At 60.0% G+C, this 55,090-nt stretch carries 59 protein-coding genes and 1 pseudogene (1 of these 60 cut by a window edge); 24 read left to right on the forward strand and 36 right to left on the reverse strand.

What is annotated here, in order from left to right:
* The 12 genes from VGL70_06515 to VGL70_06570 all read right to left on the reverse strand — a co-directional run.
* Window positions 1–857 (reverse strand): hypothetical protein (locus tag VGL70_06515; protein ID HEY3303172.1); only part of this gene is annotated, 857 nt, incomplete at its 3' end.
* A gap of 174 nt (window positions 858–1,031) precedes the next feature.
* A complete protein-coding gene (locus VGL70_06520; protein ID HEY3303173.1) occupies window positions 1,032–1,262 on the reverse strand; it encodes a YgiT-type zinc finger protein in 231 nt (76 codons plus the stop codon).
* 63 nt (window positions 1,263–1,325) lie between these two features.
* Window positions 1,326–1,856: a hypothetical protein gene (locus VGL70_06525; GenBank protein HEY3303174.1), complete on the reverse strand. Its 531-nt coding sequence runs from the start codon at window positions 1,854–1,856 to the stop codon at window positions 1,326–1,328.
* A gap of 198 nt (window positions 1,857–2,054) precedes the next feature.
* Window positions 2,055–2,396: a type II toxin-antitoxin system Phd/YefM family antitoxin gene (locus VGL70_06530; GenBank protein ID HEY3303175.1), complete on the reverse strand. Its 342-nt coding sequence runs from the start codon at window positions 2,394–2,396 to the stop codon at window positions 2,055–2,057.
* A complete protein-coding gene (locus VGL70_06535) occupies window positions 2,393–2,740 on the reverse strand; it encodes a type II toxin-antitoxin system RelE/ParE family toxin (GenBank protein HEY3303176.1) in 348 nt (115 codons plus the stop codon). Before VGL70_06535 ends, VGL70_06530 begins: the two co-directional genes overlap by 4 nt.
* Before the next feature lie 42 nt (window positions 2,741–2,782).
* On the reverse strand, window positions 2,783–2,863 hold the full coding sequence (locus VGL70_06540; GenBank protein ID HEY3303177.1) for a hypothetical protein: 81 nt from the start codon (window positions 2,861–2,863) through the stop codon (window positions 2,783–2,785).
* Between the two features lie 314 nt (window positions 2,864–3,177).
* Complete coding sequence (locus tag VGL70_06545; protein ID HEY3303178.1) at window positions 3,178–3,633, reverse strand: hypothetical protein; 456 nt, start codon at window positions 3,631–3,633, stop codon at window positions 3,178–3,180.
* Window positions 3,634–3,879: 246 nt separating this feature from the next.
* Window positions 3,880–4,731 carry a hypothetical protein gene (locus VGL70_06550; GenBank protein ID HEY3303179.1) on the reverse strand — a complete coding sequence of 284 codons (852 nt, stop codon included), beginning with the start codon at window positions 4,729–4,731 and terminating at the stop codon, window positions 3,880–3,882.
* A 186-nt stretch (window positions 4,732–4,917) separates the two neighbouring features.
* Window positions 4,918–5,466 carry a DinB family protein gene (locus tag VGL70_06555; protein ID HEY3303180.1) on the reverse strand — a complete coding sequence of 183 codons (549 nt, stop codon included), beginning with the start codon at window positions 5,464–5,466 and terminating at the stop codon, window positions 4,918–4,920.
* Window positions 5,467–5,638: 172 nt separating this feature from the next.
* Window positions 5,639–6,475 carry a methyltransferase domain-containing protein gene (locus VGL70_06560; GenBank protein ID HEY3303181.1) on the reverse strand — a complete coding sequence of 279 codons (837 nt, stop codon included), beginning with the start codon at window positions 6,473–6,475 and terminating at the stop codon, window positions 5,639–5,641.
* A gap of 85 nt (window positions 6,476–6,560) precedes the next feature.
* On the reverse strand, window positions 6,561–6,809 hold the full coding sequence (locus VGL70_06565; protein HEY3303182.1) for a hypothetical protein: 249 nt from the start codon (window positions 6,807–6,809) through the stop codon (window positions 6,561–6,563).
* A gap of 21 nt (window positions 6,810–6,830) precedes the next feature.
* A complete protein-coding gene (locus VGL70_06570; protein ID HEY3303183.1) occupies window positions 6,831–7,619 on the reverse strand; it encodes a tRNA (adenine-N1)-methyltransferase in 789 nt (262 codons plus the stop codon).
* Between the two features lie 195 nt (window positions 7,620–7,814).
* On the opposite strand from VGL70_06570, the gene VGL70_06575 reads away from it, so the two are divergent.
* Complete coding sequence (locus VGL70_06575) at window positions 7,815–8,531, forward strand: VIT1/CCC1 transporter family protein (protein HEY3303184.1); 717 nt, start codon at window positions 7,815–7,817, stop codon at window positions 8,529–8,531.
* Here VGL70_06575 and VGL70_06580 read toward each other — a convergent pair.
* Window positions 8,524–9,639, reverse strand: coding sequence for a sugar phosphate nucleotidyltransferase (locus VGL70_06580; protein ID HEY3303185.1), 1,116 nt, complete (start codon window positions 9,637–9,639; stop codon window positions 8,524–8,526). The two genes, VGL70_06575 and VGL70_06580, sit on opposite strands and share 8 nt — an antisense overlap.
* Window positions 9,640–9,743: 104 nt before the next feature.
* On the opposite strand from VGL70_06580, the gene VGL70_06585 reads away from it, so the two are divergent.
* Window positions 9,744–10,706 (forward strand): RluA family pseudouridine synthase, encoded by a 963-nt coding sequence (locus VGL70_06585; protein HEY3303186.1) that lies wholly within the window; start codon window positions 9,744–9,746, stop codon window positions 10,704–10,706.
* A gap of 60 nt (window positions 10,707–10,766) precedes the next feature.
* Here VGL70_06585 and VGL70_06590 read toward each other — a convergent pair whose 3' ends face one another.
* Window positions 10,767–11,120 carry a hypothetical protein gene (locus VGL70_06590; GenBank protein HEY3303187.1) on the reverse strand — a complete coding sequence of 118 codons (354 nt, stop codon included), beginning with the start codon at window positions 11,118–11,120 and terminating at the stop codon, window positions 10,767–10,769.
* A gap of 235 nt (window positions 11,121–11,355) precedes the next feature.
* On the opposite strand from VGL70_06590, the gene VGL70_06595 reads away from it, so the two are divergent.
* Window positions 11,356–11,631: a hypothetical protein gene (locus VGL70_06595; GenBank protein ID HEY3303188.1), complete on the forward strand. Its 276-nt coding sequence runs from the start codon at window positions 11,356–11,358 to the stop codon at window positions 11,629–11,631.
* Between the two features lie 62 nt (window positions 11,632–11,693).
* On the opposite strand, the gene VGL70_06600 is transcribed toward VGL70_06595, so the two are convergent.
* The 4 genes from VGL70_06600 to gloA form a co-directional block, all read right to left on the reverse strand.
* Window positions 11,694–14,828 (reverse strand): fused MFS/spermidine synthase, encoded by a 3,135-nt coding sequence (locus VGL70_06600; GenBank protein ID HEY3303189.1) that lies wholly within the window; start codon window positions 14,826–14,828, stop codon window positions 11,694–11,696.
* Between the two features lie 19 nt (window positions 14,829–14,847).
* Window positions 14,848–15,321: a hypothetical protein gene (locus VGL70_06605; protein ID HEY3303190.1), complete on the reverse strand. Its 474-nt coding sequence runs from the start codon at window positions 15,319–15,321 to the stop codon at window positions 14,848–14,850.
* A gap of 10 nt (window positions 15,322–15,331) precedes the next feature.
* Window positions 15,332–16,153 carry a YfhL family 4Fe-4S dicluster ferredoxin gene (locus VGL70_06610; protein HEY3303191.1) on the reverse strand — a complete coding sequence of 274 codons (822 nt, stop codon included), beginning with the start codon at window positions 16,151–16,153 and terminating at the stop codon, window positions 15,332–15,334.
* A 140-nt stretch (window positions 16,154–16,293) separates the two neighbouring features.
* Window positions 16,294–16,692, reverse strand: coding sequence for a lactoylglutathione lyase (gloA, locus tag VGL70_06615; protein ID HEY3303192.1), 399 nt, complete (start codon window positions 16,690–16,692; stop codon window positions 16,294–16,296).
* 403 nt (window positions 16,693–17,095) lie between these two features.
* On the opposite strand from gloA, the gene VGL70_06620 reads away from it, so the two are divergent.
* Window positions 17,096–18,046 carry a lysylphosphatidylglycerol synthase transmembrane domain-containing protein gene (locus VGL70_06620; GenBank protein HEY3303193.1) on the forward strand — a complete coding sequence of 317 codons (951 nt, stop codon included), beginning with the start codon at window positions 17,096–17,098 and terminating at the stop codon, window positions 18,044–18,046.
* Between the two features lie 20 nt (window positions 18,047–18,066).
* On the opposite strand, the gene VGL70_06625 is transcribed toward VGL70_06620, so the two are convergent.
* From VGL70_06625 to VGL70_06650, 6 genes are all read right to left on the reverse strand, one after another.
* The gene (locus VGL70_06625; GenBank protein HEY3303194.1) at window positions 18,067–19,551 is read right to left on the reverse strand and encodes a glycosyltransferase family 39 protein; all 1,485 of its coding nucleotides are present in this window, start codon (window positions 19,549–19,551) and stop codon (window positions 18,067–18,069) included.
* A gap of 19 nt (window positions 19,552–19,570) precedes the next feature.
* Window positions 19,571–21,253, reverse strand: coding sequence for a glycosyltransferase family 39 protein (locus VGL70_06630; GenBank protein HEY3303195.1), 1,683 nt, complete (start codon window positions 21,251–21,253; stop codon window positions 19,571–19,573).
* Window positions 21,250–22,980, reverse strand: a complete 1,731-nt coding sequence (locus VGL70_06635) for a glycosyltransferase family 39 protein (protein ID HEY3303196.1) — start codon at window positions 22,978–22,980, stop codon at window positions 21,250–21,252. The genes VGL70_06630 and VGL70_06635 overlap by 4 nt, the downstream gene beginning before the upstream one ends.
* A gap of 127 nt (window positions 22,981–23,107) precedes the next feature.
* Complete coding sequence (locus tag VGL70_06640; GenBank protein ID HEY3303197.1) at window positions 23,108–24,136, reverse strand: Gfo/Idh/MocA family oxidoreductase; 1,029 nt, start codon at window positions 24,134–24,136, stop codon at window positions 23,108–23,110.
* A 259-nt stretch (window positions 24,137–24,395) separates the two neighbouring features.
* Entirely contained in the window at window positions 24,396–25,286 is an 891-nt protein-coding gene (locus tag VGL70_06645) for a glycosyltransferase family 2 protein (protein HEY3303198.1), read from the reverse strand.
* A 5-nt stretch (window positions 25,287–25,291) separates the two neighbouring features.
* Window positions 25,292–26,398: a DegT/DnrJ/EryC1/StrS family aminotransferase gene (locus VGL70_06650; protein ID HEY3303199.1), complete on the reverse strand. Its 1,107-nt coding sequence runs from the start codon at window positions 26,396–26,398 to the stop codon at window positions 25,292–25,294.
* A 217-nt stretch (window positions 26,399–26,615) separates the two neighbouring features.
* Between VGL70_06650 and VGL70_06655 the strand changes: the two genes are divergently transcribed.
* Both VGL70_06655 and VGL70_06660 read left to right on the forward strand, forming a co-directional pair.
* Complete coding sequence (locus tag VGL70_06655) at window positions 26,616–28,067, forward strand: MFS transporter (protein HEY3303200.1); 1,452 nt, start codon at window positions 26,616–26,618, stop codon at window positions 28,065–28,067.
* A 315-nt stretch (window positions 28,068–28,382) separates the two neighbouring features.
* Complete coding sequence (locus VGL70_06660; protein HEY3303201.1) at window positions 28,383–29,132, forward strand: SDR family oxidoreductase; 750 nt, start codon at window positions 28,383–28,385, stop codon at window positions 29,130–29,132.
* Between the two features lie 112 nt (window positions 29,133–29,244).
* On the opposite strand, the gene VGL70_06665 is transcribed toward VGL70_06660, so the two are convergent.
* Window positions 29,245–30,288 carry an extracellular solute-binding protein gene (locus tag VGL70_06665; protein ID HEY3303202.1) on the reverse strand — a complete coding sequence of 348 codons (1,044 nt, stop codon included), beginning with the start codon at window positions 30,286–30,288 and terminating at the stop codon, window positions 29,245–29,247.
* 234 nt (window positions 30,289–30,522) lie between these two features.
* On the opposite strand from VGL70_06665, the gene VGL70_06670 reads away from it, so the two are divergent.
* Window positions 30,523–31,587 carry an NAD(P)-dependent oxidoreductase gene (locus VGL70_06670; protein ID HEY3303203.1) on the forward strand — a complete coding sequence of 355 codons (1,065 nt, stop codon included), beginning with the start codon at window positions 30,523–30,525 and terminating at the stop codon, window positions 31,585–31,587.
* Window positions 31,588–31,877: 290 nt separating this feature from the next.
* The gene (locus tag VGL70_06675) at window positions 31,878–32,498 is read left to right on the forward strand and encodes a nuclease-related domain-containing protein (GenBank protein HEY3303204.1); all 621 of its coding nucleotides are present in this window, start codon (window positions 31,878–31,880) and stop codon (window positions 32,496–32,498) included.
* Window positions 32,499–32,535: 37 nt separating this feature from the next.
* Here the strand turns inward: VGL70_06675 and VGL70_06680 are convergent, their stop codons facing one another.
* The 3 genes from VGL70_06680 to VGL70_06690 form a co-directional block, all read right to left on the reverse strand.
* Window positions 32,536–34,293, reverse strand: coding sequence for a DUF3300 domain-containing protein (locus tag VGL70_06680; protein ID HEY3303205.1), 1,758 nt, complete (start codon window positions 34,291–34,293; stop codon window positions 32,536–32,538).
* Window positions 34,294–34,555: 262 nt separating this feature from the next.
* Window positions 34,556–35,818 (reverse strand): DUF3300 domain-containing protein, encoded by a 1,263-nt coding sequence (locus VGL70_06685; GenBank protein ID HEY3303206.1) that lies wholly within the window; start codon window positions 35,816–35,818, stop codon window positions 34,556–34,558.
* A gap of 134 nt (window positions 35,819–35,952) precedes the next feature.
* The gene (locus tag VGL70_06690) at window positions 35,953–36,987 is read right to left on the reverse strand and encodes a tripartite tricarboxylate transporter substrate-binding protein (GenBank protein ID HEY3303207.1); all 1,035 of its coding nucleotides are present in this window, start codon (window positions 36,985–36,987) and stop codon (window positions 35,953–35,955) included.
* Between the two features lie 143 nt (window positions 36,988–37,130).
* Here VGL70_06690 and VGL70_06695 point away from each other — a divergent pair, with 143 nt between their 5' ends.
* A complete protein-coding gene (locus VGL70_06695; protein ID HEY3303208.1) occupies window positions 37,131–38,159 on the forward strand; it encodes a TAXI family TRAP transporter solute-binding subunit in 1,029 nt (342 codons plus the stop codon).
* Between the two features lie 52 nt (window positions 38,160–38,211).
* Here the strand turns inward: VGL70_06695 and VGL70_06700 are convergent, their stop codons facing one another.
* The gene (locus VGL70_06700; GenBank protein HEY3303209.1) at window positions 38,212–39,609 is read right to left on the reverse strand and encodes a DUF3300 domain-containing protein; all 1,398 of its coding nucleotides are present in this window, start codon (window positions 39,607–39,609) and stop codon (window positions 38,212–38,214) included.
* 688 nt (window positions 39,610–40,297) lie between these two features.
* Here VGL70_06700 and VGL70_06705 point away from each other — a divergent pair.
* The 9 genes from VGL70_06705 to VGL70_06745 all read left to right on the forward strand — a co-directional run bounded on the left by VGL70_06705 (window position 40,298) and on the right by VGL70_06745 (window position 46,981).
* On the forward strand, window positions 40,298–40,501 hold the full coding sequence (locus tag VGL70_06705; GenBank protein HEY3303210.1) for a hypothetical protein: 204 nt from the start codon (window positions 40,298–40,300) through the stop codon (window positions 40,499–40,501).
* A gap of 42 nt (window positions 40,502–40,543) precedes the next feature.
* Window positions 40,544–40,756, forward strand: a complete 213-nt coding sequence (locus VGL70_06710) for a hypothetical protein (GenBank protein HEY3303211.1) — start codon at window positions 40,544–40,546, stop codon at window positions 40,754–40,756.
* Window positions 40,757–40,798: 42 nt separating this feature from the next.
* Window positions 40,799–41,260, forward strand: a complete 462-nt coding sequence (locus VGL70_06715) for a VOC family protein (GenBank protein HEY3303212.1) — start codon at window positions 40,799–40,801, stop codon at window positions 41,258–41,260.
* A gap of 113 nt (window positions 41,261–41,373) precedes the next feature.
* A complete protein-coding gene (locus VGL70_06720) occupies window positions 41,374–42,561 on the forward strand; it encodes an amidohydrolase family protein (protein ID HEY3303213.1) in 1,188 nt (395 codons plus the stop codon).
* Between the two features lie 74 nt (window positions 42,562–42,635).
* Complete coding sequence (locus VGL70_06725; GenBank protein HEY3303214.1) at window positions 42,636–43,637, forward strand: ABC transporter substrate-binding protein; 1,002 nt, start codon at window positions 42,636–42,638, stop codon at window positions 43,635–43,637.
* A 558-nt stretch (window positions 43,638–44,195) separates the two neighbouring features.
* Window positions 44,196–44,543 (forward strand): hypothetical protein, encoded by a 348-nt coding sequence (locus VGL70_06730; GenBank protein ID HEY3303215.1) that lies wholly within the window; start codon window positions 44,196–44,198, stop codon window positions 44,541–44,543.
* 403 nt (window positions 44,544–44,946) lie between these two features.
* Window positions 44,947–45,825 (forward strand): ABC transporter substrate-binding protein, encoded by an 879-nt coding sequence (locus VGL70_06735; GenBank protein ID HEY3303216.1) that lies wholly within the window; start codon window positions 44,947–44,949, stop codon window positions 45,823–45,825.
* 66 nt (window positions 45,826–45,891) lie between these two features.
* Complete coding sequence (locus VGL70_06740) at window positions 45,892–46,491, forward strand: class I SAM-dependent methyltransferase (GenBank protein ID HEY3303217.1); 600 nt, start codon at window positions 45,892–45,894, stop codon at window positions 46,489–46,491.
* A gap of 13 nt (window positions 46,492–46,504) precedes the next feature.
* Window positions 46,505–46,981, forward strand: a complete 477-nt coding sequence (locus VGL70_06745; protein HEY3303218.1) for a hypothetical protein — start codon at window positions 46,505–46,507, stop codon at window positions 46,979–46,981.
* A gap of 233 nt (window positions 46,982–47,214) precedes the next feature.
* On the opposite strand, the pseudogene VGL70_06750 reads toward VGL70_06745, so the two are convergent.
* Window positions 47,215–47,751 (reverse strand): annotated as a pseudogene (locus VGL70_06750) (arginine decarboxylase, pyruvoyl-dependent).
* A gap of 105 nt (window positions 47,752–47,856) precedes the next feature.
* Window positions 47,857–48,873 carry an ABC transporter substrate-binding protein gene (locus VGL70_06755; protein HEY3303219.1) on the reverse strand — a complete coding sequence of 339 codons (1,017 nt, stop codon included), beginning with the start codon at window positions 48,871–48,873 and terminating at the stop codon, window positions 47,857–47,859.
* Window positions 48,874–49,173: 300 nt separating this feature from the next.
* Here VGL70_06755 and VGL70_06760 point away from each other — a divergent pair, with 300 nt between their 5' ends.
* Together VGL70_06760 and VGL70_06765 are read left to right on the forward strand one after the other, a co-directional pair.
* Window positions 49,174–49,437 (forward strand): hypothetical protein, encoded by a 264-nt coding sequence (locus VGL70_06760; GenBank protein HEY3303220.1) that lies wholly within the window; start codon window positions 49,174–49,176, stop codon window positions 49,435–49,437.
* Window positions 49,438–49,448: 11 nt separating this feature from the next.
* Window positions 49,449–49,622, forward strand: a complete 174-nt coding sequence (locus VGL70_06765; GenBank protein HEY3303221.1) for a hypothetical protein — start codon at window positions 49,449–49,451, stop codon at window positions 49,620–49,622.
* 114 nt (window positions 49,623–49,736) lie between these two features.
* Here the strand turns inward: VGL70_06765 and VGL70_06770 are convergent, their stop codons facing one another.
* From VGL70_06770 to VGL70_06785, 4 genes are all read right to left on the reverse strand, one after another.
* Window positions 49,737–50,147 (reverse strand): hypothetical protein, encoded by a 411-nt coding sequence (locus tag VGL70_06770; protein ID HEY3303222.1) that lies wholly within the window; start codon window positions 50,145–50,147, stop codon window positions 49,737–49,739.
* Window positions 50,148–50,365: 218 nt separating this feature from the next.
* Window positions 50,366–50,983 carry a CDP-alcohol phosphatidyltransferase family protein gene (locus tag VGL70_06775; GenBank protein HEY3303223.1) on the reverse strand — a complete coding sequence of 206 codons (618 nt, stop codon included), beginning with the start codon at window positions 50,981–50,983 and terminating at the stop codon, window positions 50,366–50,368.
* A 7-nt stretch (window positions 50,984–50,990) separates the two neighbouring features.
* The gene (locus tag VGL70_06780) at window positions 50,991–51,230 is read right to left on the reverse strand and encodes a hypothetical protein (protein HEY3303224.1); all 240 of its coding nucleotides are present in this window, start codon (window positions 51,228–51,230) and stop codon (window positions 50,991–50,993) included.
* A gap of 187 nt (window positions 51,231–51,417) precedes the next feature.
* The gene (locus VGL70_06785; GenBank protein ID HEY3303225.1) at window positions 51,418–51,600 is read right to left on the reverse strand and encodes a hypothetical protein; all 183 of its coding nucleotides are present in this window, start codon (window positions 51,598–51,600) and stop codon (window positions 51,418–51,420) included.
* Window positions 51,601–51,764: 164 nt separating this feature from the next.
* Here VGL70_06785 and VGL70_06790 point away from each other — a divergent pair, with 164 nt between their 5' ends.
* From VGL70_06790 to VGL70_06805, 4 genes are all read left to right on the forward strand, one after another.
* On the forward strand, window positions 51,765–52,148 hold the full coding sequence (locus VGL70_06790; protein ID HEY3303226.1) for a YkvA family protein: 384 nt from the start codon (window positions 51,765–51,767) through the stop codon (window positions 52,146–52,148).
* A complete protein-coding gene (locus VGL70_06795; GenBank protein ID HEY3303227.1) occupies window positions 52,145–52,471 on the forward strand; it encodes a hypothetical protein in 327 nt (108 codons plus the stop codon). The genes VGL70_06790 and VGL70_06795 overlap by 4 nt, the downstream gene beginning before the upstream one ends.
* A 155-nt stretch (window positions 52,472–52,626) precedes the next feature.
* Window positions 52,627–53,226 carry a hypothetical protein gene (locus VGL70_06800; protein ID HEY3303228.1) on the forward strand — a complete coding sequence of 200 codons (600 nt, stop codon included), beginning with the start codon at window positions 52,627–52,629 and terminating at the stop codon, window positions 53,224–53,226.
* Window positions 53,227–53,454: 228 nt separating this feature from the next.
* Window positions 53,455–54,594 (forward strand): aminopeptidase, encoded by a 1,140-nt coding sequence (locus VGL70_06805; GenBank protein ID HEY3303229.1) that lies wholly within the window; start codon window positions 53,455–53,457, stop codon window positions 54,592–54,594.
* Here the strand turns inward: VGL70_06805 and VGL70_06810 are convergent.
* Window positions 54,532–55,090: the 3' portion of an LLM class F420-dependent oxidoreductase gene (locus VGL70_06810; GenBank protein ID HEY3303230.1), read on the reverse strand. The gene runs 311 nt beyond the window's last position; 559 of the gene's 870 nt are visible here — the last part of the coding sequence; its start codon lies beyond the right edge, outside the window; it ends in the stop codon at window positions 54,532–54,534. The genes VGL70_06805 and VGL70_06810 overlap by 63 nt on opposite strands.

The raw sequence follows: 55,090 nt of genomic DNA on the forward strand, positions 1-55,090 counted from the left end.
CCTTTGGTTGCCCGAGGTGGCTGTGATACGAGTGACCTTTTGATGGGGTCTGCATCAATAATCACGTACACTTCACGACTCGTCGGGTGTGAATCGACCAAATAGTTGAACGTGCCATTGAGAAAATAACGAACGGCCTTCGTATCGTCTTGGCGTTTTTGAGTCGATAAATAGTTTGTCGCCTCCAATCCATTTGTGGTTAAGAATGTAATATTTACTTCTGCCTCCGCAGGGAGTCTTTCGATCTTCAATTTCCAGATTCCCGTCAATCTTACTGTCTCCGAAGTTGTGACAGCACCTAGTCCTATCATTTGAGGCCAGTCGGCGTCCCAGAGTACTTCCACTCCTGCAGGACGCTCAATCGATACAGTTCTCAAGATGGGTTCGGGGAGTTGGACCCTAGCCACAACATCTGACAAATCTAACCTGTTTCTGTTTCGAATGGCTATCCCATGATATCGGAGCTTGGCCTGGTCCTCGTGGCTCCAAGAACTGCCCGCCCCACTTGATATGGGCAAACCTTTCCTCGTTGAAAATATAATATCAGGAAGTTCCACCTTTGGTTGAACGCGAGGTTGATCGGCAGGGTTATTCGAAATGATTAAGTCTCTACCAACTTGCACCGAGCCAGGCGAATTGAACGTCGATTGAGAAACTGAAGCAGGGGGCTCTTTTGGACTGTTAGAGGAGGACCATTCGAGGATGAAGTCCTTTATCTTCATGAAATTGTCGGTAAATGAGGCTACGCCCGCGATAATCATAGTAGCTACCAGTGCAATGGTGACAAGGCGGGTGTTTTTGAGTGTGGCAACCCAACGATCAGCTAACGTCTGCTTTTCTTTCTTTTTATTACCCATTGGCGTGAATTACTTACGCGCTGATAAGGTACGCCAAGTTGTAACTAAAGTCTATTTATTTTATTTGAGGTGTCAGGCGAGGATCGTCTTCGATCCTCATTCTTTTATCTTCGGCGAGCTGGCGGGCGACGGTGTTAAGCCGTGTCGGGGATTTTAGACCCTCTTTCCGGTAGCCTACACAAATCTGAAAACCTCCAGGGGAATGGACTTGGTCGGTTTCGCTTGCCCATGGACCAGCAGCCGCACTTTTTCTGTGGTCTCGCGGCTGAAAGTCTCTTCCCCGCACCGCGCGCACACAGTCGAGGGAATCTGATCGACCAAGACGTATTTCCCATCAACCTGGAAGATCTCCTCCGTTAGTTCCTCTCGGCTCTCGTGCGCGTGGCACACAGGACAGGTGAACATGTTTACCTCTTGTGCTGGGACCTTTTCGAGTGTTTTCATGTGGGTGATTCGGATTGCTAACTGCTAGGCCCGTTGAACGGAGTAAACGGCAAATATTCGAAACGGGCCGGGCTCGGAATCATTAAAACTTCCGTTTTCCAGATAGTGTTTGGCTTCGTCAAAAGAATCCAAGAGACAGTGTTGGTTGGTCGGAATCTCTGCAGCAAGCGAGTTGCACGACAGGGGTGAGCACTCGGGGGAGTTGCCGCACGAGAACGTCGGCACGTCGTATCCTTCGAGAAGTTTTTCTTTGGGTACCGTGACGTTCGTTGTAAAAGACGACTCTGGAGCGAACGGGTGCCACGCCTTCTCGTCTTCGTGGAACTCAAGCTCATAGACTTCGTAATAGAATAATTTGGTTCCTGAGAGATCGATCGAGTTGTCTCGCGCCACAGTCTCAATCACCTCCGGCGAATTAAACAACCAATACCCATTGTGCTTCCAATAGTTGATGTAGTCCGCGAAGTCCTTGGACATGCAATCACTGACGGCATAGATATCGATCACGGTATCGGCTTTTAGGTCGGTGGGCTTGCCGTTTACCCTTTTCGCCATGTATCCCGCCGGAATCATTTTTTTGCCTAACGTGATGACGCGGAGAGAGAATGGGAGACGAGGTGGTACTCACAAACGGCACATGAGCATAAAGTAGCCTGTTTCCGTTTCTTCCGCCGACGAATCTCCCGCTGTCCATCGGAGAAGTCGGTGTTCGGCGTGAACGTACTGTCCTCCGCAGTTGTCTAAAATTTGCGGTCAATGGCGCCCGCGGCGAACTGAGCCGGCACGCTTTGAGCGGGTGCGGTCGGAGCGGGCAGTCCTTGCAGTGCGCCGATTAGATCGCTTGTGGTCGATTTCTTCAAGATCCTCGAACCGTATTCCGTGTCCAGTTCGCAGACTCTCACGCGCGGTCTCGATACGACGGATAAACCTCGGATCGTTCTCCAGCCGGTAATCGAACCAATCGTCTTCGGATGCAAAGCCGATCAAGACACCGGCGGCCTTACCGCGTCGGGTAATAATCACCCCTTCTTCCGCCGCTATACGCAGGTATTTTGACAGGTCGTCTTTCACCTCTGACAACGCAACTGATCTCATGATTTTTCACCTTCCTTGTCGGCTCGAATTTGTTCGGACAACTCGTCCTCTAGCGACGGCTCGCCGTAACGTTCAAGCCACACAGCAGCCTCTTCCTTCGGAATAATCGCAAGAATCTCAACGGTCTTCTCTGTGACATCGTAAAAAACCCGGATGTCGTCGACCCGCAGCCTGTACTGTGGCTGTTTGAGTCCTCGGAGACGCTTGATGCGGGTTTTACTGGTCTTGGTTGCGTCATGTCTCAGATGTTTTTTGATTTTGCCCCTTACCGTAGCCCGTTCGTAGGCGCGCAGTCGTTTCTCGTCTTCCGCAGCCTGTGGAGCAAACACGATCTCTCGGCGCATTCAGTAACTCATCCTCGGCTGCCTCGTGGTACCTGATGGGAGTCACCGAATAAGTCTTTCGGCCTTTTTGTGTACCTCTTCCGCCGGGATCGCCTTAGCGCGGCCTGCGCGATACTCCTCCAACCTCCTCTGCGATTCCCTCGGCCCAAAGTTTTTCCGCCTCCTCCTCGCTCAAATCTTCCAGGCTAGCCAGGAGCCTTTCCGCTAGCTTCGCGCGATCATGAACGCCTAGGCTCATAGCACTTTTGAGAATCTCGGCTAGGTTTGAAATGTTGACCTCCGCGTCCATTCTATCGGCGCAAAGATTCAATGCAAGTTGGTAGACGCGCTGATAAAGTACGCCAAGTTGCAACTAAAGTCTATTTATTTGGTGTACTACGAGGTTTGTGACCGGGATTACTTCGCCGCAACACGCCGCGGACGGTGATGAATCCCGCTTACTCCCTTTTCCCCAATGTCTTTTCCATCTCTTCTAGAACCGCCGCGTCCCAGTTCTTCTGCCCGATACCTACGAGAGACTTTGCCGTCTCGATTCGAACCCGTGTCCTGTTTGGCCCCAGAGATTCCAACCTGACTCCGACCGTCTCGGCGGGCAATACGCCCAGAGCGCGTCGAGCGCCTTCGACATGCAGGGGCTCCTCTTTTTTAATCTCGAATCCCGTCATTACCAATGCATTAGCCGCGGCTTTTTGCACATCGTCTATCGTTCTTGGAAACACGATACCCTGGGTCCCCTGTTTTGTCGGCGTGGGCGTCTCTTGGGGTTCTTGTTTGCTCGGCGCAGCGGCGCCTTGTGCATCCTGTTTGGCCGGTGTAGCGGAACACCCCGCCACAGCTATCACAGTGAACAATAGTATCGTAACAGCCGGAAGGAAAGACTGCGGCATCATCATGGCTTCTCCTCTGTATTGCAGCTACGCGCAGACGCTGTCGACGCGGTAAAAACCTGAGACCAGTTTACTCACCGGCGCGGTGAAAGTCATCGATCCGTATTTTTTATTTTTCCGCCAGCCGCCGCGCCAATTACGCTGGCTGATGAAACCTGTGTGCGCGACCGTGCGGTGCTCGGGCCCGCATGCTCATCTCTTTGATGTGCCAGCAGCGCATGAGACTCTCTATCGCTTCTGATGATACAGCCCCTAATAGTTACCACCGAGAATGAACCGCGCGATGCCGGCGGCAACCTCGGCCTCCTGATCGACGAAGTCGTGCGGCTCGCGGACTTCGCAGGCCGCGAGATTCGGTGCTCGACCGGGCGCAATAGGCCCGCCGGTGACCGTGACGACCTGTTGCCGCACGCCCTGAGTCCTCGCCGTGATGTTGCCCATGAGTCCCACCGGCGAGCGGACGCAGTTGTCGGCGGCATGCCCGACGACCAGCACCGGCACCTTGATCGCTTCCAGACGCAGATCGAACACGGTCTGTGCCGCCAATGCCTTCTTGGCGCGCGCGTCGCCCGACATCATAGCGGACATGAGCACCACTCCGTCGGGGGCGGCCGGACCCGAAAGCCGCGCGGCGGCATTGGCAGCGGAGATCGTTCCACGGCTGTGTCCCACCACCCAGACGGATCCATTTGTGCGCGTGCGCACGTCGACAATCACTTTTCCTAAATCGTCCGCATGCTGTGGCGCGATCCGGAATCCTGCCAGGCCGTCATTGCCCGGGAAATCGGACGACGCATCGACCAGCGCAGTGCCGAAGCCCGCGTCATGGAAGCGTGGCAGCGAGCGCACGAGCGAATTGCCCTTCAGCCCGCGCGGACAGCCCTTGTCGTCAAGGGAAACGTTCCCGCCGCCACCCACGAGCAGCACGAGCGCAATCCGCGAGACCTGCGCTTGCGCGAGCGCGTAGCGCGTCGTGCTGCCGCCGTGCGTCGCGATCGTTACCACTTCGCCGCAACCGTCCGCGGCCGGCGCGGCGTTCGCTGGCGCAACGGCCGCTCCAGTCGCCGAAACCAGCAAGAACGCCGCAAATACCGAATAATGCATCACGCTCCTCAGACCTACTCTCTCTTACCCAAGCTCTTTTCCATCTCTTCGAGAACCGCCGTGTCCCAGTCCTTTTGCCCGATGCCGACAACAGACTTTGCCGTCTACGCTGTGGACGCGCTAAAACTTAAGCGAGTTTACTAGCCGGCGCGCTGAAAGTCATCGATCTCGATGCGTGCGAGGCGGCTAGCGGAAGCTGGCCGGGTCCTTGGCCTCGGCCGGAAACCAGCCGCCGAGCCGGTGATAAGCTTTCAAATAGCTGATCTGCCCCTCGTTGGTCATGGCGTTCTCCAACACGCTGACGAGGCGCACGGCTACGGTCGGGATCGGCTGATACTGTGGCTCATCGAGCTGCCGTGCGAGGTCCTCAGCGGTCAGCGTCTCGAGGTACCTCTTCGTTCGCTCGTATGCCGCATCGTGGTACGCCAGAAGCAGCTCCGCTGAGGCGCGAAAGAGTCGCACTTGCTCCCGGGTGTGACGGGCCGATCGCCCATAGTCCGCGGGCTCGGGCGGCATGCCAAATCGCGCGGCCCAGCCATCTCCAATCCACAGCTGGTCGCGTCCGGCAAGCCGCGACACGTTGCTGTCCATGATTCGGCTGAGCCGCCAGGCGAGCCATCCGATGGGCGGATGCGGTTCCTGAATGAGCTCAGCCGGCGTGAGGTCAGCCAGAGTGCGGTGCAGGGATTCGTAGGCCCGCGTGAACGCGTCCAGCAAAACGCCAGTCTCTCTCATTGCAACCCCCCTTTCTGCTAACAAGCGCTCGAGGTTCGGCTCTCAATAGAGCCGTGCCATTGAATCTCTATTTCAAAGTTGTTACCTGAATCACGTCGGCCGATAGTCACCTCAATAAAAGACTACCGGTATCCTTCGTCGGCCGCTCTACGCGCTGCGCCCGAACGCAGGGTCACGCGGACTTGACCCCTGCGGCCACCAGCACTTCGGCCGGCGCGACGAATCCCGTGGAGGTTTCGAAGGTCTTGAGGCTAGCTCCTACTTCTTCCCAGGCAGCAGCGCGCACAGCCTCGGGGCTGTCGCTGATGACGGCTCGATAGGCTCCAAACGCTTCCTGCATCATTGCCAACGCCTGCGTGGCGGACGACATCCGCAAAGGCAGGGAGAAGGCGCGCTGCTCGATGCCCACGAAGCCACTGTCGGCCAACAAACGCTCGATCACGCCAGGAGCGCCGAGCGCGAAAATCCCGGGTTGTCCCGGCGCCGGTGGGGTCTTGCCGGCGCGACGCAGCAGAATCGGCATGGGTTGTGCCATAAAGGGATTGGCTACAGGCGTGGTGAAGACCACGACAGCAACCTTTCCACCGGGTCGCAGGACACATCGCACCGTCGCAAGCGCTTTCGCCGGGTCGACAAAGAGCATCAAGCCCAGACGACAGATGACTGCGTCGAAGCTCTCCGCGGCCACATCCAGATCTTCTGCGGCGCCCGCCAGCGTGGTGACATTGGTAAGACCGATGGCGCTGGCGTTTTCCCGTACATAGTGCAGCATCGTCGCGGCAATATCATTTGCGACCACGTGCCCCTGTGCTCCAACCCGGCCGGCAGCCTGCAATGTCTGGCTCCCCGCGCCGCAGGCGAGGTCGAGCACCCGCGTACCGGCGCCGACGCCGGCCATGGTCAGCATGGCCTCTGTGGCAGGCTGCATCCAGTTTGCAATTGTCGATTCCCATTGCGCCCAACCAGGTGCGGCGCCTTCCCATTGTTGGCGGATTTTTGACTGATCCATGACTTTTCTCTAACGGACTAATAAATAGTCATCAAGGCGTATCCGCAGCATGAATATTTTGGCCCCCGCTCCGGCCGCTCTCTTACTAATAGTTATCACCGCGGATGAACCGCACGATGCCCGCGGCAACCTCGGCCTCCTGAGCGATAAAGTCATGCGGCTCGCGAATCTCGTAGGCAGAGAGACTCGGTGCCCGACCGGGCGCGATGGGGCCACCGGTAACGATGACCAACTGCCCGCGCACGCCTTGGGTCCTCGCCGTGATGTTTCCCATGAGTCCGGTCGGCGAGCGGACGCAGTTGTCGGCGGCATGCCCGACGGAATAATGCATCACGCTCCTCGCCGCCTGGATCTTCTATTTCGCCGCCAGGCGGCGCGCCAGGGTGATAAACCCCGTGTGCGCGACCATGCGATGCTCGGGACGCATGCTCATCTCTTTGATGTGCCAGTAGCGCATCAGGCTCTCCATCGTCTCGATGCAGGCGAAGCCGCCGTGCTCTTTGAGGGAGTCCACGAAAGTTTTTACTTGTATGACCGTCGGCAGGTAACTGAGTAAGATTCCGCCCGGGCGCAAAGCGTTCCACGCTTTCCCGATGACCGGCCAGGGTTCCGGAAGATCGAGGATGATTCGATCCATGTCGGTCTCTTCCAGAGAGTCCGCGACGTCGCCGAGCTTCAGCGTCCAATTCTCCGCCGCGCCGTAGAAGCGCGCGACGTTCTCGCGCGCCATGCGCACGAAGTCTTCGCGCAGCTCGTAGGAGATGAGACGGCCCTGGTTTCCAAGAGCGCGGAGGAGAGCGGTGGTCAGCGCGCCGGCGCCGACGCCGGCTTCGACGACGGTGCAGCCGGGGAAGATGTCGGCCCAGATTAAAATAGTCCCGATGTCCTTGGGATAAATCACCTGCGCCTGGCGCGGCAAGTTGGGAATCAGTTGCGCGAGGCTGGGACGAAAGACCAGGAAAACGTCGTTCAGCGAAGACCAGACGAGCGAGCCTTCTTCCTTGCCGATGATGTCGTCGGCGTCGATCTTGCCGTCGCGAAGGGAGATTTGTTTCCCCGCGGCGAGCCGGCGAAGATATTGGCGCTCTTTGCGGTCGGTGAAGATCACCGACTCGCCGTCGCGCAGCGGCCCGCGCGGAATCATTCGGCATCGTTCCTTTCGCCGAGCATGAGGCGAAAAATAGAGGAGACGGTGCGCGAAGTCAATGAACGGCGTGTTCGTGTCACTTCGAAGCACTTCTCCGGAGCTCCGTGTTGGTGTTCGTTCCCGCGCCCCTCCGATCACGAGCACGATAAATTGGGTTGGCTTTTTTTAAGGCCGATGATAGTTCTTGGGATCATGGCCGATCCATCTTCACTTCACCATCACGAAGACTGGCACACGCCGAAAGGGCGTGCGATCCGCGAGATCGTCTTCGGCATGAACGACGGACTCGTGACCACGATCGGTTTCCTTGCCGGCGTCACCGGCTCGATCGGCCACGGGCGCTACATTCTCCTGGCGGGAATCGCGGAGATCGTCGCCGGCGCGATCTCGATGGCGCTCGGCGCCTACCTGGCGACGAAGTCGCAGCGGGAATTTTTCCACTCGGAGATCGAGCAGGAAAAATGGGAGATCGACAAGATGCCGGAGAAGGAGGCCGAGGAGATCCGGGAAATTTACGGCGGCATGGGCTTCACACACCCGGAGCAGGAGATGATCGTCAACCGCGTCACCTCGGACAAGGATATCCTGCTCCGCTTTATGAAACGCGAGGAGCTCGGCCTCTTCGACGAGCATCTGGACGACCCGGTGCGCATCGCGGTCATCATGGGCGTGTCCTTCGTGGCGGGCGCGCTTCCTCCCATCGTTCCCTATTTTTTCATCGACGATCCTCACAGCGCGATCTGGATCGCCGTTTTTCTCTCGGTGGTTTTTCTTTTCTCCGTGGGAGTCGTCAAGACGCGGCTCACCAAGGTCAGGCCTCTGCGCTCCGGTTTGGAGACGACGGTTCTGGGAATCGTCGCCTGCGGCATCGGCTATGCTCTCGGCTGGCTGGCGGAAAAATTTATCTGACGGTGTATTTTTTGTAGCCTCTCCGGTTGAGCTCTTCCAGCAGGTCTTTGACTTCTTGCGAGCGGCGCATGTCGGCGACCAGCACGGCGTCGGGCGTATCGACGACGACGGTGTTTTCCATTCCGAGCAGCGCGACCAAGCGTTTATTGGTGTAAGCCAGGCAGTTTTTCGATCGGAAGGCGAGCCGGCGTCCGACGCCGGCATTGCCGCCCGCGTCTTTCGGCAGCATGCGATGAAGCGCGTCCCAATTGCCCACGTCGCTCCAGCCGAAGTCGGCTTCGAGCGTCGCGACCCTGCCCTCCGATCCGGCCTTTTCCAGCACCGCATAGTCGATCGATATGTTCGGCATCTTGCGGTACTCGCGGCGGAAAGCCGAGGCGTCTTTGGGCGGCAGCATCGCCAGTCCGCGCCCGCGCGCGATCTCTTGAATGCGCGCGAGACCGCGCGCGACCACGGGCGCGTATCGACGAATCGATTCGAGAATCGTCGCCGCGCGCCAGACAAAGATGCCGCTGTTCCAGAGCGCGCCACGCCGCATCAACCGCAAAGCTTTTTTGGCCTGGGGTTTTTCCGCGAAGCCTTCGACGCGGTGAATAGCTCCGGCGTTTCCCCGCGCGGCTTTCTTTTCTTTCAGGATGTAGCCGTAACCCGTCTCCGGATAAGTGGGCCGAATGCCCACCGTGATCAAGACAGGCTCGCGCTCGGCGAATCGCACGGCGGCTCGGAGCGCCCGCGAAAAACGGCGCGCATCGGAGACCCAATGGTCTGCGGGGAGGACGACCATGATCGCTTCGGGGTCTCGCGCCGCCAGCTCGACGGCGGCGAGGCCGATGCAAGGCGCGGTGTTTTTTCCCCGCGGCTCGATGAGAAAATTCGCCGGCGGCAGCCGCGGCAGCTCTTTCCGGATCGCGGCGTGGTGCTCGTCCACGGTGACGATCACGGTATTTCGGCGCCCGAAGAGCGGCGCCACCCGCTCCGCCGTTTCCTTAACCAGACTCTTCGCGCTCAAGAGCTTCAGCAATTGCTTGGGACGCTCGGCCGTGCTCAACGGCCAAAAGCGGGTTCCCTTGCCGCCGGCCATGATGACCGCGTAAATCTTCCTCTTCATTCCTTCACCTCGATCGGTTAGATAGCATATAAAACAAAAAAGCTGAAAGATGAAACGATGACCCATTCGATTATACTCAGGGTCATGGTGAGGTGTCTCGAACCGTGAAAGATGAACTTTCCTGGACGGTGCCCGCCGGCGATGCGTCGATTCGCCTCGACGCATTCGTGCGCCGCTGTTTGCCGCACCTGTCGTTGCGCGAAGCGCAGAGGGCGATCGGCGAAGGATCGTTTTGGATCGGCGACCGTCGCGGGAAAAAAGGCGACCGGCTCGACGCCGGGGATCTCGTGCGCTTTCGCGGCGCTGGCCACTGGCTCGCGCCCGCGCCTTTGCCGCGCCCGGATCTCGGTGTCATCATCCGTTATGAGGACGACTCCGTTCTGGCGCTCGACAAGCCGGCGGGAATGGCGACGCACGGTTTTTCCGGCCGCGAGAAGGCGAGCCTGGCCAATTTTCTGGCCGCCGCGCGTCCGGCGCTTCGCGGCGTGGGCCGAAGCCGGTGGGAGCCGGGGCTCGTCAACCGATTGGACCGCGGGACCTCCGGCCTGGTTCTCGCCGCCAAGAATCAAGATTCGTTCGAGGATCTTCGCTCGCAATCGCGCCGCGGGTTGATGAAGAAAAAATATTGGGCGCTGGTTTGGGGCAAGACCGAGGACCGGGGAGAGATCGACTTGCCGCTGGTCCGCGACCCGGGCGACCGAAAAAAAATGACGACCCTCGACCAAGCGAAAAGGAGAGAGCATGCGCCGAGAAGCTGGAGCGCCGCCACCCGCTTCCGGCGCCGCGGCTCTGCTCAGGGCGCGAGCCTTCTCGAAGTCGCGATCGAAAGAGGCGTGACGCACCAGATCCGCGTCCATTTGCGAGCGGCGGGCCACCCGATTGTCGGCGACCCGCTCTACGGCGCCGGCCGGCCCGATCCGTTCGGCCTGGAGCGTCAGTTTCTACACGCGTGCCGTCTGGAGTTCCGCCATCCTAAGGGCGGCCGCAAAATGGTGGTCGAGTCTCCTCTGCCGGAAGATTTGAAGAAGGTGTTAGAGCGTCTGGGAATCAAGCTAAGAAGTCAGTAATTCAGAATCCTCTCTTTTCCGCCTTCTGAATTCTGTATTCTGGCTTCTGGATTCTGTTTTTCAGCCCGCCGCCGCCTTGATGCCCTTCTCTTTGCCGCAGGCGCCGCAATAGTTGACTTGATTTTGCGTGTCTTCGACGAGCCCTTCGTCGAGGTTGTGGGAGACCTTCTTGCACGCAAAACAAACGAAATAGACGCCGTCGATGCTCTTGTTGATCTTCTCGCGATTGAGCACGCGACCCTTCAGTTTCTCGACCCGGATTCCCAGCAGCTCCTCGTAGCTCTTCTTGATCTTGAGCCGGCCGGCCTCGTCGCTGGCCAGGCCCTGCTCTTCGGACTCGTCGTGATTTTGTTCGTCGAGCGCGCTGCCGCTCCTCGGCCTGCCCGGTGGAGATTTTTTCTTCGTCCTCGCCATGTTTTTACCTTTTGATTTTGCTTTATTACGTATCGCGGCCGGCGCCGGGGGTGTTCGCGGATCAAATCCAAAAGCCGCCGAGTCGCCGGACCGGCCGGCTGGTTGCATTCATAATGAAGCCGGGCCTGATTGTCAATAGAATCGGTCTTTTTGGGCCTTGACATGTTTGAATAAGAACATAGACTGAAGCGTCAAAACAAGACAGAAAGCCAAAACGGAAAGGGGGTGAAGAAAGATGACGTTGAGAAAACAGATCGTGGCGATCCTGATCGCCCTGATGCTGGTCCCGGCGTTCGCCCTGGCCCAGGAGAAGAGCGGCACGATCTCGAGTTACAATAAGGACTCGAGAGAAATCGTGATCAAGGGCAAGGATTGGGAGCAGAAAGCCAAGGTCAGCAGCGGTACCGCTAAAGACCAGGCCGATCTCCTGAAGGACGGCACCAAGGTGACGGTGGAGTTCGACGACAGAGGCGGAGGGGATGTCAGGGTAAAGTCGCTGAAAGCACGTTAATTGCCGGCGGAACCAAGCCGGACGAGAAGGAGGGAGAAGCAATCCTCCCTCCTTCTTTTTTTCTAATATTTCCTCTTCAACTCTCTGAGCTTCTTCCAGGCCTCGGCGTTATCCGGCTCCAAAGCCAGCACTTCGCGAAATTTGAGTTCCGCTTCATCGGTCCTGCCGAGATTCCGCAAGGCCTCTCCATAAAGGAGGCGCCAACCCGTATTATTCCGCTGCGTCTTTAAAGCCTGTTCGAGCATCGCCGTCGCTTTTTGCCATTGCTCCAGCCGGCTGTAGGAAAACCCCAGTTCGCCGTACAGCGTGGCGGAATCCTCGCCTTTGTTCTTCGCCTCTTCCAGCAGCTTCACCGCCTCGGCATAATTTCCTTGGGCCGCCTGGAGCTTTCCCAGCGCCAGAAGCAGGCCCGGCTGCTTCGGCTGCATCTTCTCCGCCTGACGCAGCCACGATTCCGCTTCCGTAATCTGCTTTCGGAACAAAGCGGTTTCGCCCAGCCGGAGGTAAGGCAGGAACTGCCTCGAATCGGCGGCGAGCGCTTTCAGATAGATGCCCTTCGCCTCGCTGGTATACAGCTCCTCGGCGAGAATCAGCACATTTTTCATCTTGCTCCGGTCCAACGCGAGCGCCGCCGCCGCCGTTTTTGCCGCCTCGGCCGTATTTTCTTGCGCGACGAGAATCTTGGCGCGCAGCAATTGATAATCGGCGTTCTGCGGCTCGAGCGCGACGGCGCGGTCGACTTGAGCGAGCGCGCGATCGTTCCAGGCGCTGGCGTGGAGCGCCTCGGCCAAATGGAAATGGCGCCGCGCCGGCGCCATCCAGGGCGGATCTCCCTGCCACGGCGGCTCGGTCACGAAGGGGTCGATGATCTTGCGGTTCAAATCCGACGTGCTCTTTCCCAGGCTCCGCGGCGCGGAGAACTCCAGCCGCGCGTTGTCGTCGGTGTTGAATTCGGCGCCGTCCGCGAGCGCCACGAGCTCTTTTCTTCCCATTCGGTAAAAGCCCAACACGGCATAAAGGTCGGAGAGTCCGAGGTCATGCAGGTCGTTTTTCAAGGTCTCGTTGCCGGCGAGGAGCGATTGCAATCGGGGATAATCGAACTGCTGCTCCTTCGCGCTGCCGATCAGCAGGAAGTCGCTCTCCTGCAGGTTCCACACCGAGACGTGCGGGAACGACTCGGCGAGCGTCCGGAACACCATGCGCAGATCGTCGGGCGACATGGAATAGTCGTGAATCCACTGCGTGAAGACGCCGCCGGGTGCGAGCTTGCCCCGCGCCGTGGCGTAGAAATCCCTGGTGAACAGGCTGGCGATGCCGGCGATCCAGGGATTCGACGGCTCGGAGATGATCAGATCGTAGAGGCGGGGAGCGGCCATGAGATAGTTGCGGCCGTCGGTCGGAACGACGCGCACGCGCGGGTCGTCGAGAATGTTGCCGTTTTTCTCGCCGAAGAATCGCGCCGCCGCGACGATCGCCGGCTCGATCTCGAGGACCTCGATTCCTTTGACCGAAGGAAATGTCCCGACGGCCTTGACCGTCATTCCCGTGCCGAGGCCGATCACCGCGACCTGCCGCGCTTCCGGATAGAGCAGCATGGGGACGTAGCCGGTCATCAACATCGTGAGCGCGTCGCCGTAGGAGCCGTCCACTTTTCCATTGGTCTTGAAGTAGCGGTAGTTGGTGTACGGCGTCTCGTGCACGCTGACGGTCGCGGTCAGGCCCTCGCGATAATAAAGAATGCGGTCCCGGCGCATCTCTTCCAGGCGCAGCGAATCGGTCGGAATGGAGCTGAAGCGATTGGCGTAGACGGTGACGCCGCTCGTGAGAACGGCCTGGTCCCAAAACGGGAAGCGAAAAGCGGCGACGGCGAGCGCCGCCGCGACGGCGCCTCCAAGAACCAGACGGCGCGCTCTTCCCGGCCGCGGGTCCGCGACGAGCAGAGCCAGGCCGATCGCCAGATTCAAAAGCGCGCCGATGACGATGCTGGTTTGCATCCCCACCAGCGGGAGAAAAATAAATCCGCCGACGAAGGCGCCGATGATCGCCCCGAACGTGTTGGCGGCGTAGGTGGTGCCGACGCCGCTCGCGACGCGGTAGACGTTCTGCGTGAAGAGACAGACGACCAGCGGGAAGGTCATGCCGAGCAGCAGCGTCGGCAAAAACATCACGGCGAACGCGAGCAGCACGCGCATCGCGAGCAGCATGGAAAAAGAATCGCCGAAGCTTTCGTGCAGGCGGATGAAGACGAGCGGCAGCTTCTCGAACAGCGGGATGGTCGCCAGCGCGGCGAGCCCGACGCCGAGCTCGATCAAGCCGAAGGCGCTCGCGCCGACGGCGCGCGCGCCGAAGAGCCGGGCGTAGAGATACCCGCCGGCGGCGAGGCCGATCAAAAAGGTGACGAGCATCGTCGTGAAAGAATAAACCGAGCCGCCGATCACGAGCGTCAGCGCGTGCGTCCAGGCGTTTTCATACACCATCGCGGCGGCGCCCGAGAGCGCGATCGCCGCGAGCAGCAGCCACTCGATGGAGGAACGCGGGCGTCGGCTCTCGCTCTCCGCTCCGGTCTCGGCCGCCGCGGCCGGCTTTTTTTGCGCGCCGCTCGTGAGAATGATCAGCGCGGCGATGAGGAGATTGCCGATCGCCGCGGTATAGACGGTTCCGCTGAGGCCGATCTGAGGGATGAGATAAAAGCCGGCCAGGGCGCAGCCGAAGACCGCGCCCAGAGTGTTGGTTGCGTAGAGGTCGCCGACGCGCCGGCCGAGCTGGCTCACGCTGCGGACGAAAAACTGGCTCAGCACCGGCAAGGTCGCGCCCATCAGAAAGGTCGGGACCGCGAGCAGGATAAAGGAGAAAACGAAGAGCAAAAGATTGAAGGCGGCCGGCGATAGCTCGTAAAGCCAGAACAGCGGGCCGTAAACGCCGCGCGCCCCTTTGAAAAAAAACGGCGCGAGAAAACCGTAAACCCCGATGCCGGCCTCCAGAATGCCGTAGAGCAGCAGCAGGTTTCTCTTCGCGCTCGCCAAACGGCCGAAGACGTAGCTCCCGAGCGCGAGGCCGGCCATGAACGCGGCGAGCACCGTGGCGACGGCGTAGGCCGTGCTGCCGAAGATCTGCGTCAGCATGCGCATCCAGACGACTTCGTAAACCAACGCCGCCGCGCCCGAGAGAAAGAAGCAAACGAAAAGGATTGCGATCATTAAGTTACGCCGCCGTTGGTCAGCGCCGAAGCTGCGTCCCCATCCACACGGTAACGGCGGAAAGAGCCAACAGGAAAAGCGTCGAACGCGTGAGCCGCTTCGTCACCGATTGAAGCTCATCGGGCGCGATCGGCTCCCCGCCTTGCGAGCGCCGCACGAAGCGGAGCGCCACCGCCATGCTCTGATGCGTGCTGAGGAGGATCAGGACGAACGACAGGATGAGCTTCGAGCCGAGCATCGCGCCGAACTCCCTGGTAAAGAACTCGCGATACTCCGCCTTCAAATCGGTGATCTGGATCGCGCCGGTCAAGACCAACAAACCGAGCGCGCCGGATTGCATGGGATTGTAAAATTTGAGGCTCCGGGACAAGAGCTTGACGCGCGCCTCGTGCGTCTCGACCAGCGCGAGGCCGGGAAGAACGATCGCCAGTAATCCGGCGACGGCGCCCACGTACGCTGTGAGAGCCAACAGGTGAAACCAAGAGGTCAGCATCGAGGGCGGATCAGCCCCAGCCGAAGGCGCCGCCTTTTTTGGCCGGCCTTCCGGGCGCGTCGTAATTCTCGCTGATGCTGCGCAGCTCGGTTTCGATCTTCGCGAGCGCCTGCTGGTGACGCGCCTCGAAATTGCGCCGCTCTTTGGCGCGTTTTTCTCTGAACTCTCGCAGCTCTTGCTCTCTGCGGGCGAGAAACTCGGCGGCGTCTCTTTCCCAGTTCTCGTAAAATTCGTTGAGAAAAGTGCGGATGCGGTAGTTAAGGCTGTCCTTGACGACCATTGATTTGTGGCAGTGCGGACACCAGAGAACGTTGCCGATCATGAAGCGGCCGACCGGAGTCTTATAGGTCTGGTTGCACTTGAAGCAGCGGACCGGAATCTCCCAGGAGTCGATCGCGGGCAGCGGCGGGAGCGGCGCCTCGGATTCCCCGCCGTCGAGCGGCGCGGCGCTCTCGGTCGCTTCAGACGACGCGCTTGCCGCCGGCGCGGCGGCGGGACGTGGCGCGGCTGGTTTCGGCGCAGCGGCGGCCGCCGGCTTCTCGCCGCCTTTTCTAAAGCGCGACTCGAAAGAATCCGGGAAACTCACGTCCTGATGGATCGCGCGGGCGCGCGCGATCAGCGCGTCTTCGCTTTCCACGTTGTTCGGATCGGTGACGCAGCAGTCCACGGGACAAACCGCGGCGCACGCTTCGTAGTCGTGGAAGCCGACGCACTCGGTGCAGAGCAAGGGATCGATGACGTAGATTTCATCCGCTTGAGTGATGGCGTTGTTGGGGCACTCCGGCTCGCACGCGCCGCAGTTGATACACTCGCTCGTTATCATGGTCGCCATGTGGGTCGATTGCCTCCTGAGTTAAAAGGAATTTGATTGAATGGAAGCGCGTTTCATCCTAGAGGAAAACCGTGGTCGATGCAAATGAAGGATAAAGATGAAAACGGAAAGATGAAAGCTGAAATTTCCGTTTTCCGCTTTCATTTTTCATCTTTGGATTTCTGCTGTATCAATTCGATCTTGTACCCGTTCGGGTCCTCGATGAAGGCGATCACGGTTCCCCCGTGCTTCATCGGTCCGGGCTCGCGCGCGATCTTGGCGCCTTTGGCGCGGAGCGTGTCGCACGTCTGGTAGATGTCCTCCACGCCGACGGCGATGTGGCCGAAGGCGTTGCCGAGGTCGTATCGATGCGTGTCCCAGTTGTAAGTCAGCTCGACGACCGCGCCCTCGGACTCCGCGCCGTAGCCGACGAACGCCAGCGTGAAGCGGCCGGACGGGTACTCTTTTTTTCTTAAGAGCTGCATGCCCAGAACGTCGCAGTAAAAGCGGAGCGACTCGTCCAGGTCGTTCACCCGAATCATCGTGTGGAGAATTCTCATGTCGTCCCTCCAATCAGCGTTCACAAGGATGTTTAACACCCCAGAGGTCATGTGAAAAGAGGTTTGTCCTTGATGCGCCGGGAGCCACCGCTCGCTCTCCGAGCCCGCGCAATAGAGCGGTGGTGAATCCAACCATCAGTGTCGGATGCGCGGCCTCTTCGACCGAGCGCCGACTCCCGGCGAGGTCGAGGGGCGCGAGGAGAGGGCCGAGTCCTCGCTTTGCGAGGAATCTCAGATCTCAAATGACAGATCTCAGATTTTGAGATTTGAGATTTGCAATTTGAGATCCCGAAGGGCATGGCCGCGGCCCGAAACTCGCGCCCCGAGGACTCGCTTTCGGCGAGTGACATTCATGCTTTTCATTGACAATCGAATGACGAGAAGATAGAAGCCGGTTTCGACCATGAAAAAACCCAGCGCTCTTTTCGTCTTTCTGCTCAAGGCTATTGTCGGTCTCGGCCTGTTCGCGATCTTTTTTTTCCGACTCGATCTCGATCAATTCTTCCAGGCGTTTTCCTCGGCGCATATATCTTACGTGCTGCTGGCGCTCCTCGCGTACTCTGTCGGCAAGGTGGTTACCGCGGTCCGGTGGGCGCTGTTGGCGCGGCCGCTGGGTTTTTCCAATCCGCTCAAAGATTTCATCGCGTTTTACTACATCGGGATGTTTTTCAATCTGGTCGGTCCGAGCACGCTGGGCGGAGACGCGGGAAAAGTCTTCTACCTGTCGCGGGAAAAATCCACCGGTGAGGAGCGGAGCCGGGCGGAAGCCGCCGCCGCGGCCGTCGTCTCCATTCTCGCCGATCGTCTCGTAGGAATGGTTGGGTTGGTTTGGATCGCCGCTGTCGCGCTGCTCGCGTTTCCCGAGCACGGCGCGTCGCTCCCGGCCATTGTCCGCTACGCCGTTTACGCGATGGCGCTGGGACCGTTTATCGGCTGGCTCGCGTTTGGCTTCGGCAACCGGCTTTTGCAAAAGATCGCGCACCCTCTCGGCAAGAAGCTGTACGCTCTCGGCAGCGCGTATTGGAACCGCCCGGCCGTGTTGGGTCAGACCGCAGCTTTCTCGGTGGCGTTCCACCTGATTCAGGTGTGGTGTCAGATCCTCATCGGCCGGGCGCTAGGGTTCGACATTCCCTGGTCGTACGCGTGCGTGTTTTTTCCTCTGGTGGACATCATCACGATGCTGCCGGTCAGCATCAGCGGCATCGGATTTCGCGAGGGTGGGTTGCTGTTTTTTTTGAGCAGGCTCGGCGTCGGCCCGGAAAAGGCCGTCGCCAATGGAGTTCTATGGCTGGCGATCGTCGTCGCGACCGGTCTCGCCGGCGGGATCGCTTTCGTTCTGCGCCGCCGGAAGTAAATACGTTTGTAGGCATGATTTTAGTCAGCGTCTTCCTCTCGCGCCCGCTCTTTCTTCGGGCACGGCTTGCCGGACGGCGCGAGCACGATAGCCAGCGCGGCGTTGTTCTCTTCCGAAGCCGCGAGCAGCCGGGTCTCGACTTTGTCGAAATCCGTCGGCTTCAGTCGCGATAAAAAATATTCATTCGCTCCGGCGCAGGCGATCGCCTTGCGCTCGATCGTTCGGTCCAAGCGGTAAGCGATGATGAGGAGATCGGACTCCCGGAGCTGCTGGCCGGCGAAGAGCGGGGTGCTTTTTGGAACGATGGCGCCGATTTGATCCACGAAGGCGATCGTGTCTTGGTAAGAAGCCATGCGCTTCCAGATGACCGGATTCGGCAGGATGAGCGCGAGGTCCACGAGAACCATCGTCATCACCGCGCGCCGGGGCGTGCGCAAGGCGCTCTGAAGCCATCGGTAGATTCTTCCCATGGATTCCGGCCGGGAGACTTCTGCGTTCACCAGCGCGGCTGTGATCGCCCGCGCCGCCAGCAGGGCGACCGCGGGATAGGTGGGTAGAAGGTAAATCGAGCGCTTGATGTTGACCAGGAAAAAAAAGGCCGTGATCGCGGCCCACCAGACGACCATGAAGCGTTCGGCGGAGTCCGGACGCTCGCCGCGGCGCCGCCGGACGAGAATCCAGACGAGCGCGAGGTTCCATGGAAAGGTCCGCGTGGGAATCCAGACCAGCATGGAGAGCGTCGTCTTGTTGCTCTCGAAGCCGCGGGTGCCGAGAAGCTGATCGACGTTCTCGTGCATGATCTGCCACTCGACAAATTCGCTGCCGCCGATGCGATAGGCGAGCGCGTACCAGCCGAGATCGATCAAGAGCGCGAGCGCGATCAGCGGCCAGGAGATGAATTTCCAGAAAAGATGGACCCGCCGCTCCGCGGCGAGGAATCCCAGAATCACGACGCCGGGAAGCGCGGCGCCCACTGGGCCTTTGGCGAGCACGGCTGAGGCGGCGGCAAGATAAGAAGCGACCCGCGCGCCTTCGCGACCGTCGCGCTGCCAGAAAAAAAAGCCGGCGATGGAAGCCGTGACGCAGGCGGCGAAAACCATGTCCACCCGGGCCTCCGTCGCCGCGCCCCAGAATTGATACATCCCCAAGAGCGCGCCGACGGCGAGCCACGCCGTCTGTCGTCCGCCGATCGCCATGCCCAAAATAAAAGTGACGACCGCCATGAACTCGGCGCCGATTACCGACGCCAGCCGCAGGGTAAAATCCGAGAGGCCGAAGATGTGTCCCAGCCCCGCCGCGATCCAATGGAACAGCGGCGGCTTGGACGGTATCTCGCCGTTGCGGTAGGGCAATATCCACTGATGCTCCTCCACGATCGACCGCACCACCAGCCCCTCGCGCGCCTCGCCGTGATTCCAGATCGGCGGCAGCAGGTACGTCCACGCGGCGAAGAAGACCAGGATCAGCGCGAGAAATAATTTATCGCGGGACGCTATTCGACTCATGACATCCAATACTACACGGCTATCGGTTCGTGACCAACGCGATGTTGCCGACTTGCAAGAGCGGCTTGTGGCCGTCGAGCTCGCCGAGGCGTTTCTGCCTAACGAAGACCAAGAGCTTCCGGCGCGACCATTCTTCTTGAAACTCGGCGAAGGTGAAAACCACCTTGCCGTAGCCGGGCGCGGGCGCGAGTTTCGTTTGCGCGGCGTAAAAACTCCCCATCACGTCCTTCGTGTCTTCCGGCGTCACGATCCAGATCGGCTTGTCGGCGCGGAGGTAAAAGGGCACGCTCGCCAGATAGGTGTCGTAAATGACGAGCTGATCTTCGGGGCGAAGAAAAGCCGCCGATTTTAGCGCCAGCTCCTTGTAGGATCGGGCGCGAGAGATCGGCTCGACCAAGCTATGCGCGAAGAAATAGAAAAGAAAAAATACCAGACACGCCGGCAGAAACAGTTGCTCGCGGTTTTTTCTCTGCGTCGTCCACGCGGCCCACGGCAAGGCGACCAGAGCGAGCAGCGCGACCGCCGCGTTCGTCGTGGCCGGAAGCTCGCCGACGATTTCATGGATCTCGTCGGGCAGGATCTGCGGCCAGGCCAGACTCAGGAGAAGGTAAAGAAATGTCAGCTCCAGAACCAGCCAGGTCAGCGACAGCATCCACAGCTCCCATTTTTTAAGCGCGTCCACCATAGTCTTCGCGGCCAGGATCGCCAGCGCGGGATAGATCGGCAGCAGATACTCGGCCATCTTCGAGCGCGAGAAGCTGAAGAAGATAAAAGGCACGAGCGCCCACAGGAGCAGGTAAAAAGAAAGGTCGTCGAGAGGCTTTTTCCCCAGCCGCCGGGCCATGCTGGGGAGAACAAACGTCCAGGGAAAAAATCCTCCGGCCAGGACGGCGAAGAGAAAATACCACGGCTTGGTGCGCTGAAAGTACGGCGTGAGATAGCGGCCGAAGTGCTCCTGGCCGACGAAGTAACCAAGGTAGCCGGGATTTCTGATCTCCACCGCCGCGTACCACGGCGCGACGATCAAGAAGAAGATGGCGATGCCCCAGCCCAGCTCCATTTCCGCCAGCGCGGACCACTTCCTTCGAACGACCAGATAGGCGGCGACAATCATTCCCGGAAACACGACTCCAACCGGGCCTTTGACTAGCGCCGCCGAGCCGAGCGCGGCGTACATGAGAAAATAGTAGTGCCGCTTTGCGCCGCCATCGGCCGCCTGCGCCAGATAAAATGAAAACACCGCAAGCGTGATGAAAAACGCGAGCGCCATGTCCAGGATCACGATGCGCGAGAAGGCGTAGAACTCGACGGACGTCAGCAAGACGAGGCCGCTCCAAAGCGCCGCCCACTTGCCCAGGAAGCGCCGGGCGAAAAAATAGGTCGCGAGAAGAACGGCGAACGCGAACGCGGCCGAGGAAAGACGCGCCGCCGCTTCCGATATGCCGAAGAGCGTGTAAGAGAGCGCCGTTACGGCATAGAAAAAAATCGGCTTCTCCAGGCGCGGGATGAAGTCGTAGTAGGGCGTGACCCAGTCGCTTGTCACCAGGATCTCGCGTGCGATCTCGGCGTTTCTGCCTTCGTCGGGATCGAACAGGGCCGCTCCGCCGAGATGGCGAAACAAGATGAACAAGGCAAGCAGCCAGAAAAGCGGCGCGGCGAAACGGGGCTGGGTGAAGAGGGTCCGGCCGGCGGCTTCCGTCATTCGTCCGCCCCTTCATCCCGCGGCTCGACGGGCTCGGGCAGTTGGATCTTGGCCGCTTCGGTAACTTTCACCAGGTAAAGCCGCTGGCGTCCGTCGATTCCGATCGCCTCGCTCACGTCCAGCTCGGCCAAACCTTCTTTGCCTCGCATCGCCTTCCAGTGCTTCTCCGCGATCAACATATAAAAGGGCGGCTTTATTCCCGCCGTTTTTTGCCGGAAGCTCGGCGCATACAGACGAGCGTAGAACGCGGGCGCCTTGTTGGCGCCGCCGTAAAATACGAGCGGCGCGTCCGCCGGAACTTTTTCCCGCGCGCGCGCCATGAACGGCTTGAAATCGTACGCGGCGGCAAGCTCGGGATGGAATACGTTTTGCGCGAGCCAGAAGAAACCGACCATGACGGCGCCGAGGGCCGCGAGCGCCGGGGACCAAACATTTTTCCGCGCGGCGCGAACGAGCAAGACAGCCGCGGCGGCCGAGAGAGCCGAATAAAGAAAGATCGCCGCGCGGTGTTTGTCCATCGCGTTCGCCACCAACGCCAGCCCTTCGCGGTCCCTTGCGCGAAGAAAGGACTGGACGAAGCTCAGCGGATTCCAACCGAGAGCTTCCGCCAAGAGCGCCGCGGACACGAGCGCCAGGAGTGCTGCCGCGGCGAGCGCGGCGCCCTTCGCCCAGCCGGTGGATGAAAACTCGCCGGCGGATGATTTTTGCCACCAGGCGCCGAAGAGCAAAGCCGCCGCCGGATAAAGCGGCAAAATATAGACGGTACGCTTGCCGAGCGCGAGCGAAAGAACGACGAAGACCGCGGCGAACCAGGCGAGCGGGTAGAGCAGCTCGTCTTCGACGAGCCGCCGCCGTCGCTGGTAAAGAAAAATCGCCAGCGCCGGAAAGAACAGGCTCCACGGCGCCATGCCGAAGATCAGCGCGGGAATGTAGTAAAAAATATTATGATTGTGGCCGGCGCCGCCGAGCGGCGTGCCGACGATTTCGTGCACGATCTGGCGCAGAAAAAATCTCTCGCCGCCTTGCTGGAGCGCGAGCAGATACCAGGCGGTGGCGACGGCGATGCCGAACGGAATCGTGACGGGAAGAGAAAGCCGCTTGACGAACGCGAGGTCGCGCTTGCGCCACAGGAACGCGAGCGCCGTGAGTCCGGGAAGCGCGGCGCCGACCGGCCCTTTGGCGAGGGTGGCGAGACCGGCGAGCAACGCCAGCGGCAGCGTCCGCCCCAGGCCGCCGCCGGCTTGGTAGAGAAAACGAAAATAGAGAAAGGTGCACAGCATGAAAAACGTAAGCGTCATGTCGACGCGCGCGCCGGTCGCGGCGCGCCACCATTCGGGGCTGGTGGCGAGTACGACTGCGGCGGCGAGGCCCGAGCTCTGTCCCCAGAGGCGCGCGCCGGTGAGATATGTGAGCAGAACGCCGATCGTCGCGAGCAGCGCCGAGGGAAAGCGGATCGTGAACTCGTTGAACGAGCCGGCGGCATGCGCGGTCAGCGCGGCGAGCCAGTGGAACATCGGCGGCTTGGATGGAATATTGACGCCCTCGCGCAGAGGCAGGATCCAGGTGCCGTTTTGCCAGATCTCCCAGACGACCAGTCCTTCGCGCGGCTCGCCTTTGTCGTAAAACGGGACGCCCGCCAAGCCCCAGAAGTAAAGCACGAAGCAGAGGACGAGAACGAGGGCGGCGCCTGGTAAAAGAGAAAATGTTTGAGGGCGGGCTTCGGTCATAAATAACGTGATCGTGCTCGTGTCTCGTGATCGTGAGGAGAGAGGGAGTGAAATGAACACCAAAGATCAGAGGCCCGTTTCGTAACACGAACCATCGGAGGGCCGCTTCGAAATAGCACGAACACGCTCAGATCTCGATCGCCGTCTTCTTTCCCCCCGAGCGCAGCGACTGCTCGGCCGCGTCGAGCACGGCGAGGACCTTGAGCGAAAAGCCGCCGTCGGAGACCGGCGCTCGGCGCGCGCGGATGCTGTCCAAAAAATCACCGACCGCCGTCGTCAGCGGCTCCTCGGAGGCCACGCCTTCGAGCTTGTGCTCGGCGATGATCTTCGATGGAATCGTGTTGGCCAGCTCCGGACTCGCTCCGCCGCCCGCCACCTTCTCGCCCGTCGCGTACTCGTAGAGCGTCGCGTCGCGCTTGTCGAACTTGCCCTCGTACGTGAGCAGCTTCTTGCTGCCGATCACGGTCAGCTTCGCCGTATTCTCCGGAAAGAGCCAGTTATGGTAGATGAACGCCGACGCGCCGTCGGACATTTCGATCACGGCCATGTTGAGGTCTTCCACGTCGGACTGGAGATAGCGGTAGCCGTGAAGCGTCACGCTCACGGGACGTCCCCTCAAAAGATAGAGCAGGATCGAGACGTCGTGCGGCGCGGAGTTCCACCAGACGTTGGAATCGCGCTTGATGCGCCCGAGGTTCAACCGCTGCAAGAAGACGTGATGAACGTCGCCCAGCTCGCCGCCGCCGATCATGTCGTGCGCCATGCGGATGGCGCGGTCGTAGAGGAAGGTGTGATCGACGAAGAGGACGGTTTTATTTTTCTCCGCCAGCGCAACGAGCTGCTTGCCTTCGGCGAGTCGGAGCGCCAACGGCTTCTCAATCCAGATATGCTTGCCGGCTTCGAGCGCCTTTTTTCCCAAGGAAAAATGAGTGGCCGGCGGCGTGACGAGAAGGACGGCGTCGACGGCGGGATTTTTGAGCACGTCGTCGTACGAGGCGGTCGTCGGCGTGCCGGGAAACGCCTTTTCGATCTCGGCGCGGTAGCCGGCGTCGAGGTCGCAGACTGCGGCGACCGCGCAATCCGGCGCGGCGAAGAATTTCGGCAGTAGCTTTTTGCCCCAGTAACCGGCGCCCACCAATGCGACGGAGATTTTCATAATTCTCCCGAAAGCGAGTCCTCGCGGCGCAAGTCTTCAGGCGGCGGCCGATAGGGTAGTGCCATGAGTCGAACCACTCTAATCGGACGGCCGCGGCCCTCTTCCTTGCGCCCCTCGGACTCGCAAAGGACGCCGGCGCCCGTTCGAAGAGCCCGCGCATCCGACACTAGCGGTGGGATTAAGCACCGACCCATTGCGCGGGCTCGGAGAGCGGGTGGCGGCGTCATCTGCGAGAATTCTCCTAAAAAAAAATATGAGACTAGCGAAACTCTTTGATCCGAAACGGCGGCCGCATCTGCGCCTGGACGAAACGCTCCAGGCTCTGCGCGTTGGCGTAGGCGGCGATCGCGACGATCAACGCCGCGAGCGCCCAGACGCTCCAGCCGAGAAATAAAAAAAAAGCACCCGCGGTCGCGGCGATCCACTGGAGCTTGCGGAACTCGCCGAGCCATTTGGCCGGCCCGCGGACGGCGAACGGCAACACGAAGAGATCGCGCAACACCTCGAAGACGCGGCTGATGCCATAATGCGACGTCCCCGCCTTGCGCTCGCGGTCGAGAATCTCGACTTCGGAAAATTCTTCCGCCTTGACGCCGAACACGACCGGGGAGAACCGGTTCAAAAATCCTTTGGGGACGTACTTGCCTTCGATCACCTCCCGGCGGTAAGCCTTGAGACCGCAGCCGCAGTCGTGCACCGGGACGCCGCTGACGAGGCGGATGAGCGCGTTCGCCGCCAGCGAAGGGAGCCGCCGGTCCCAAAAGCTCCCGACCCGATTCTTCCGCCATCCCGACACGACGCGGTATCCCTGAGACAGTCGCTCCAGCAAGGCCGGAATGTAAGACGGGTCGTTCTGATAATCGCCGTCGATGGTCACGATCACTTCTCCCGACGCTCTGGAAATGCCGGCGAGGAGCGCCCAGTTCTCGCCGACATTCGCTTCCAGATCGGCAAAATGGAATTTTTCGTCGCGGCCGGCGATCTCTTTCATCACCGCCAGCGTGCCGTCGCTGCTGGTGTCGTTCACGAAGATGATTTCATAGGGCTCGCCGTGGCGCTCCAGGGTGTCGCGGATCGCCTCGTAGAGAACGCGCGCGTTGCCCTCTTCATTGTGCATCGGCGCGACGACGGAGAGCCTGACGGGCTGCACGGAGACTATCGGCCCCTCGCCAGGAAATATTCCCGCACCGCGGCGATGATAGTGTCCACTTCTTCATCGCTCAGCTCGGCGAATACCGGGAGCGCCAGGTTCTCTCTCGCGTACCTTTCCGCCTCCGGCAGCGAATACGCCGGCAGGCCCTGGGAGCGCCACGCTTCGTGATGGTGCAGGCAGAGCGGGTAGTAGATGCCGCTGCCGATTCCCTTGCCGTCGAGGAATTTTTTCAGCGCGCCGCGCTCCGGCGTCTCCACCGCGTATTGATGATAAACGCTCTCGCGGTCGGAAAACTCGGGCGGCGTCCTGAGCGGCAGGTCTTTGAACGCTTCGCTGTAGCGCGCCGCGATCGCGCGCCGCCGCGCGTTGTCGCGGTCGAGCGTCGGCAGCTTGACGCGGAGGAGCGCGGCCTGGATCTCGTCGAGCCGGCTGTTCCAGCCGTAGATCTTGTGGTTGTATTTTTCCGCCTGGCCGTGGACGCGCAGCAGGCGCACCGTCTCGGCGAGCGCGTCGTCGTTCGTGAGCGCCACGCCGCCGTCGCCGTAGCAGGCGAGATTTTTTACCGGTCCCAGGCTCATCGGCGTGATCGCGCCGAGGCCGGCGGCCCGCCTTCCTTTATATAGCGCGCCCTGGGCCTGGGACGCGTCTTCGACGACGGCGATGTTTCCGGCGATTTTTTGGATCGCGTCCATGTCGCAGGGGAGCCCGAGCATGTGGACCGGCATGATCGCCCGGGTTCGCGGCGTGATCGCCGCCCTGAGCGACTTCAAGTCCGGTCCGTAGTCGTCCCGGGCTTTTTCCACCAGCACGGGCAGGGCGCCGACGGAGAAAATCGGCTCGATGACCGGAGCCGGAACGTGCGCCGGGAGAATCACCTCGTCGCCGTTGGCAACTCCCAAGGCGCGGAGCGAGAGAAAGATCGCGTCGGTGCCGGACGCCACGCCGACGGCGTGCTTGACGCCGCAATAGCGCGCGAACTCGCGCTCGAACTCCGCGAGGTTCGCGCCGTTCAACAGCCTCATCGAGGACAGCGCCTCGGCCCACTTTGAGTTGAGCTCGCCTTCGATGGCGCGATATTTTCGTGTCAGGTCTAGAAGAGGGATTTTCATCGAATAGTTTCGCTGGTTGTCAAAGGAAATGCTGGGTGACCGCGACGGTGAAATTAATAGCCCAGTTAGTACCTGAATTTTTCACAAATAACAAATTCGGGTAGGCATGAGGCCCTTCGACTTTGCTCAGGACAGGCTCCCGGCGCGAGGCGGCAGGAAAGAGAAAGAGGCCGTTTGCACTCAAACAACAAAGCCACTACAAAAGGCGGGAGAGAAAATGGCTTCCACCGCAAGCGCTCCTAAGAACGAACGCACCGACTGGCTGCTTCTCATCAACGCCATGCTCGGCAATTTCGTCGCTGGGCTGTCCACGAGAATCTTCATGATCTCTCTGCCGACGCTGGCGGCGGGGTTGGGCGCGGATATTTTAGGAATCGCCTGGGCGCTGATCTCCTACCAGCTTGCGGGCGTGAGTCTTTCCATCGTCTTCGGCCGCCTCGGCGACATTTACGGCCGCCAGAAAATGTATGCCCTCGGTTTTGTGATCGTGACGGCGAGCTCGTTTCTTTGCGGCGTGTCACAGAACGTCCTGCAGCTCATCGTCTTTCGCTTTCTTCACGGCCTGGGAGCGGCCATGTCCCAGTCGGCCAGCAGGGCATTGGCGATGGATGCCGTTCCCGAAGGTCGCGTGGGCAAGGCCCAGGCCTACATGACGATGGCGTTTCACTCCGGCTTTTTTCTCGGGCCGCCGCTGGGCGGCCTGATCATCGACTATGTAGACTGGCGCGCGATTTTTTTCCTGATCGCTGGCTTCGGCGTCGTGGGCACGGCGCTCAGCATCGCCCAGCTGAAAAAAAAGTCGGCGCCGGCGGCTCCGCCGCACCGGGCCACGGTCGATTACGGGGGCGCGACGCTCCTGATCGCGTTGACGCTCGTGCTCACGCTGCTGTTGGACAAAAAGGCCGCCGATCTGATCGGCATCGCGCGCAAGGACGTTTTGCTGCTGGCGTTCGGCGCTGCGCTCTGGGGATTTTTGGCCCACGAGGGCAAATCGCCGAGCCCGATCATGCAGCTCGCGCTTTTCAAAATAAGAATGTTCGCGTGCAGCGTCGCGAGCCTGCTGACCCTGTCGATCACGCGCGGGCTCGTCAGCTTTTTGCTGCCGTTCTATCTCCAGGGGGTGCTGCACCTCTCGCCGTCGTTCATGGGCTTGATCTTTTTGGCCCCGCCGATTTTCACCGTCAGCCTGTCGGCGGTCGGCGGCCACATGGCCGACAAGATCGGCCCGCGGGCGCCGGCGACGATCGGCGTGCTGGCGTCGCTCGCCGCGGTGTTGATCGGCGCCGCGCTGCGGGTGGATTCTCACTGGCTGCTCCCCACGGCGATGCTCGCGCTTACCGGCCTCGGTACGGCTTTTTTTAACTCGGCGAACCAGGCGGCGATCTTGGGCTCCGTGCCGAAGGCGCATCGCGGGCTCGCCAACGGCATGGTGCACACCGCGTTCGAGCTCGGGCACATGCTCGGCGTCTCGCTTGGCGGATTGTTGCTGGCGCTTGCCTTCGAGTATTATTCCGGCACGCCGGGCGCGCCGCCGAGCGCCGGGAATGCGCCGGCCTTTGTCCGATCGATGAACACGAGCTACATGGCCGCGGTGGTGATCACGCTGGTCGCGCTGTCGACTTCGCTGATGCGCGGGAGCGGCAAGATTCAAGGGGCGGGAAGAGGATAATGCTCGGGATCGAGCCTTTCCGACCAAGGACAATAGGGCGAAAGGGAGATAATGCTCGGGATCGAGCCTCTCCAACCCAGGACAATAGGGCGGTGGTTGACCCAGCGATGAGCGGCAGAGGTGACGACAGTTTCTGCGGCGTTGTTCGAGACGAGCTACTTGGGGCGGCCGCGCCGTTTTGGCTGCACGTTCGGTGTCCTGGGTTTCCGAGGCTCAAACCCTCGCATCATCGGAGGAGAATATATAAAAGCCTAAGCGGCATGGGGACTCGAAGTCGTAAATCGTGGGTCAATAATTTAAGAGCAAGGAGTTTTTATGAAACTGGAAAGTAAAGTGGCGATCGTCACCGGCGCGGGGAGAAATATCGGCGAGGAGATCGCCAAGAGATTCGCCGCGGAAGGCGCGCGCGTGGCGGTCGTCGATCTCGACAAGGGGAGGGGAGAAAAGGTGGCGGCGGAGATCAACGCGGCGCACAAAGACCGGGCGCTCGCGGTCGTGTGCGACGTGTCGTCGGCCGCGGACGTGGAAAAAATGGTCCGGACCGTCGATGAGAAATGGCGCTGCGGCATCGATATTTTGGTCAACAACGCCGCCTGGACCGACCGAAAGAACATTTTCGACCTCACCGAGGAGGAATGGGACAAGGTGATGGGCGTGACGCTGAAGAGCGTGTTTCTCTGCGTCAAGTCCGTCGCGCGCGTGATGGTGGATCACAAACGCAAGGGGTGCATCGTCAACATCGCCTCGACTTCGGGCTACGTCGGCCGCCCCGACGCCACCGCCTACACGGCGGCCAAAGGCGGGGTGCTGAACCTCACGCGCTCGCTCGCCGTGCAGCTCGCCCCGCACGGCATCCGCGTCAATTCGGTCACGCCGAACCGCATCGGCTCGCCGGTAGGCGAGGACGCCGTGCCCGAGAACCGCTACGTCAAGAATCTCGTCGGGCGCAAGGGAGTGCCCGCCGATGTCGCGGCGGCCGTGCTGTTTTTCTGCCTGGAGGAATCGGACTTCATCACCGCCGCCGATCTCCTGGTGGACGGCGGCGCGCTGGCGGTTATGAGCTAGCCGGATGAAGACGTGAACGTGTCCAGAAAAAAGCCGTGCTCGTGTTCGTGGGGGAGGGAACTCACACCAAGGCTCAGAGGACCGCTTCGAAGTGACACGAGCACGATCACGGTTATTGTCCTTTGAACATTTCGCCGAACTTCTTTTTCCAGGTTTCCTTTTCCGCTGCCGTCAGCGGTCTCATGGCCACGATCTGGTCGTCGGTCACGTCGTTTCTGAAACGCCCTTCGACGTCGGGATGCAGGACGTACTCGCCCAGCTTGGCGAATATCTCCTGGGGCTCCGGCTTGACAAAAAAGTCGGCGAACAGGCGCGCCGCGTTCGGGTGCGGCGCGCCGTGCGCGACGGCGACGAAGCTGAGGGAGGCCAGATACCGGTTCATTCTTACGTAATCGATCGGCGCGGCAAACTGGAATTTGTCTTTGATGGTGCCGATGCCGAGCGGCGCCTGGCCCGAAGTGAGGAGCGGAATCTCTTCCGGAAAGCCGCCGGTCAACTGCGGCTTTTGCCGCGCCCACCCCTCCACGACGGCGAGCCATTTGGGTCCCAGAAGTTTTTCCAGGTTGAGAAGGAACTGCAGCATGGTCGCGTGCTGCCCGGGATGGGGCATGGCGAATTTTTTCTTCCACTTAGGATCGTGCAGATCCTCCCACGACTTGGGTGCTTGCTTCGGCGTGAGCCGATCGGTGTTGAAGTTAATGCCGATGGGCAGTGCCGCCCAGGGCGTTATCTTGTGCTCGGGGTGAAGGAAATGCTTGGCGAAGCGCTGGGCGGCCGGGAGCTCGAACGGCTCAAGGCGCCCCTTTCGCTCGAGCGTCGCCATCACCGCCTCGTGGCCCAAAACCACGTCGAAGAGAATTTTGCCGTTCTTGGCCTGCGATTCGACGCGAGCGACGATCTCTTCGGCGTCGCCGCGCCAATTATTGACCTTGATGCCGTAGTTTTTTTCGAACTGGCGCATGATGGGCCGCATGGCCCGTGTCGGGGTGGCGCCGTAGACGACGACCTCGCGCTCCTTCTTTGCGCCTTCCGCGATCGCGGCCGGGAGATCGGCGCCGACAGCCGCGGAAAGCGCCGTGAGGTCCAAAAACGACGGTAGAGGAACAATAAACGTGGAAAGGACAAGCAGGAACCTGACACTATCGAGCCGGCGCATACGTGCCTCTATTTAATTTGTACCGTCTGGATGCCGGGAGTGCAAGGCAATGGAAGAAAACGCCGTGTTCGTGACTCGTGATCGTGGAGGAGGAGACGAACACGAAGGTCCAGAGGACCGCTTCAAAGTGACAGGAGCACGATCACGGTTTTTGTGCCTGTTGACTTCGCGCGCCGCCGGCTTATATGTTCGGACTCGAAAACGCGAAATGTTTTATCGAGAAGGGAGAAAGCGATGGCCAAGGTGTTCGTTTTCGCGCCTGCGGATCCGACCGGAGAGAGCGACAACATTCTCAGGGACAACGGCTGCGACCTCGTGAAGGGCGCGGCCAACTGGGACACGCCCCAGGGAGACAGCGAGCTGGAGATGGCGAAGCTCGCCGAAGGGGCCGACGCCCTGGTGGGAACGTCGATCCGCAGCACGCCGATCACGCAGAAGATCATGCAGGCCGCGAAGAATCTCCGCATCGTCGCCAAGTACACGATCGGCGTGGACGACGTGGACGTGGATGCGGCGACCGAGCTGGGCATTCTCGTCGCGCACTCGCCGACCGAATCGAACTGGGGAGGGGTCGCCGAGGGCGCGATCACGAACATGCTGGCGCTGATGAAGAAAGTCCGCGAGAGGGACCGCTATTTAAAGGAAAATCCGCAGGCGTGGCGGAACCTCGACTACCAGGGAACCTACTTCGGCTCGCGCGCGAGCGACGGCTACCCGGGCATCACGCTCGGCATTATCGGTCTCGGGAGGATCGGCGGCCGGATCGCCAAGCTGATGCGCCCGTGGGAAATGAGGATCATCGGCTACGATCCCTACGTTCCCGACTCTAAGTTCGCCGAGCTCGGCGTGAAGCGAGTGGACCTCCCGACGCTTCTCAAGACTTCAGATGTGGTCACCTTGCACGTCGTCTTGACCAAAGAGACGCGCCATATGATCGGCGCGGCCGAGCTCGCGCTGATGAAGCCGGCGGCGATTTTGGTCAACACGTCGCGCGGCTTTTGCGTGGATGAGAAGGCGTTGATCGAAGCGCTCGAAAAAAACAAGATCGCGGGCGCCGCGCTCGACGTCTTCGAGAACGAGCCGCTGGCCGCGGAAAGCTCGCTCAGAAAAATGGGCGACAAGGTCTTGATCTCGCCGCATATGATCTCCTCCAACGTCGGCAGCGGCCTCAAGCCCGGCGTCGCCTGGGCGACTCGGTCGGTTCTCGCCGCGCTCCGCGGCGAAGTGCCGGACAACGTCTATAATAAGGAAGTCATCGCGCAGTGGCAGAGCCGGTTCGGAGGGAAGAGGATCATTTGAAAAGATGAAAGCTGAAAGATGATACGGTGAAATAAGAGAAGAAAACCGATTCCCTCTTACGGCACTTTGCCGCTTTCCGTCTATGTAATTGCGCTTTTCACCCGAGCTTTTTCGCCATACTCCTTCTCACGGAAGGAGTCCTACCGTGCGGTTGCCGTTTTCGACGTTACGGCTTTCATCTTTGTTCCTTCGCGCTCCATTTTGCTCCCTCCCGTTTTTCTTTGTCTCTGTATCGTTTCTGAGTTCGTTTTGGCCTCTCCTGGCATCCCTATTGCGTTGGAACGATGCCGGTGAAAATTCTCAACGCTATCGGTTTGTTTACGCCGGTGTTGGCAGTTTCTCTCGACCAAGCCAAGGCTTTCCGGCAGCGCTGGTTTCCGCCGCGGGGAAAAGATTCGGCCGTCGCGGAAGCGCTGGCGCGACTGGGGGACGACTACATCTTGGTTGAGGATGTCCCGCTGCCGCGGGGCAAGGGCAACCTCGACTATTTCGTGATCGGGCCGAAGGCTCTGTTCGCTATCGAGGCCAACGATGACGCCGGAGAAGTAAAATGCGAGGGGTACGAGTGTTACGTCAACCGGCGGAGAATTCCGAGTCTCTGCCGCCACGCCAAAAACAAGGCCGTCGCCGCGCGCAATAGTCTCGCAGGGCTATCGGCAAGGAAGGAAGAGGTTCCCGCGGTGCACGCCCTCGTGGTTCTTACGAATCCGGGCGCGACGGCCAAGCTCCATCAACCGGCGGTGCCCGTTTTGAGAGTGGAGCAGTTGGTGGAATATATACAAGACTACAAGCCCGCCAGTGCCCGCGCTCCACGAGACATCGAGGAAATGCGCGCCATCGTCCGCCATCTCCGCTCTCTCGGTCCCAAACCCGCCGCTTCGCGCTTTCTCAATTTTCTTCGACTGGCGTAAAGACCGCCATCGCCGCGCTCACGCCCTGTTTAATCGGTCAGATCTCTCTGCCCTGACTGCGATTGCGATTGTCGATCGCTTTTCTTTTTTCTCTCGCCTCGCCCCTTTCACCTCTCGCCGTATTTTGCTCGACGCTCCTGTCCTCGCGGAGCGTTCCGCGCGGCGCCCGGCCGATGTCGCGGGCGTCCTTCGACGATCCTTGCGACGATCCTTGCGGCGCCGGCCGCGCGACCTCGGGAGCCGGATTTTGTTGCCGCGGCGGCCGGGCAATCGCCGGAGGCTGTCTGTTCTCGCGCGTCTGCTGGCCTCGATCGACACGGGGCAGGGGCGTTATCTCCCGTCCTCGAAACGATCGATTAGCCGGGTTATCTTGGGGCGGTCTTTCGTCGCGAAATCGCTGCCGGGTTTGCGGCGCTTCGGCCTGCGGCGCAGGCTCCCGCCCGCGGAGGCTCCGGTTATCCGTCGGGTTTTCCTGGCGCGCTCCCCGCTCGCGTTGCTCCCGCGACTGACGCAGCCGCTCGCGCGCCTCGGCCCGGTTTTGATCCGCCGTCTCGCGGCCGCGTTGCGACCGGTCTATTCTGCCGTCGGGCGACTGCTCATCCCGCGGCGTCCGGAGCGAGCGGTTGTCCGGCGTCTGTTGCGCGGGACTTCCCTGACGTCCTCCCCGCTCGCGTTGCTCCCGCGCCTCGGCCCGGTTTTCTTCCCGCGACTCGCGCGCTTGTTGCCCGCGGTCGAGCGGTTGGCTCGATCGATTTTCCTGGCCTCGATCGCGGTCCTCCCGCCCGGTACGCGGCGCGACGCCGGGTCGGCCGCGCAAATTATCGTTTCGCGGATTGTCCGCGTCGCGCCGGCCGGCCCTGAAGTTGCCGGGATCGCCGTCGCGGCCGCGGGCGCGGTTGCGCCGCTCGACGTTATCGAACCTGACGTCGCGGTTGACGCTGTTGAAGCGGCTCAAGTTCGTGACGTTCACGTTGCGCCGGACGACGTCGCGATTGACGCGGATAGTGTTGAAATTATTGTTGACGTAGACGTTGTTGATCCTGACGCGCGGGCGGCTGCGGTCGATCCAGGTATGTCCGCCGCCGCGCCAGCCGTGGTAGAAAACGCGGTGCCTGTGCCAGTCGCAGTCGCGGTTCAGCCAAACCCCGATGGGGAATCCCACGCCGAAGGTGATGAAGGCCGCCGGCTGGAAGAAAATAATAGCCGGCTCGTACACGGGCACGAAGATGACCTCGGGCTGGACAGGGACGATCTCGACATATTCCCGCTCGACGATCACTTCGTGGTACGGGTTCGATACCAGGTTGCCGGCGCGATGCGCCCTCCATCTCAGGAACTGCACCGAGGCCATCACGTCCTCGGGCTGCTCGACGTAGGCCTGGCCCAGCGTGATCGTCCAGTCGATCCGGTCGGCCATCATGTGAATCACGGACGGATAGTGGGCGACGGCCTTGACGCTCACGTCCCAGGGCTGATCGTCGATCGCGCGGGGATCGCGATAGCTGCGCACAAACCGCGACGCGTCCTCGATGTCATCGACAAAGGTCGCGGCGACCAGGATCTGCGCCAGCAGAGGGTCGGGATAGAGCGCCACCGGCGCCACGAGGTTCTCCAACTGCTGGCGCGAGAAGCGCTCATCGTTATCACGATCATAACGTTCCTGCGGTTGACCATATCCCTGCGCCTCCGCGGGCTGAGCGGCGAACGGGCTTACGCCCGCCGCCGGCGCCGAAAGAAAACTCACCGCGAGCAAAACGGCCAAAGGTTTTTTCATGATTTTTTTGTCCTTCTTCATAATAATTTCGTCCTCTCCGTGATCATCCTCAGGTGTTTACCTGACACTCCACCCGTACGCTTAATTAGACGCGCGGCGCCGGGAAAGGGTTTAGTTGAAAAAGCGGCGAGAGATGAGAACTGAAAGATAAATGAAAATTCGGTCAGGACAGAGTCTTGGAGGCGTGAAGAAGAGGGGGAAAGATGTGTGAAAGATGTGTGGAGGAAAACTCAGCGCGGCGCCGCCCGCGAACGCGAGCGGCGCCATCGTGAAGATTAGCTCGTCAATTGTCCGGCCCCTGATGCTTTTTTTCTTCGCCTTTTTTCTGCTTGCCCTGAGGCTGCTTCGCCCGCCCCTGCTCCCGCGCTCCCTGCGCGCCCTTGTCATTGGGCTGGCCCGGACCTTCCTGACCCTGGCGCAGTCGTCGCGGGGCGTCCTCAGCGCCGCGCCCTTGTTTTGCCCGGTCAAAGCTTCCCTCGGGCGCTTTACCGCCCGGCGTCGGGATCGACCGCTTGCCCGGCGCGCCCGGCGATGGCTCTTTTTGTTTCACGTCGGTACTGTCCTCGCGCTTGGTCCGCGGGGCAATGTTGGCGCCGCCGCGATCGCGATCTTTTTGCAGCCCTTTCTCCGCCCCTTCGCGGCGGCTCGCCCTGACGTCGCCGGCGCTGCCGCGCTCGCGGTTGCGCCGCTCGACGTTGTCGAATTTAACTTCGCGGTTGACGGTATTGAAGCGGCTTAAGTTGGTGACGTTCACGTTCCGCCTGACGACGTTCCGATTGATGGTTACGTTGGTGTATCTGTTGTTCACGTAGACGTTGGTGATCCTGACGTGCGGGCGGCTGCGGACGATCCAAACCCGGTCGCCGCGCCAGCCGTGGTAGTAAACGCGGTGCGCGTGCCAGTCGAAGTCGTGGATCAACCAAACGCCGATCGGAAACGCCACGCCGAAGGTGATGACCGCCGCCGGACGGAAGAAGATAATTTCCGGCTCATACACGGGTATATAGATGAGGTTCGGCCGATAGGGAACGATCTCGATGTACTCTCGCTCCACGATGACCTGGTGGTACTCGGTCGTAACCAGGTTGCCGGCGCGATGCGCCTGCCTTCTGAGGAACTGGACGGCGTCCATCACGTCCTGGGGCTGCTCGACGTAGGCCTGGCCCAGCGCGACCGTCCAGTCGATCTTGTCGGCCATCATATGGATGACGGACGGATAGTGGGCGACAGCCTTGACGCTCACGTCCCACGGCTGATCATCGACTGCGTTGGGGTCTCGATAACGACGCACAAACCGCGACGCCTCCTCGATATCTTCGTCGAAGGTTGCGGCGACTAGAACCTGTGCCAGCAGCGGGTCGGGATAGAGCGCCACGGGCGCCAGCAGGTTTTCGAGCTGTTGGCGGGAATAACGGTCCTGCGGTTGACCATATCCCTGCGCCGCCGCGGGCGCAGCGGCGAACGGGCTTACGCCCGCCGCCGGCGCCGAGAGAAGACTCAACGCGAGCAAAACGGCCAATGGTTTTTTAATAGTATCCTTATTCATTTTTGTCCTCCTCCGATTACCCTCGGGTGTTTACCCTGTATACATCAACTGGACACGAATAGTTAGACGTGCGAATTGGGTTAAAAGGGTACAGATAGCCATCTAGTTGAAAATGCAGAAGTTTGCTCTGATTCTTACTTCCCCGGCATCAAAATCTCTTTGAGCTTCGACACCTCCTTCGGCTGCAGCTTGAAGAAGCTCTGCGCGATCTTTTCCACTTCCGCGCCGGATAGGGGATTGATCGAGAGCGTGGCTTTGTTCATCTCGGCGACGAATTCCGGATCTTTCATGGTCGCGAGGAAGGCCGCGCGCAAAAGCTCCACTCGATCCTTCGGAGTCGCCGGCGGCAGGGCGTAGACTCTGAGAATGGCCGACGCATTCAGAACCCCCGCCCGGATGATCTCGCGGCCCTCTTCGGTCTTGGCGTGTTCCAGGGCGTTGGGTACGTTGGGCAAGTCCGGCAGCCTTTGCGGGTTCACCTGTATCACCACGTTGACGTTTCCCGACTCCAGCCCCTGGCGCCACGTGGTCTTGATCGACTCCCACGTCCAGCAGCCGCCGGCAATCTCTCCCGCGTCGGCGGCCAGCCGGATCTGCGAGGTTCCCTTGTAACCTTCGACCAGCTGGATCGGCAGCCCGAGGGCCGCTTTCAAGATCCGCGGCACGTCGGAATCGTTCGCGCCCGGCGCCTCGCCGCCGAGCTTGACCGGCTCTTTGGCGGCGAGCCATCTTTCCAGGCTGGTGATCCCGCTCGCCTTGGTCAGCGCGCAGGCGGTCGAATCCTGCACCGGCACTCCGAGCCATTCGAATTTCCGCGCGTCGAACTCCACCCCCTTGGTCTCGAAGAGCTGCTGCTGCACGAGCGAGCCGATGAAGTTTCCGATCGTGAGGCCGTCGGGCTTGGCGCGGTTGTAGAGATCGTTGGCCGCGAGCAGGCTGCCGGCGCCGCCCATGTTTTCCACGATGATGGCGGGGTTGCCGGGGATGTGCTTCCCCAGATGCCGGCCGATGGCTCGCGCATACGTGTCGAAGCCGCCGCCGGCGGCGAAGCCGACGACGATCCGGACGGTTTTGCCTTTGAAAAACTGCTGCGCGTCGGCCGCATTCGTATCGGGCGCGCAGGCGAAGATTGCGAGAAGGGCGGCCGCGAAGAGAAGTCGTCTGCTCATGGAAGCCTCCTACTTACGGTCGGTTCGAAAAACAACGTAGTCGAAAAGGCGGGCGGCGGTCAATATTAAAAAAGGATGAAAATCGAAAGCCTATTGACTGTGTCGGGTGTTTTGCCGTACACCACGGCGCAAAGGAGGCAGCGATGAACGACGTGAAACATCGATACAGCGCGGAGATCCAGCGGACCAAGGGACTGCTGGAGCTGGCCGCCGGCCTCTACGACACTTCGCTCTCGTTCAAGACGCCGCGCGCCGCCGAGCGGGCGATTCAGACCGAATCGCGGGTCGGGTATTCGCTCGCGCTCGCGCTGACGGCGACGCGCGAGAAGGGCATGTCGTTGTCCTTTGCGGCCGATGGATTCCGCGAGCTGCTGAACGTGAGCCGGGGCAAGCTTTCGCTCGGCTGGATCAATCCTTCGGTGGCCGCGACCATGGCCTACAGGGGCAAGGGTTTGTTTTCCAAGCGGCAGCCGATCCGGACCGTCGCGGTGTTTCCTTCGTACGACGTCATGGCCTTCGCCGTGCACGAATCCACCGGCATCACCTCGCTCGAACAGATTCGCAAGGAGCGCGTCCCGCTCCGGCTCTCGACCGGAAGCGTCGACAAGGCGTGGCTCAAGTACAGCCCGACGATGTTCACGGTCGCCGCAGTTATGAAAGCCGCGGGATTTAGCTTCGCGAACTTGAAGCAGTGGGGCGGGAAGATCCAGTCGGTCTCGCGGCCGAGCCACCCGGACCGCCGCGCGGCGCTGGAGAACGGGACGATCAACGCTGTGTTCGACGAGGGAATCAAGAGCTGGGGGCAGACGGCGATCGACGCCGGGTTCCGCTACCTGCCCATCGAGGGCGCCATTCTCAAAAAACTGACGGCGATCGGCTATCGCCCGTCGGTTTTGCCCAAGTCGCGGTTTCCCGCGCTCGCCGCCGACGTGCCGACGGTCGATTTCAGCGGCTGGCCCATGGTGGTGCACAAAGATATGGAGGATGAAGTCGCCTATGCGATTTGCGAGGCGATCGAGGGGCGCAAGGCGCTGATGCCGACGGACAACTTCAAGCCGCTCGACATGGCGCAGCTTTGCGCCAACGACGCCGAGGCGCCGTACGACGTGCCGCTGCATCCGGGAGCTCAGCGATTTTACTTAGAACGCGGGTATTTGAAAGATGAAAGATGAAAACGGAAAGAGGCTTATTTCATTTCTTTCATCTTTCCGCTTTCAGCTTTTTTTAGTTGTCTTTGCCGCCTTTTTTGTCGTCTCGATCGACGCCTTTTTTCTGCTTGCCTTCCTGCGCTTGGGGCTGCTTGGCGCGCGGCGCTTCGCGGCCGCCCTGCTGTCCCTGGACGTTCGGCTGTCCCGGGACATCCTTACCCTGAGCCTGGCGCTCGCGTCGCGAGTCTCGGTCTACCTTTCCGGCAGGCGCGCCGCTATCCGGCTTCTGCGGCTGTGCGCCCTTGACGCTCGTCTTTCCCGGGCTGTCCTGGCCCTGGCGCGACACTCGCGGCGGCTGGTCCTGCGCGTCGCGCCCTTGTTTTTGCCGGTCCGCGTTGGCGTCTGGCGTCTTTTCGACCGAGGCCTTGAGCCGTTTGGCCGGCTCGCGCGGCGAAGAGTCTTTTTGCTTCACGTCGCTACGGTCCTCGCCCTTAGTCCGCGGGGCAACGGTGGCGCTGCCGCGGTCGCGATCTTTTTGCTGCCCTTTCTCCGCTCCCTCGCGCCGGCTCGCTCCCCGGACGTCGCCGGCGGCGCCCCGGGCCTGGTTCCGGCGCTCGACGTTGGTGAAATTGACTTCGCGGTTGACGGTGTTGAAGCGGTTCAGGTTGGTCACGTTCACGTTCCGCCGCACCACGTTGCGGTTGATGCGAACGGTATTGAAATTATTGTTGACGTAGATGTTGGTGATCCTGATGTTCGGGCGGCTGCGGACGATCCAATCACGGCCGCCGCGCCAGCCGTGGTAGTACACGCGGTGCGTGCGCCAGTCGAAGTCGTGGATCAGCCACACGCCGATCGGAAACGCCACGCCGAAGGTGATGACCGCCGCCGGCCGGAAGAAGACGATCTCGGGCTCGTAGACGGGCACGAAGATGACGTCGGGACGATACGGCACGATCTCGACGTATTCTCTCTCGACGACCACGCGATGGTAGTCGTTCGAGGCCAGGTTGCCGGCCTTCTGCGCCTGCCTCCTGAGGAACTGGACGGCGTCCATCACGTCCTCGGGCTGCTCGACGTAGGCCTGGCCCAGCGCGATCGTCCAGTCGATCTTGTCGGCCATCATATGGATGACGGACGGATAGTGGGCGACGGCCTTGACGCTCACGTCCCACGCCTGATTATCGACTGCGTTGGGGTCGCGATAACGGCGCACAAACCGCGACGCCTCCTCGATATCTTCGTCGAAGGTTGCGGCGACCAGGACCTGCGCCAGCAGCGGGTCGGGATAGAGCGCCACCGGCGCCAGCAGGTTTTCGAGCTGTTGGCGGGAATAACGGTCCTGCGCTTGACCATATTCCTGCGCCTCTGCGAGTAGAGTTGCGAACGGGTTGATGCCCGCCGCCGGGGCCGAGAGCATCGCGGTTGCGAGCAAAACGGCCAACGGTTTTTTCATCGCGTCTCGGCTTATCATCTATGTTCCTCCTGATCGCCCTTAAGTGCTTGCCTGGTTACCCCTTCTCACGCCTTCTTGCGTAATCCTATTGCCCAGCAGGGCGGTTAGCTGTAATTGCAACAGGGTTTAAGCATGGTCTGTATCCATGCTCGAATACTACTCCCATTGAGACGGAATACTGTTCAAAAAGAGACCGTCAGGAATAAATAGCCTGAAAGAATTTTGGTTTTACTCGCGCCTCTTCGTCTTGCTTCCACTACCGGCGCCATCTAGAATTGCGGGTGCAAGCCCGAGAGCATTGGAGCAAGATTCATGAAACGAAATCGTGCTAACATTAAACCCTCGCGTCTGACAAAATCCGTCGGACGCGCATTGCGCCGCGCGGCGAAAGTCGCCCGTAAAACCGCGCGTGCGCACGGAACTCCCATCTACATCTGGAAGAACAGGAAAGTCGTCGCGCAAAAGCCTTGAGTATGGTGCGTCACAATCTTTGTCCGGAGCAGCGGCGCGCCCGCCACAAGACTGCGTCGGTTTCATCCCGGAGACTTGAAAGTCTCTCGCATACCAGTTTCCGACGGCCGAGTCCTTTGAGGCGATCTTGAGGGAGTATGAAGGCAGGGCAGGAACTTGACCTCTCTGTTTTTGTGCTTATCCTAACCGGTACCGGATCCTTTCACGCTTTCGGCATCGCGAAAGGAGAAATACCATGAAGAATTGGCGCGGAAAGCTTAAGCTCGACAAAGAGATGTTAACCCGGACGCCTACCTACTATATCTACCGAAGCGAGGAGCTGGCCGGGAAAAGACCGGCTCTCGATGGAATTTATATTCAACGAAGCACGCTCGGTCCTAACCCGCCGGATGAGATAAACGCCGTGTTCGAGTGGGAGACCGATCATCCGGCGCCTTAAATTCAACAATGGACGATCTCCCGCGCGCTCTTAGGAGGGAAAATGGCGATATTCGAATCGTTGGCAAATTCGTTGAAAGCCCTCATGGTCGGCGATCGGGTTAAAGTTACGCTGCGGCCGGAAACCGGCCGGTTCCTGCCGATGGAAGGGGAGATCGCCGAGAAAGACGACTCGGGAAACTTTTCGTTAAAGTCGGAACAAGGCGTCGTCCGGATCAGCGCCGCCGATATTCTCTCCATAACAAAGCAAAACTGAAAGTGGAAAGATGAAAGATGAAACGGCGAAAGGAGGCCGGCGATGAGCGGCAACGGTGAAAAAAAAGCCCGCGCGTTGGGGATCAACCACGTGGTCCTGGAGGTGGGCGACCTGGACGCGGCGCTGGAATTTTACGGCGCGATCTTCGACTTCACGCTGCGGGGCAAGAGCGAGCGCAACGCCTTCATCGATCTCGGCGACCAGTTCATCCAGTTGAGCCTCGGCAAGACCCAGGAGAGAGACGACAAGCGCCACTTCGGCCTGGTCGTCGACGACCGCGAGCCGGTCGGCCGGGCGCTCGAAAAACTCGGTGTCGAGCGGCTCGACCGGCGCCTCAATTTCCGCGACCCCTGGGGCAATCGGATCGAGGTCGTGCCCTACGACGACGTCCAATTCACCAAGGCCTCTCATGTGCTCAAAGGCATGGGGGTCGGCGCCCTCGCAAAAACTCCCAACGCTGTCGAAGAACTCAAGAAGAAAGGCATGGCGGAAGAGAAAAGCTGAAAGATGAAAGCTGAAATAGGATAAAAGGCAAAAGAGAAAGGATGAAAGCTGAAAGGGTCTTGCCTGCGACGACGCCCTGAGTTAGGAAGTGGACAACAGAACCGGAAAAGACGGTGGCAAGAAAATATCGCACCATCTCAGGCGACTCTCACCTGGAAATCGACTCGAAGCATTGGATAGGCCGGGTTCCCGCGAACTATCGCGACCAAGCGCCGCGTCTGGCGCGTCTGCCGGATGGGAGCGACGCATGGATGATCAATAACAAGGTGGCTCGACCCGCCGCGGCCGCGGACCTCTACGGCGGCAAGGGCCGGGACCAATACGTCCCCTTCGGCGCCAAGTATGAAGGAACGCCCGGGACGGGAGGTCCCGAGCAGCGGCTCCGGGAGCAAGATCAAGACGGTATCGACGCCGAAGTCCTGTTTCCGTCGCAGCAGGGAGGGCCCAAGCTCTGGCGCCGCATTGCGGAGGACGCCGGTTACAAGGCGGTCGTTCGGGCCTATAACAATTGGCTGTCGGAAGAGTACTGCTCGGTAAACCCGGACCGTTTGATCGGCGTGGGGATTTTGCCGCTGACGCCCGACGCTGCGGACACCGTCGAAGAGCTGGAACACTGCGCCAAATTGGGCCTCAAGACCGTGCTCCTCCAGGGATTTCCCAGCGGCAAAGCGTATCCTTCGGAAGAAGACGATCGATTCTGGTCCGCGGCGCTCGATTTGAATATGCCGGTAAGCGTTCACGTCGACCTCGATCGCTCGGGCGAACGCGCCGGTCCTCTTTTCAAGTTCCCGCTGGAGCCCGAAGGGATTATAGAAAAGATCGATACCGGGCTGGTCGATCAGGTGGCGCGATTCGGCCCCGTGCGCGGAAACGGTTCGGTCGCCGCGGCTCAGTGGGTTCTATCCGGACTCTTCGACCGTTTTCCGAACCTCAAGATTTTCTTCGCCGAAAACCAGATCGGCTGGATTCCGTTCTTCTTGCAGGGGGCGGACGTGCGCTATGACCGCCATTACCGGTGGGCCGAGCGGCTTCTCGGCTTCACGCCTCTCAGTCGCCCCCCCAGCGAGATCATCCGCGAGCGCTGCTTCTGGGGCTTTCAATTCGATCGGGTCGGCGTCGAACTGCGCCACAAAATCAACGTGGGCCGTCTCATTTGGGGTTCCGATTTTCCGCACCAGGAATCCGACTGGCCCGATTCCATGGGCGTGATCGAAAGAAACTTTGCCGGCGTGCCGGAAGAGGAGAAATACAAGATGGTGTGCGGCAACGCCGTCGAGTTTTTCCGCCTGGCTGAGACCTGATCAGGTCGGGCATCAGGGCAAAACGGGCGTGAGGCGCGAGGCGTGAGTAAGAGCCAGCGTTTGGCGGAGGGCCTATGAGCGCAAAACGCTTCTATTTTAAACTAGCCGTTCTCTCGACGCTGGCGCTTTTTTTCCTGTGCGGCCGCGGCGCGGCGCAGGAAAGGATCACGATCTCCTACAGCTCGGTGGACGCTCCCAGCGCCAACTGGTACATCGCCCAGGAAAAAGGGCTCTATAAAAAATACGGCCTGGACGCGGAGTCGATCTTCATTCCCACTTCGACGACCAACGTCACGAGCCTGGTCGCGGGCTACGTCAAGATCGGCAACGGCACGGGCGGCAGCATCGCCAACGCGGCGGTCGGCGGCGCCAACCTCGTCGCGGTCGGCTCCTTCATCAACACGCTGCCCTACGAAATGATCGTCCACGAGTCGATCAAATCGGCCGAAGCCTTGAAGGGAAAAAACGTCGGCATCAGCCGCGTCGGCAGCTCGTCGGACGTGGCGGCGCGCGCTCTGTTGAAGGCCTTGAAGCTCGAGCCCGACAAGGACGTCGCCATCCTGCAGGTCGGCGGCTCGCCGGAACGGGCCGCGGCGTTCGCCACCGGCAGGATCGCCGGCTTCGCCTCGCCCCCCGGCGTCATCCATCTGGCGAAAGGCATGCCCCACCGCGTGCTGGCGAGTATGGCCGACTTTCCCAAGAGTTTCCCGTTTCCCTACATCTGCGCGACGACGTCCAAGAGCTATCTGGCGAGCAACCGCGAGACGGTTAAAAGGGTGATGATGGCGTTGATCGAGGCGACGCAATTTTTCAAAACGCGCAAAGAGGAAAGCAAGAGAATCCTCGCCAAATATTCGCGCCAAACGAACGAGGCCTTTCTGGAGAGCGCCTATGAAGCCAATGCGCGCCTCTTCGAGCGCGTGCCGCTCGTAACCCGGGAAGGGATGGAGATGCAGATCAAGGAAGCCCTCTCGCGCCGTCCGAGCGCGACCCTCAGGGTGGAAGACATCGTGGACGACAGCCTCGTGGCGCAACTCCAGCAAGAGGGTTTTATCGACCGCGCATACAAGCAGTGAGCGGCGTGGAGAATAAAAAATCTGGGTTTCCTTTCTTGACGATCTTCCAACATGGCTAAGCCGCGCTTCCAATAGAATTCAGCCGCTCGCGCGCTTGCCGTTCAAACACCCAAGAGCTTCCGGGATCATCGCGATCGGGCGCCTGTGCGCCCGGTACTAATCTTTTTAGGTTGTTCAATATTAGACAGCAATTCCGGACGAGGCGGCGCAGGCTGTAGAGCAAATATTCCAGTCAGACGCGGGGCGAGCGTGAGTCGCAGTTCCCGCGGGGTTGTTATGGAGTCGATGTCCGAAGCCGAGCCATCCAAAAAAATGACGCGTGCGTAAACGCCGCGCGATTTATGGCCCAAGCCGGTTCTGCAAAAAAGTTACGGGAAGCGACCACCCGCGCATCGCGGGTGATCGGCAGGGGCGATTGCGGCTCATGCCGCCATGGTTACTGCGGCGCTTGTGAGCGATACTCTGCCCCGGAACGCTACTCGGACTATTGGATCTGTCACCAGTGCGGCGAGTTAAATCCGCGAATGGCAAAATTGCATTGATTGAAGGAGGTGTCTAATGGACTGGGAAAAAATCAAAGTGGGCTTGTGGGGTGCCGCAGCAGGGGCGGTGGCATTGGCCATTGTCGGATTCAACTATGGCGGCTGGGTGACCGGCGGTACCGCTCAGGCCATGGCGAAGGAGATCGCTGCCACTGCCGTCGCCGAGCGTTTGGGGACGATTTGCGTGGCGCAGTTGAACCGGGACAAGGCGAAGGACCAAAAACTCAGTGAAATGAAGGGCAAAGATCTTTGGGACCAGAGCCGTTATATCGACACGCAAAGTTGGGCGATCATGCCCGGCTCTGAGAAGCCCGAGAGCGGGGTCGCGGACGCCTGCGCCAAGCAGTTGTCGGCCAAGATCTAGACGCTCTCAGGGGCGAAGTTACATCGGGACTCGTAAGGTGACCCGACGACGGGTCCGTGGAGAGGAGGTGTGCGATGGGCGACAAAGGGAAGAAGGATAAAGATAAGAATCGGAAACAGAAGCTCGCCAGGCAAGAGGAAGCGGCCAAAAAAGCCCGGGAGAAATTTTCGCTAAAATTCCCGTTACCGAAAGTGTAGCCCTATTTCTCGCTCTCCGATCTACTCGCCGGCGGCGTCTTGCCGCCGGCCTCGTCGATCCCTGCATGGTCTCTGCCAAAACGCCGCGCATGAGCACGGCCTCAAAACCTTCCGGTCTTACTTGACAGCCGACACGATTTCTTTGTAGACCTCGTGCGAAAGCCGCGCCGCCGAACGAGGAGTCCGATCGCGAACGGGACAAAGCCATGGCGAAATTCAAAATAGAGGTCCACGACCGGCTGCAGGAGTGGGTGGCGGAGGAGAAGGGATATTTCAAGGCCGAAGGCCTAGACTACGAGTTCGTGGTGGACAAGCGGAGCGCCACGCCGTCTTCGCTGGTTTCGCAGGGGGAATCGGAAATCAGGCGCGGCGCGACGGAGTTTCTGGTGGAAGAACGAGGCGGCGACGTCAGTTGTGCCTGCCACTGGGCCGTGGACATCGCGGCGTCGAGCCGGCACGGCAAGCTCTGGCCGAAAGCGTACATGGTCGCGCCGGGCGCCGTCTACGTGCGGCCGGAATCTTCGGCGACGAAGATCGAAGATCTGGCCGGGGTCGAGATCGCGGTCGGCCACAGATCGGGCTCGCATTTCTCCGCGCTGGAGAGACTGGAGCCGTTTCTCGGCAGAGACCGGATCAGGCTCACCTTCAAGGGGCGGCGCGACATGCGCCTCGAAAATCTGCTGGAGGGAAAAGACGAGGCGGCCAACATCATCGGCTTTCAGGTTTATCTGGCCGAGCAGCGCGGCATGCGCAAGATCCTCGACGCATCTTTTATCGTCGGATTCCTCGTCGGCAACGAAACCCCGGCGGCGGAGCTGGAAAAATATTTCCGCGCCTTGCGTAAAGCGCAGCGCGATATCGACATCGACCCGTCTCCTTATAAGCACTACTATCTGAATCACCTGAAGGAGCCGCTCAAGAGTCTGGCCGACTATCGCGCCTTCGGTCCGGGCGAGCGTATTATCTTCGAGCCGTACACGCGCGAGATGTACGATCGCGCGGTGGCTTGGATGAGCTCCTGGGGTCTCAACGCTGAAATGGTCGGGAAAACCGATTACCGCGGCGCGGCGTACTGCGATTCGTGAGCCGGGTTCATTTCCAGCTTTTGATGATTCTCAAAACGTCAAAATATACATGACACTTTGCCGGCCGTGAAAAAGTTCAGAAAAGCCGAACAACAGATCGCCGAGAAAACGAAGCCACACCGGGCGACGCTGCTGAGTATTTTCCTGCTAGCGCTGACAACGGTGCTTCACGCGGGGCAACGGGACGATTCGGAGTATATCGCGCCATATGTTCCGACGCCGCAGGAGGTGGTGGACCGGATGTTGGAGCTGGCCGAGGTCAGGAAAGGGGACCTCCTTTACGATCTCGGGTCGGGTGACGGAAGAATCGTCATTACCGCGGCCAAAAAATACGGCGTTAAGGCCGTCGGCTTCGAGATCGATCCCAACCTGGTGAAGAGATCGCGCGACAATATTAAAGAAGCCGGCGTGGAGCATCTGGTCGAAATCCGCGAGCAGGACGTCCGGACCGTCGACTTTTCGCCCGCGAGCGTGTTGACGATGTATTTGTATCCCGCGGCCAATTTCCGGCTGAGGCCCGCGATCCTGCGTCAGTTGAAGCCGGGCTCCCGGGTGGTTTCCCACGAGTTCGGAATGGGGAATTGGAAGCCCGATCGGACTGAGCAGCTCATGGACTCGGCCGACCACTTGCGAACGATCTATCTTTGGCGCATCGGCGCGAAATAGGCGGAGAGGCCGTATGAAAACTTTCGCCGGTCTGATCGCGCTTTTATTTTTCTTCGCCGGCTGCTCGGCATCGGGACCTCACTTCAAGGACACGCGCTATGCGAAGCAACCGGCGCCCGCGGACAGGGCCAGAATTATTTTTTTCCGCGAGCCCGACGGGGACTTCAGGTCGGTCGAGCTCGACGTCGACGATCAGATCATAGGCAAGTTGGCCGGCGGCGAATTCCTCGTCGAGGACGCCGTTCCGGGCGAGCGCGGGATGACCGCCAGCCTCAAAGGAGAATTCATGATCAAGATGAAGCTCGAAGGCGGACAGACCTATTACATCCGAGTCTCTCCGCGAGAGGAGGCGACTTACAAACTCATCGGTTTTTTTAGCGCCGTCGGCTCATGGATGTCGCCGGCGGATGCTAAAGGCCATTTCAAACTTCAACGGGTGGGCCCGGAGGTGGCGTTAGCGGCCCTGGAGCAGCTCAGCCTCTCCGAATAAACAGGCGTGAGATCGATGAAAGGAATTTACGAGATTTTTCTTATCGTCGGCTGCAAGTCTCTCGGTTGTTCGGCCGGCGATTTGCCCGCCTCTTTATAAGACCGGGCCAGGCGGCCTTGACCCTCCGCATTCAGTTGACCTTGCAGGGTTTGACTTAAAATTTCCGCCTGCGGCGAGCCTTTTTGATTCGCCGGCGCGGACTTTCCGGTCTCGACGGCGACGTTGTCGTCGTTGATGAAAACGGCGGCCGCGAAGACCGTCGTCCAGAGTCCGTCTTTATTGCCGACCGCGGACTGGGTGATATTGGTGGTGCGGACGATCTTTCCCGACATCTTGAAAATCTGCTCGCGCTCGTCCCAATCCAATTCGGGATCAAATTCGATCCCCAGGGTGGTGGCGAGCATGCTGGCGGCGAGGTCTTCGGCGTATTCCCCCGCTCTTTCGTCGGTCTCGCCGAAGGAATGATGCTCGGAAAGATAGCCGTGCATCGAAGAGTCCGCGGGGACCGCCAGGCCGATGGAAGCCGCGACCAGCCGGTTCGGCTCGTTGTTGCTTTCCCGGTCGTAGACCGCGAATACGATCTCACCGGGCCGTAAGAGTTTTAATCCTTCGTCCTTGGGAATGGTCTTGCACTCGGGCGGGTATATGCTGGAGACGAGGACCAAATTGCAGTGGGCGAGGCCGGCGACCCTCAGCGCCATCTCGAAAGAAGCCAATTTCTCCTTGTGAACGCCGACTCCCTTGGTGAAAAAAACTTTCTTGGGAACCATTTTTCGGCCATTGTAACATCGGATGAACCGGTGCACAAGAAAAATTTTGCGTTGAGAGCAAAAAAAGGCGCGGGGCGCGAAGAAAGATGGATCTGGCCCGCCGGCTTATTTGGCTTTGCCGTATAGCTTGTCGATGAACCCTTCCTTCTCGATCTCGCGCACGATGCTGTCGTCGATCAAGCTGTCCACCGTCACCTTGCTTCCGGGGCTTTGCTTCAAGGCCTCGTCGAGCTGGATCTTCATTCCCTCCCGCGTCGTGTAGGGGACGCGCTCCAGAATCTTCACCGTCGATTGGTACGAACTTTCGAGATAGGCTTTGTTCGCGCCGCGGAGATATTTGGCGACGATCTTTTGCGTTCCCTCCTTGTTCGTCTTGAAGTAGTGCGACGCTTCGATCAACGCTATGACGGCTCTCTTCACCGCTCCGCGATTCTTGGCGACGTAACTTTTGGTTGCGACTGCACAGATGAAAGGAAGAGCATAAGGTTTCGGGAAATCGGCCATATCCGCGAGAACCCGATGGGGCAAACCACCGGGAATGAGGTGGACATTGCCGGGCGGAGAGGGAAACCCGGCGATGACCTTGCGACTGAAACCGGCGGCGCGCTCAGAGGCGCCTCCGACCTGAAGGATCGCGACGTCTTCTCCGGGTCTCAATCCGATCCCTTTTAAAAGTTCACGTGCGGCAACATCGGAAACGCTGCCGAATCGGCTGATGCCGATGGATTTGCCCTTGAGATCTTCGGGACTCTTGATGTTCTCAAGGACAACCAGTTCATAGGCCAGACTGTTAACAAAGCACGCGACGCTCACGAGGTCGCCCCCACGAACACCGCTGTTGGCGACGACGCTACCCGCGATATTCGCAAGCTGAACGTCCTGCGACACCACAGCCGCAGCGGCCACGGTGGAGCTCCCGATATAGACCACATCCGCGTCGAGGCCGTTTTTTTTGTAAAACCCGGCTTCATGGGCGATGGTCCATATCCCATTCAGAGAATCCGTCGAGCTGTAGGCGATCCTGACCCGCTCCTGCGGTTCCGCTTTCGTCGATGGAAAGACAACCAGAAAGAGCGCGAAGGCAAGTAGAATCCCGCGGCTGCTCCGCTTTTGATGGTTCATGAGGACCTCCTTTCAACTTCTCCTGGGCGGAACTTAACCCGAAAAAGGAAAAGATGAAAGATGCAAAATAATAGGCGCGAGGCGTGAAGGCTGTACGGGAGTTGAAAGATGGGACGATGGAAGCGGAGAAATAGCGCCGGGGAAGATCGATGAGATTCGCGTTTCGTTGCTGGCGCAATACGGAGCTTCGGGAGTATAATGTAAACGTTGCTGATATCTCTAAGCTCTGCGGATCGGCAAAGAGCGCTAAAACATGCAGACTGGGGTCGCTTAAAAAGTTCGATCAGAGGAGGAACGGCGATGGCGACAAAACCCGTAGGCAAAACGGTTGACGTGGAAATTTGGACCGACGGGCACCGGATACAGGGGAAGATATTTATTCCGACACAGGACAAGCCTTATCAAAGCCGGCTATCCGACTATCTGAATGACGCGGAGAGGGCTTTCATACCGGTCACCCGGGTGAGACTCAGCACGTTGAACGGGAACGAAGTATTGTGGGAGGGAGGATTTTTGGCGGTCAATAAGAACTCGATCAAGATGGTTAGAGTCGTCGAGGAATGAGGAGGTGCGACATGAACCGGGCCGGAAAAATCAGTTTGCTTCTGCTCCTCGTCCTTCTCTTCGGCTGCGCCGGCGAGCTCCGGCGTCCGGAAACGGCGGCGAGCGGCGAAGCGCGCGCTGCCGAGAAAGAACGGCAGGAGGAGAAGAAAGAGGCCGCGCCGCCGACGTTCACGTATCGGCCGTAGCCGGCGCCGGTCCGCCCTTCAGAGTCGCGTGCCACCCGACAAGTTCTCGGGCGGCACGCGGCTTGATCGATTCGATGATGCGGAAGGCGAGAGAGCGAGACCCGCCGCGTCAACTTAGGGCTTGAGCTTGATCTTGGCGCCCACTTCGCTGGTGCCGGTGGCAGTTGAGGCTTCCGCCACGGCCGTGGCGGGCCCAGACTTGAAGCGGAGCCCCGGGATGGCGAATACGTCAAGCGTCCACACATCAGACCCGCCCGTACAAGTGACCGGGACGGTGAGAGTGCCGATGCCGATGTTCAACAATCGGCCCGTAGGCTGATAAATGTGCAACGTGATGGAGGCGGACTCCGTGGCGGTGCATTCGATGGTTCCGGTCAAGGTCGCCTGGGTCCGGCCTGCGAGCAGGCTGGCGTCCTGATCGATGGTCAAATTGAGAATATCCGCGGACGCAGCTCCGACGGTCGCCAGGAGAACCACCAAGGCTATGGTCGGCCTGAAAAGAGAAGATTTAGGTAAGCAGCGCATTATCTGTCCCTCCCTAGTTTGTTTATATTTTTTCCTACAATAGGAAATGCTCGGACAAGAAGCAACCGGGAGGCCAACGCGAGAGAGCGCAAAAACCAGCGGTTGCGGAATGGGATATGAAGAGGAATCGCCGACGTCTGTAAACACTTGCCGACAAACGTTATAGCATGTCTCCAGGGCGAACCGTCGCGCTCTCGGGCGTTGCCAAATCGGCCTATTCATAGCTTCGGAATCCTGAGCGTTTTGCTGATCATGGCCGAGCCGCTGAGGAAATAGAGCGAGGAGAGCGGGTGCCATTTGAGCGATCCGATTTGAACCACGCCCAGCGGAAGATCGTCGTCGATGCGGTTCCAATATAGGCAGAGCGCAAGAACGACGACGAGGAACAAGCTCGACGGAATCGGCGTTCCCTCGAAATATTTGACTTTATCGCCGGCGGCGGCGATCTCGGCCGCCGTAACGTTATAGCGCGCCAGCCGGCTGATGCCGCACGCCACGAAGAACAGCTGAATCGGCACGTCCAGGACGCCGCGCATTCCCAGCCCATAGGCGATCACGGCCGGCGCCACGCCGAAGCTCACGATATCCGCCAGCGAGTCGAGCTCGGCGCCGAAGAGCGAGTGCGTCTTGCGCCAGCGGGCGATCTTCCCGTCGGCGATGTCCAGCGCGAGCGCGAGCGGCAACAGCCCCATCGCCAGGTAGGCGCGCCAATGCTCGGGCTCCTCGATGTAGCTCAGCATGGCGAAAATTGTGCCGGTGCCGGCCGCGCCGTTCGCCAGCGTGAGCAGATCGGCGGCGCGGTAAGTGCGCAGCATCGAGAAACGTGCCGGTTTCATCTGCCTGCTAACCGGGACCGTTCGCGCCCCAAATTTTTCCCTCTATCCACAATCTCGCCAGCTCCAAAGCATAGGCGTCGGCCTCGCGCCGCGTATCGAAGCTCGCCCTGCGGCGGCCGAATATCGGAATCTTTTTTACGGTGTCGTCTTCGTGGAGGCGCACCATCGCGGGCGCGACCCATTGTCCCGATCGCAGCCTGTGCGAGTCAAGCTCGATCGTGTGCCCTTTATAATTTATGCTCTTCATTTTAGTTTCAGTCGCGCCGATCTCAATACCGCACTTCGGGAATTCGAGAAACCGAAAGTCTCCCGGCGATTCGACGGGGAAGGGGGGACGAGCGCGAATCTTCGGCGGGGTCGCGTCGATGCGTCACGCGCGCGAATGATCAAGCGCGAGGACAGAAAGCCGGCCTAGGGCAGAGAAGAAAAAACGATCAGTCGTCATGCTTCGGCTGGGGACCCGGGACGATCCAGGCGATATCCGGATCTTCGCCTTCGGCCCGCGGCTGGGCATGCAACTTTTCTTCCTTGCGCTGCATGCGCCTGAACGCCTTTTCTTTCTGCTTCTGCTGCCGCGCCAATTCCTTCTGACGCTTTTTGAAGGTCTCGCTTGCCATACCCGCCACTCTAACATATACAGCAAATAACGCGAGCGATGCGCGCACAAAATTTTCGCTCGTACGCCGAAGGAAAATGCTACGATGAGACAAAGGCGCGGCCGTTTAAGCCGAAAGTCGTCGCGAACACGATCGCCGCGTGCTTGTTCTAGCGAGGTGATACGATGAACACCCCGGGCTGGAAGCGGGCCGTCAAGACGGCCGAAAGCGTTATCGGAGACGTTAAAAAGCTTCGCGGCGTGATCGAGCAGGCGGCGAGCAAGATGGAGACGCACTCCGACGCGCTGAAAGGGATCCTGGACGACTTGCAGTTGATCTTTCGCCTGGCGCGGGCGTGGCTCAAGGGAGACTACAAGGACGTATCGAAAAAGAGTCTCGTCGTCCTGGTCGGCGCGCTGGTCTATTTTTTGATGCCGCTCGATGCCATACCGGATTTCATTCCAGGTCTGGGTTTCATGGACGACGTGACGGTGGTCGGTCTCGCTTTGGCCGCCGTCAAGTCCGAGGTCGAGAAGTTCAGGGACTGGGAGATAAGAGTGCGGGCATGAATGCGCGGCAATTAACGCTCGGCCTCCTGGCTTTCGCGGTCGTCGTTCTGTTCGTGGTGTATTTCTTTTTCCATCGGGCGCCGGAAGCGCCGGCGCCGGCCCCGGCGGCGCCGGAAACGAAGAGCGAGGACGCGTCAGAGAATTCGAAGAAGAAGCTCGACAAAGCCGAGGACGAGGAGGATGAGGAGGAAGATTCCGAATCGGAGGAGGAAGAAGAGGATAAGGACGAGTCCGACGATGAAGAGGAGCCGAAGCCCGACGAAAAACCGCAGCAGAGCAAAAGAAAACCAGCGAAAGAAAAAAGTAACGAGCGCCGGCATTGACTCCGCGCCCGTGTTTCCACAGGTTTTTGTCAATTCGATTGTATTCTCCATATGACGAGGGTGCGAAAAAATTCATTGAGATCTGGAGGAGTTTCCATTGACAAGCGCCCAACAGCCGAACTATAAGCTAGCCCACAAAACCTAAAGGAGGTTTTATGGGTAAAAAGCTTTCGGGTTTTTTGTTCCCAGCCCTGCTGTTTGCCTGGGCTGGAGCCGCGTGGGCGCAGCCGGTCACAGTTTCCCACACCACCGAGTATGTGGTGAAGTTCGTGTGTGGCGACTCGAATCTTTCTTCGGGTACAGACTCCGAAACAGCGCCCGTGGCGCGAGGCAATTTCGTCACCGCCATCAATGTCCATAACCCTGGGACAAAGGATGTTGCTCTGGCCAAGAGGGTTACTGTGGCGCTGCCTTCTCAGTTGCCGGGAGGCACTTCTTTGTTCGAAGCAGCACTCATTCCTGCGGGTCAGGCTTTTGAGATCGACTGCCCCGATATCAGGAGGATCGCGGGCGGGATAACCCCTCCCCCTGCAAGTGGTATTACGGATTACAGTGATCTTAACGATGCGACGCTGCTCAAGGGTTTCGTCGTTATTCTGAGCGGGAAGATTGATGTCGTGACGGTTTATACTGTGGACAGGACGGTTCGGAACGTTGCCCAAAACGAGAACGTCGGCGGTAGCAGCAGCATTCAAGTCGTGCCGGTCGTTGGCCGGGCGAGGAAAGGAACCGTACAGGCTACTCCGCATCCGTAATGTTAATTCTAGCTTAGTTCATACTGCGAAGGGGCGCCAATGGCGCCCCTTCGTTTTTGTAAATCCTTACGGCTTCGGATTTTTGATCCAACCCGCAACTATGTCCACGGCCTCTTTCTCCATGCCGATGAATCCGTGCCAATGCTGGTTCTCGCACGGATCGACCGCTTCGACGGATCTTCTGGACTTTTGTTTCCCCGCAGTTTTGTGATAGAAAGGAAATACCTCGTGAGACGTTTCATACCGTTCAAACTCAAACTCCTGGTTGCCGTTTTTCCCCTCTTTGCCTTGTCTTGCGCCGGTTGTTCGCCGGCTTATGTCTTCCGCGCCGCGTATGAAGAGGGGAAAATCCTCTGGCGGCGGCAGCCGATCGAAGAGGCCCTGCAAAAGACCGATCTCGACCCCAAGACGCGGGACCAGTTCAAGCTGGTCCTCGACGTGCGCGAGTACGCGCGCGACCAGTTGAAATTCAACGTCAAAGGAAGCTACGCCAGCTATTCCTACGTCGATCGAGCGAATCTCACCTATGTGCTCATGGCGGCGCCGAAGACCGACCTCCGCCCTTACACCTGGTGGTTTCTGATCATCGGCCGGGTGCCGTATAGAGGTTTCTTTTCCCAGCAGGAAGCGCTCGCCGAAGCCCAGGCGCTCGAAAAACAGGGCTACGACACCTACATCCGGACCTCCGCCGCCTTCAGCACGCTCGGCTGGTTCGACGATCCGCTGCTCGCGCACCTGCTCCGATACGAGCGCGTGACGCTCGCCGAGACCATCTTTCACGAGCTGTTTCATAATACGCTTTACGTCGGCAGCGCCGGAGACTTCAACGAGAGCCTGGCCAATTTCGTCGGCCATCGGGCGGCGATCCTTTATTTTCGCGAGCGCTACGGCGAGAAGAGCGCGGAGCATTTAAGGGCCGTCGAGTCATGGAACGAGGCGCTGGAGTTCTCCGGCTATATCAGCGGCGTGGGCGCCTCGCTCAAAGAACTCTACGCGAAAGATTTGCCCGAAGAGGAAAAGATCAGACTAAGGGAAAAAATATTTTCCGACGGCCAGAAATACTGGGCGCAGCAGATCGCAGGCCGCTCGCGCCACCGCTACCGTTCATTCACGCAAGACAAAATCAACAACGCCGTGCTCGCCAATCATCTTCTTTACCTGAAGGACCTCGAAGTGTTCGAGTCGGTGTACGAGGCGACGGGGAAAGATCTGGCCCGTTCCGTCGTGGCGATCAAAGAGGCGGTGCGGAGCAGGAATCCTTTTGCAGACGTGCGGGTGTTGGCGAAAAAGCTGAACGGCCAGGATTCACAGATCGGCGGTCGCGACCCTGAATCGTCGAATGGCGTCGATGTGGGCGGAGGGAGTTGAGAGGCCCGCCTTCATCGTGTTCACCGATAGATGCGTCGCCCCGAGTTCCTTCCATTGAGCGATGGCTTCGTGCCATTTTCCCGGCGCACCGCCGGCCACCGACACCCGGCCTTCGATGCCGATCGTTGCAGGATCGCGGCCGGCTTCTTTAGCGTAGGCCCGTATTCTTTCGATCATCGAGCGAACTCTCTCGCCCGGCTCCGCCAGCGGAAACCAGCCGTCGCCGAGGTGTCCGACTCTTCGGAGCACCGGCTCGGCGGCGCCGCCGAGCCAGATCGGAATCGGCCGCTGAACCGGCAGGGGATTGATGCCGGCGTCCGTGATGGTGTGCCAGCGGCCTTTGAACGTCACCAGCTCCTTCGTCCACAGCGCGCGTAAGACCTCGATCTGTTCTTCCGAGCGCCGGCCTCTGTCTTGAAAATTTTTTCCCAGCGCTTCGTACTCGACCGGATTCCAGCCGATGCCGACACCCAGGCGGAGCCGCCCGCCGCTCAGC

Source organism: Candidatus Binatia bacterium (genome assembly GCA_036504975.1).
In the GTDB taxonomy this organism is placed as follows: domain Bacteria; phylum Desulfobacterota; class Binatia; order UBA9968; family UBA9968; genus JAJPJQ01.

Excerpts from the sequence above, each read along its gene's own strand:
- VGL70_06520 (HEY3303173.1), bottom strand. The coding sequence starts at position 1,262 with ATGTTCACCTGTCCTGTGTGCCACGCGCACGAGAGCCGAGAGGAACTA.
- VGL70_06525 (HEY3303174.1), bottom strand. The coding sequence starts at position 1,856 with ATGGCGAAAAGGGTAAACGGCAAGCCCACCGACCTAAAAGCCGATACC.
- VGL70_06530 (HEY3303175.1), bottom strand. The coding sequence starts at position 2,396 with ATGAGATCAGTTGCGTTGTCAGAGGTGAAAGACGACCTGTCAAAATAC.
- VGL70_06535 (HEY3303176.1), bottom strand. The coding sequence starts at position 2,740 with ATGCGCCGAGAGATCGTGTTTGCTCCACAGGCTGCGGAAGACGAGAAA.
- VGL70_06545 (HEY3303178.1), bottom strand. The coding sequence starts at position 3,633 with ATGATGATGCCGCAGTCTTTCCTTCCGGCTGTTACGATACTATTGTTC.
- VGL70_06550 (HEY3303179.1), bottom strand. The coding sequence starts at position 4,731 with ATGCATTATTCGGTATTTGCGGCGTTCTTGCTGGTTTCGGCGACTGGA.
- VGL70_06555 (HEY3303180.1), bottom strand. The coding sequence starts at position 5,466 with ATGAGAGAGACTGGCGTTTTGCTGGACGCGTTCACGCGGGCCTACGAA.
- VGL70_06560 (HEY3303181.1), bottom strand. The coding sequence starts at position 6,475 with ATGGATCAGTCAAAAATCCGCCAACAATGGGAAGGCGCCGCACCTGGT.
- VGL70_06570 (HEY3303183.1), bottom strand. The coding sequence starts at position 7,619 with ATGATTCCGCGCGGGCCGCTGCGCGACGGCGAGTCGGTGATCTTCACC.
- VGL70_06575 (HEY3303184.1), top strand. The coding sequence starts at position 7,815 with ATGGCCGATCCATCTTCACTTCACCATCACGAAGACTGGCACACGCCG.
- VGL70_06580 (HEY3303185.1), bottom strand. The coding sequence starts at position 9,639 with ATGAAGAGGAAGATTTACGCGGTCATCATGGCCGGCGGCAAGGGAACC.
- VGL70_06590 (HEY3303187.1), bottom strand. The coding sequence starts at position 11,120 with ATGGCGAGGACGAAGAAAAAATCTCCACCGGGCAGGCCGAGGAGCGGC.
- VGL70_06595 (HEY3303188.1), top strand. The coding sequence starts at position 11,356 with ATGACGTTGAGAAAACAGATCGTGGCGATCCTGATCGCCCTGATGCTG.
- VGL70_06600 (HEY3303189.1), bottom strand. The coding sequence starts at position 14,828 with ATGATCGCAATCCTTTTCGTTTGCTTCTTTCTCTCGGGCGCGGCGGCG.
- VGL70_06605 (HEY3303190.1), bottom strand. The coding sequence starts at position 15,321 with ATGCTGACCTCTTGGTTTCACCTGTTGGCTCTCACAGCGTACGTGGGC.
- VGL70_06610 (HEY3303191.1), bottom strand. The coding sequence starts at position 16,153 with ATGGCGACCATGATAACGAGCGAGTGTATCAACTGCGGCGCGTGCGAG.
- gloA (HEY3303192.1), bottom strand. The coding sequence starts at position 16,692 with ATGAGAATTCTCCACACGATGATTCGGGTGAACGACCTGGACGAGTCG.
- VGL70_06620 (HEY3303193.1), top strand. The coding sequence starts at position 17,096 with ATGAAAAAACCCAGCGCTCTTTTCGTCTTTCTGCTCAAGGCTATTGTC.
- VGL70_06625 (HEY3303194.1), bottom strand. The coding sequence starts at position 19,551 with ATGAGTCGAATAGCGTCCCGCGATAAATTATTTCTCGCGCTGATCCTG.
- VGL70_06630 (HEY3303195.1), bottom strand. The coding sequence starts at position 21,253 with ATGACGGAAGCCGCCGGCCGGACCCTCTTCACCCAGCCCCGTTTCGCC.
- VGL70_06635 (HEY3303196.1), bottom strand. The coding sequence starts at position 22,980 with ATGACCGAAGCCCGCCCTCAAACATTTTCTCTTTTACCAGGCGCCGCC.
- VGL70_06640 (HEY3303197.1), bottom strand. The coding sequence starts at position 24,136 with ATGAAAATCTCCGTCGCATTGGTGGGCGCCGGTTACTGGGGCAAAAAG.
- VGL70_06650 (HEY3303199.1), bottom strand. The coding sequence starts at position 26,398 with ATGAAAATCCCTCTTCTAGACCTGACACGAAAATATCGCGCCATCGAA.
- VGL70_06655 (HEY3303200.1), top strand. The coding sequence starts at position 26,616 with ATGGCTTCCACCGCAAGCGCTCCTAAGAACGAACGCACCGACTGGCTG.
- VGL70_06660 (HEY3303201.1), top strand. The coding sequence starts at position 28,383 with ATGAAACTGGAAAGTAAAGTGGCGATCGTCACCGGCGCGGGGAGAAAT.
- VGL70_06665 (HEY3303202.1), bottom strand. The coding sequence starts at position 30,288 with ATGCGCCGGCTCGATAGTGTCAGGTTCCTGCTTGTCCTTTCCACGTTT.
- VGL70_06670 (HEY3303203.1), top strand. The coding sequence starts at position 30,523 with ATGGCCAAGGTGTTCGTTTTCGCGCCTGCGGATCCGACCGGAGAGAGC.
- VGL70_06680 (HEY3303205.1), bottom strand. The coding sequence starts at position 34,293 with ATGAAGAAGGACAAAAAAATCATGAAAAAACCTTTGGCCGTTTTGCTC.
- VGL70_06685 (HEY3303206.1), bottom strand. The coding sequence starts at position 35,818 with ATGAATAAGGATACTATTAAAAAACCATTGGCCGTTTTGCTCGCGTTG.
- VGL70_06690 (HEY3303207.1), bottom strand. The coding sequence starts at position 36,987 with ATGAGCAGACGACTTCTCTTCGCGGCCGCCCTTCTCGCAATCTTCGCC.
- VGL70_06695 (HEY3303208.1), top strand. The coding sequence starts at position 37,131 with ATGAACGACGTGAAACATCGATACAGCGCGGAGATCCAGCGGACCAAG.
- VGL70_06700 (HEY3303209.1), bottom strand. The coding sequence starts at position 39,609 with ATGATAAGCCGAGACGCGATGAAAAAACCGTTGGCCGTTTTGCTCGCA.
- VGL70_06705 (HEY3303210.1), top strand. The coding sequence starts at position 40,298 with ATGAAGAATTGGCGCGGAAAGCTTAAGCTCGACAAAGAGATGTTAACC.
- VGL70_06710 (HEY3303211.1), top strand. The coding sequence starts at position 40,544 with ATGGCGATATTCGAATCGTTGGCAAATTCGTTGAAAGCCCTCATGGTC.
- VGL70_06715 (HEY3303212.1), top strand. The coding sequence starts at position 40,799 with ATGAGCGGCAACGGTGAAAAAAAAGCCCGCGCGTTGGGGATCAACCAC.
- VGL70_06725 (HEY3303214.1), top strand. The coding sequence starts at position 42,636 with ATGAGCGCAAAACGCTTCTATTTTAAACTAGCCGTTCTCTCGACGCTG.
- VGL70_06730 (HEY3303215.1), top strand. The coding sequence starts at position 44,196 with ATGGACTGGGAAAAAATCAAAGTGGGCTTGTGGGGTGCCGCAGCAGGG.
- VGL70_06735 (HEY3303216.1), top strand. The coding sequence starts at position 44,947 with ATGGCGAAATTCAAAATAGAGGTCCACGACCGGCTGCAGGAGTGGGTG.
- VGL70_06745 (HEY3303218.1), top strand. The coding sequence starts at position 46,505 with ATGAAAACTTTCGCCGGTCTGATCGCGCTTTTATTTTTCTTCGCCGGC.
- VGL70_06755 (HEY3303219.1), bottom strand. The coding sequence starts at position 48,873 with ATGAACCATCAAAAGCGGAGCAGCCGCGGGATTCTACTTGCCTTCGCG.
- VGL70_06760 (HEY3303220.1), top strand. The coding sequence starts at position 49,174 with ATGGCGACAAAACCCGTAGGCAAAACGGTTGACGTGGAAATTTGGACC.
- VGL70_06765 (HEY3303221.1), top strand. The coding sequence starts at position 49,449 with ATGAACCGGGCCGGAAAAATCAGTTTGCTTCTGCTCCTCGTCCTTCTC.
- VGL70_06770 (HEY3303222.1), bottom strand. The coding sequence starts at position 50,147 with ATGCGCTGCTTACCTAAATCTTCTCTTTTCAGGCCGACCATAGCCTTG.
- VGL70_06775 (HEY3303223.1), bottom strand. The coding sequence starts at position 50,983 with ATGAAACCGGCACGTTTCTCGATGCTGCGCACTTACCGCGCCGCCGAT.
- VGL70_06780 (HEY3303224.1), bottom strand. The coding sequence starts at position 51,230 with ATGAAGAGCATAAATTATAAAGGGCACACGATCGAGCTTGACTCGCAC.
- VGL70_06785 (HEY3303225.1), bottom strand. The coding sequence starts at position 51,600 with ATGGCAAGCGAGACCTTCAAAAAGCGTCAGAAGGAATTGGCGCGGCAG.
- VGL70_06790 (HEY3303226.1), top strand. The coding sequence starts at position 51,765 with ATGAACACCCCGGGCTGGAAGCGGGCCGTCAAGACGGCCGAAAGCGTT.
- VGL70_06795 (HEY3303227.1), top strand. The coding sequence starts at position 52,145 with ATGAATGCGCGGCAATTAACGCTCGGCCTCCTGGCTTTCGCGGTCGTC.
- VGL70_06800 (HEY3303228.1), top strand. The coding sequence starts at position 52,627 with ATGGGTAAAAAGCTTTCGGGTTTTTTGTTCCCAGCCCTGCTGTTTGCC.